Source organism: Nocardia sp. alder85J (assembly GCF_020176955.2).
Classification (GTDB): Bacteria; Actinomycetota; Actinomycetes; order Mycobacteriales; family Mycobacteriaceae; genus Nocardia.
Map to the genome: position 1 here is coordinate 170617 of NZ_JAIUCZ020000010.1, position 55571 is coordinate 226187.

A 55571-nucleotide genomic window follows, 5' to 3' on the forward strand; every position below is an offset into this window, starting at 1 on the left:
GGCACGGTGCGGGCGGTGGAGACCCGAGGCGGTGCGATGCTGCCGGGCGCCCTCGACTGCCGTTGCGATCGGGTGTTCCCGCTGCACGGCACGACCGTCGGCTGGTGGCGCCCGCCCGCCGAATTCGTGCAGGCCGACCTCCACAGCCCGAATTCTGCTGTGCGCGTGACGGTATCGCTACCACCGGCCCCGGACCCGATCGCACCGGGCAATCTCGTGACCGGCCCGCGCCTGCTCGCCGCCGACGATCGGACCCTGATCCTCGCCGAATTCGAGGCCCCACCCGGAGCGAACTGGGCCCTGAACCATCTGTTCCTGGCCGATGCCGACACCGGCGCGGTGCGTCCCCTGGGCCGGATCGACGGGATCAACACCGCCGTCGAGCACGCCGTTCTGCACCCGAACGGCCGGGAGCTGGCGGTGCCCGGCTATCGGCGCGACGGAAAGACCTGTGGTACTGCGCAATTGCTGTGGATGGAACTGCCTTCCGGCCTATCGGAGCAGTGGGACCTGCCCCCGGGCCCCGGCTGCTCGGCCCTGCTCGACACCCGCTGGGACGCCGGTGAACTGAACGTCAGCGAATCGCGATGGCAGCCCGGCACTCCCGAACGACTCACCGCGAGTGAGGTCTGGTTCCGGCACGGCACCGAATGGCAGCGGCACGGCGGCAGTGACGTGCTCCGCCGACTCGCCCTGCCACCATCGGCGACCGTGCAACTGCGGTATTCCGGTCCGGATCGCGTCCCCACCGACCGCGCCGGCGAACTGGTCCTGACCGCCGGCGACGAAGCCCGGGTGCTGGCGCACAACGTGCTCGACATCCGCGTGCCCTACCCCTGAGCGACCTCACCATCTATCTCGAACCGCTTGAACCGCGAGGTCGCACCACCGGTCAACCGCACCGCGCTCTTGGACACCCCGAAATGCCGGGCCAGTGCCTCGGCCGCCGCCGCGTTGGCTTTGCCCTCGACAGCCGGAGCGCGCACGTACACCTGGAGCGTGCCGTCCTCCAGCACCTGTACCAACGGCCCCTTACTGCTGTTCGGTTTGACCACCACCCGAATCACCATCGCCGCTCCCTCCTCACCACCTGCACGCACCTGCCGATGCGACGATGCCGATCGCCAGTGTCGTGCACGACAGCACTGGGTTCGGCCGACGGTGCCGGTCGCAGGTGTCGTGTGTACGACAGGGCTCGGTGCGGCTGACACGGTGGCGCCGATCGCCGGTGCCGTGTGGACGACGGCACCTCGTCGCGCCGCTGTCGGCGTTGCCCGGCCGTTCGCGCTACACACCACCGGGGAACCCGAGTTGCCGCCACGCCTCGTATGCCGCGACCGCCGCCGCATTGGACAGGTTCATCGAGCGCCGTCCGGGCAGCATCGGGATGCGCACCTGGTCGGTGACGCGGTCGCCGGCGATCACCTCGTCGGGCAGTCCGGTCGGCTCCGGCCCGAACAGCAACGCGTCTCCCTCGAGATACGCCACGTCGGTGTAGCGCCGGGTGGCGCGGGCGGTGAAGGCGAACACCCGCTCCGGTGCGATCGCCGCCCAGGCGGCCGCCAGATCCGGATGTACGGTCACCGACGCCAGATCGTGGTAGTCCAGCCCGGCCCGCCGCAGCTTGGGTTCGGACAGATCGAACCCGAGCGGCTCGATCAGATGCAGCGTGCACCCGGTGCCGGCGGCCAGCCGGATCGCGTTACCCGTGTTCGGCGGGATACGAGGTTCGAAGAACACCAGATGAAGCACGCGGGTAAGTATCCCCGTCGGCCTCGCGGCGGCACAGCGGACCGCCGCTATCCCGGCCGGGATGCGAGAATCGGAGCCGTGACCGAGACCTCCACCCTGCCGCGTTCCGGCGCCGTCGGCCGGTTCTTCCGCCACCATCTGCCGATGTCGCTGGTGGTGGCGGTGCTGGTGGTGGCGGTGGTGTTCGTCGCCCAGGATCGGTGGCGGCGTGGCGCCTTCGTCATCGGCGGGGCGATCCTGCTGGCGGCGGTGCTGCGGCTGTGCGTGCCGACCGCGCGGGTGGGCCTGCTGGCGGTGCGCAGCAGGCCCTTCGACGTCGGGACCTACGCCGTGCTCGGCGGGGCCATCGTCACGCTGGCGGCGACGATCAGCAGCCTGGGCGTCGACTGAATCAGCGGTCGCGGGCGGCCCGGGCCAGGCCCATTGTCTGGACCAGCAGCTTTCCGACCGCGGTGGTCTCGGTCAGGAAGCCGTCGTGCCCGTCACGGGAATGCACGACCTCCAGGCCCCGGCAACCGGGCAGCAGATCGGCCAGTTCCCGCTGGGTACGCAGCGGATACAGCCGGTCGGAGTCGACGCCGCCCACCACACACGGCACCGGCGTGGCCGCCAGCGCGGCCTCGACGCCGCCGCGGCCGCGGCCCACATCGTGCCGGTTCATCGCCTCGGTGAGCAGGACGTAGGTCGCGGGGTCGAACCGGGAGACCAGTTTGTCGGCCTGGTGGTCCAGGTAACTCTGCACCGCGTAACGGCCCCCGGCCCGTGGATCCTCGCCCTCCTGGGCCTGGTTCTCGAAGCGATGATCGAGCTCGAATTCGGTGCGGTAGGTGAGGTGCGCGATCCGGCGGGCCAGGCCCATGCCGGTCCGCGGCGCCCGGCCGGTGCCGTGATAGTCGCCGCCCTGCCAATCCGGGTCGGCGGTGATGGCGGCGATCTGGGTGGTCTGGGTGCCGATCTGGTCGGCGGTCGCGCGCGCACCGACGGCCAGCACCAGCGCGGCCCCGACCCGCTGCGGATATCCGACCATCCACTCCAGCACTCGCATGCCGCCCATGGATCCGCCGACCACCGCGGCGATCCGGTCGATGCCCAGCAGGTCGGCCAGGGCCACCTCGGCGGTCACCTGGTCACGGATCGAGATCTCGGGAAACCGTGTGCCCCAAGGCTTTCCGTCCGGGGCGAGCGAAGCGGGCCCGGTGCTGCCCTTACAACCGCCGAGCACATTGGTGGCGACGACACACCATTCGTCGGTGTCCAGCGGTGCCCCCGGGCCGACGATCCCGTCCCACCAGCCCGGCAGCGGATGCACCGCGTCCGGTACGCCCGCCACGTGCGAATCGCCGGTGAGTGCGTGCTCGACGAGCACCACATTGTCCAGATTCGGCGCCAGTTCGCCCCAGCGCTGTACCGCCAGGACCGCGTCGGGGACGACCGCTCCGTTCTCCAGCCGCACATCACCGACGGCGATGGTGCCCAGCGTGCCGTCGGGCGGGGGTAGCAGTGCCGCGGCGTGAGAGGTCCGTGCGTCGATGTCCACGGTCACCGTGCCGCCACCGTGCCGGACCCGGGATACGTCGCAGCGAACGAGAAGTCGTGCACCCCTTCGATGGTAGCGAGCGGATGGCGCATGCCCGCCGCATCCGCCGCACAGCCGATACCGGGCACGATGGGGTTGCTCATGGTGGTACTCCTGACGTCGCGCTTGCTCCCGGACCTTCTCGGAAGCCCGGTCATCACCCGGAGCACCCCACCGCAACTAGGAGGGTTGCCGACCAGCGAGCCGGGGCTTGGCGCTGGTACTCATGACCTGTGTTGGATGGTATCGGATCGCAATCCGATGCTGTCAAAGGGTTGCGCCGGGGTTACTCGGCGGCGGCCATCGGGAAGGCGCACACCCGCTTGAACTCGTCGTAGGCGGTCTGGACGGCCTCGATCATGAGTTCCGGCGCGGCCGCCGGGCTGCACTCGGTCAGTGCGGTCTGGCACTCCATGCCCGCGCGCATGACGGCGTGCCAGGTACCGGCGATCAGGCGCACGGTCAGCGACTCGGAATCGAGCCCGAGGCGTTCGGCCAGCGCCGCGTTCAGTTCGGCGGTCTTGGTGTCGATGAAGTCCATGCTGCGCGAGCGCACGGCCGCGCTGCCCCGCATGATCCGCTGCATCTGCTGGAACCAGGCGAACGGCAGCGTCTCGTCGTCACCGCTGCGCTCGGCCACGGCCAGGTGGGCATTGTGCAGGGCGAGCAGTTCGTTGCCGGTGATCGGCTGCTTGCGCAATTCGGTGGCGACCCGCCGGCCCCAGTCCTCGGTGGGCGCCAGGACGATGTCCTCTTTGAGTTCGAAGTACCGGTTCACCGTGCGTGGCGAGACGTCGGCGGCGTCGGCGATCTGTTCGACGGTGGTCGCGTCGAAGCCCTGACTGTCGCAGAGCTGTAGTGCGACCTCGATGATTCGCCGCCGGGTCTGTTCCTTCTTGCGCTCACGCAGACCGGCCCGGGGCTGACAGGGATGGGAGCCGAGCATCCTCGCATTCTAACTCCGTGTTACGAGATCATGACCAGAGATGTCAAATGTCGCACTCAGACATTTTTCTCTTGACGCCATTTGGCTGCTGATGACACGATAGCTCCACCTTGCTTCCTACTCAGGAGTTCTTCTCCCATGACCGATCTCGGGATCGCAGAAAACGAATCCCCGACCGCCGCCGCCGAGCGCGGTCGCTCGACTCGGTGGTGGGCCCTGGGCGTGCTCGCCCTGGCTCAACTGATGGTGGTGCTGGACGCCACCATCGTCACGATCTCGCTGCCGTTCGCCCAGCGCGATCTGCATATCAGCGACGGTGACAAGCAGTGGATGCTCACCGCGTACACACTCATCTTCGGCGGTCTGCTGCTGCTCGGTGGCCGGCTCGCCGACTATCTGGGCCGCCGCCGGATGTTCCTGATCGGCCTGGTCGGCTTCGCCGCCGCCTCGGCCCTGGCCGGGCTCGCCCAGAACGCCGCCGAACTGTTCGCCGGTCGCGCGCTGCAGGGCGCCTTCGCGGCGGTGCTCGCCCCGGCGGCGCTGTCGCTGGTGTCGGTGACCTTCACCGAACCGCGCGAACGCGCGCGGGCCTTCGGTGCCTTCGCGGGCGTGTCGGCCGGTGGTGCGGCCATCGGCCTGATCGTCGGCGGCGCGCTCACCGAATACGCCGACTGGCGTTGGTGCCTGCTGGTCAACACGCCGGTGGCGCTGCTGGCCCTGGCCGGGGCATTCGCCTTCGTTATCCGGGACATCCCCCTGCCGCGCACCGGCGGGTACGACGTGCCGGGCGCGGTGACCGTGACCCTCGGCCTGATCTCCATCGTGTACGGATTCAGCCGGGCCGCCGAGGACGGCTGGCTGGCCGGCTCCACGCTCGCGCTGCTGATCGTCGGTGTCGCGCTGCTGGCGGCGTTCGTCGCGATCGAACGCCGCTCGGCCAATCCGTTGCTGCCGCTGCATATCCCCGGCGAGATCAACCGCGGCGGGTCCTACCTGGTGGCGCTGCTGGTGCCGATCGCGATGTTCGCGATGTTCATCAACCTGAGCTACTACCTGCAGGTCACCCTCGGGTACAGCTCGCTGAAGGCCGGTGTGGCGTTCCTGCCGTTCCCGATCGGCGTCATCATCTCCGCCGGGGTCGCCAGCACGCTGCTGCCCCGCATCGGCCCGCGTCCGCTGATGATCGGCGGCGGCATCCTGGGCATCGCGGGGCTGGTCTACCTGGCCCAGTTGGACTACGGTGCCGGCTTCGCCGCCAGCGTGCTGCCCGCCATCTCGCTGATCGCGCTCGGCATGGGTGCGCTGTTCGTCTCGATGCAGACCACCGCGCTGCACCAGGTCGAGGCCGAGGACTCCGGCGTGGCCAGCGCGCTGCTCAACGCCGCCCAGCAGGTCGGCGGCGCGATCGGCACCGCCCTGCTGACCAGCATCTCGGTGCAGGTCGCCGAGCGCTACGCGAAACACAACGCGACCATCGACCACGTCACCGCCCGCGCGGCCATCCACAGCTACGACGTGGCCTTCTACATCGGGGCCGGATTCTTCCTGGCGGCCATCGTGATCGTCGGACTGATGATCCGCGACAAGCCGCAGAACCTGATCGAGGGTGCGGAGCACGCGGCGATCGGTGTCTGATTCCTCACATTCCGGTGGTGCCGGGCGTCCGTTCCGCGGCGTCCGGCACCTTCGCGTCATGGCCGGTGGGCCTACCCCGGGGTAACCGGCCACCTACCCGTGTTATGCATACTTGGTATGGCGTCATGCGTGACCTGCGCCACCGCGCTGGGGCAATGGGTGATCGCTACAAGGGCCGCCCCCTGGATGTGAGACACAGCGCACCAGTACGCTTGTCTTGTTTAGGCACCACAAGTCTCGTGGACAGCGCGGGACATATACGTTGTCGTTGACCAGCTGGGGTCCGCTCACAAGCGTGTTCGCCTGGCCTGTGCAATGGGAGCACCTTCCTAGGAGGACACGAAGATCCATGTCCAAGATCAAGGTTGAAGGCACCGTCGTCGAACTCGACGGCGACGAGATGACCCGGATCATCTGGCAGTTCATCAAGGACAAGCTGATCCACCCGTACCTCGATGTGAACCTCGAGTACTACGACCTCGGCATCGAGTACCGGGACAAGACCGACGACCAGGTCACCGTGGACGCGGCCAACGCGATCAAGGAGCACGGCGTCGGCGTCAAGTGCGCCACCATCACCCCGGACGAGGCCCGGGTCGAGGAATTCGGCCTGAAGAAGATGTACCGTTCGCCGAACGGCACCATCCGCAACATTCTCGGCGGCACCATCTTCCGTGCGCCGATCATCATCTCCAACGTTCCGCGACTGGTTCCGGGCTGGACCAAGCCGATCATCATCGGCCGTCACGCCTTCGGCGACCAGTACCGCGCCACCGACTTCAAGGTGCACCAGGCGGGCACGGTCACCCTCACCTTCACCCCGGAGGACGGCAGCGAGCCGATCGTCCACGAGGTCGTGAAGATCCCCGAGGACGGCGGCGTCGTCATGGGTATGTACAACTTCAAGAAGTCCATCGAGGACTTCGCGCGGGCGTCGTTCAACTACGGCCTGCAGCAGAACTACCCGGTGTACCTCTCGACGAAGAACACCATCCTGAAGGCCTACGACGGCATGTTCAAGGACACCTTCCAGGAAGTGTTCGACGCGGAGTTCAAGCCGCAGTTCGACGCGGCCGGCCTCACCTACGAGCACCGGCTCATCGACGACATGGTCGCCTCCTCGCTGAAGTGGGAGGGTGGCTACGTCTGGGCGTGCAAGAACTACGACGGCGATGTGCAGTCCGACACGGTCGCGCAGGGCTTCGGTTCGCTCGGCCTGATGACCTCGGTGCTGCTCACCCCGGACGGCCGGACCTGCGAGGCCGAGGCCGCGCACGGCACCGTGACCCGCCACTTCCGTCAGCACCAGCAGGGCAAGCCCACCTCCACCAACCCGATCGCCTCGATCTTCGCGTGGACCCGGGGCCTGGCCCACCGCGGCAAGCTGGACAACACCCCCGAGGTCATCGGCTTCTCCCAGACCCTGGAGGATGTGGTCATCAAGACCGTCGAGGACGGCCAGATGACCAAGGACCTGGCGCTGCTGGTCGGCGGTGATCAGGGCTACCTCACCACCGAGGAATTCCTCGGTGTGCTCGACGCCAACCTGGCACGCGAGCTGCGCTGAGGCGCACCCACCCGCCACACACCGCCCGATGCGACCTGCCGGTGTGCGGCGAGCCGACGTGAACCCTGTCGGCGCGCGCTGACTTGATGCGAACCATCGGCGCGCGCCGCGCTGAGGGCCTACCCCGGACGAGACCGGTCGGCCCGCGATCCCGGGCACCCGCCCCCACCGATCCGGTGGCAGCGGGTGCCCGAACTGTTTCCGTCACCCCATCGGCAGCCGGGTGGTCAGGATCTGCACGAGCTCGGCCAGCCGATCGTCTATGCCCCCGAGCCGACCGTTGAACTCCTCGAGTTGGCTGTCGACACGTTCGAGTCGGCCTTCGACACGTTCGAGTCGGCCCTCGACATGTTCGAGCCGGCTTTCGACATGTTCGAGTCGGCCCTCGAGATTTTCGAGTCGGTCCTCGACATGTTCGAGCCGGCCCTCGAGATTTTCGAGCCGACTGTCTGTGCTCGCCAATCGTTTGTCGATTGCGTCGAATCGCGCGTCCATGCCGTCCAGCCGACGGCCGTGCTGGCGCAGGGTTGCGGTCAGGATGCCGAATTGCTGACCGTTGACCTTCTGGTAGCGGCGCACATTCATGTCCAGGCCGCGGATGGCGGCGTGGGCTCGATGCACCGAGGCGTTGGTGTCGGCGAGCAGCTGGTACATGTCGTCGACGTCGTTGCGCAGTTGAGCTGCGCGTTCTTTGTGGTGTGTAGGACTCCCCATGGGCACCAAGATAGTCGGCCGCGGACCGGCGATCGTTCGGTTCTTCCGGCGGATGTGCAAGTCTGTGGACAACTTTCCGGCTGTGGAATTTCGTTGCCGCCCTTGCCCACCGCCCGCCGGAGGTCACACTGCGCGCAGGTGGCCCCGGCTGGCGTAGATGTGCTCCGCGATGAGGGTCGCGATGCGGTCCGGCGCCTCCAGCATCGGCACGTGACCCACGTCGTGCACCAGGATGCGGTCGGCGGATTCCGGTAGTTCGCGCAGGAACAGTTCCGCGTAGCTGCGATTCGGGATCACCCGGTCGTATTCGCAGAGCAGCAGGCGCACCGGGGTTTCCAGGTCGCCGAGATCCGTGACACCGGGCGCGCGCAGGCCGCCGAGCAGCATCGGCACCATCGCCGGGCAGTGCAGTGCGGCGGCGATCGCCGCCTCGACCGCGGACCGCGGTACCGCACCGGTGCGGTGACTCAGCGCCAGCGTGGCGAAACGCCGTGCGGGCGAGCCGAATCGGAGACCGGGCCCGAGCAGCTTGCCGAATTCCACGATCGGCAACAGCGACAGGAACTTCAGGCCCACCCGTAGTTGTCGCAGCGACGGCGTGTGCCAGCCGCCGGCCGGCGCGATCGCCGTGAGCGTGCGCGCGCGGCCCCGCCGGGCCAGCTCGAATCCGACCCAGCCGCCCAGCGAATTACCCGCGACATGGCAGGTGCGCCAGCCCAATTCGTCGAGTTGCCGTTCGACCAGATCGGCCAGCATGCCCACGTCCAGGGTGCGGCCGCCGGGGTCGGGCCCGCCCCAGTGCCCGGCGAACGCGGGTGCGAACACCTCGCAGTTTCCGGACATGCGCAGCGCCACCTGTTCCCAGCAGTGTGGCGAGAGCATGAACCCGTGCAGGAGCAACAGGGGATCGCCGGATCCGGTGTGCATGGCGGCGACCGGGGCGGGGGCGGTGGTGCGCGACGTCATTGTCGTGAACCCCTTCCTGATGCGCGCCGTTCACCAGCGCGACGTCGATGTCCACAGGAAAAGTGTCCGACCTGCATTGTACGGTCGTCTGGTGCCTCCCATCATCATCTCGACGATCAACGTGAACGGCGTACGCGCGGCGACCGCCAAGACGGGCAAGGGAATGCTGGAGTGGCTCGCGGCCACCGAGGCGGATGTCATCTGCCTGCAGGAAACCCGGGCGACCGACGAGCAGACCCGCGCGGCGCTGGCGCCCGCGCTGGCCGAGGGCTGGCAACTGGCACATGCCGAACCGGGCGCGAAGGGCCGCGCCGGTGTCGCGATCCTGTCCCGGCGCACCCCGCGCGCGGTGCGAATCGGGTTCGGCAGCACCGAGTTCGACGGCCTGGGCCGCTACGTCGAGGCCGAATTCGACGATGTCACCGTCGCCAGCGTGTACGTGCACACCGGCGAGGCCGACACCCCCATGCAGGAGGAGAAGTACCGCTTCCTGGGCGAATTGGGGGCGCACCTGAAGGCGCAGCGCGGCGACTTCGTGATCAGCGGCGACTGGAATGTCGCGCACACCGAACTCGACATCAAGAATTGGCGGGGCAACGTGAAGAACGCGGGCTTCCTGCCCGGCGAACGCGCCTGGGTGGACGACATCCTGGCCGCCGGCTACGTGGATGTGGTGCGGAAATTGCATCCGGAGGTGCCCGGCCCGTACAGCTGGTGGTCCTATCGCGGCCGCGCCTTCGATACCGACGCGGGCTGGCGCATCGATTACCAGTTGGTCCGCGGATCGCTGGCCGAGCGGGCGAAACAGGCCGTGGTGGAGCGCGCGGCCGATTACGCGCTGCGCTGGTCGGATCATGCCCCGGTGACGGTGCAGTACCGATGAAATTCTCCGGCAAGGGTTTTCGTGGGGTAGCCGCATTCGCAGGGCTGCTGATCGTGGTGCTCGCGGGGCTGCTGATTGCCCACGGCGAGCACCACACCGCCGATACGAGCGCGCGGCCGATACCGGCGATCACCGCCGGCACCATGTCGTTGTCGCCCGTCACCGCGCAGCACATCGCCACTGTGCCCGACCGGGCCGTGCAGACGCTGCGGGAGATCGATGCGGGCCGCTGGCCCGATTCCGCGAACGCGCCCGGCACCAAGGGCGGCGATCACTGGATGAACCGGCAGGGGCAACTCCCGCAACAGGATTCGGCGGGTCACCCGATCACCTATCAGGAATGGGATGTGAACCCGAAGAAACCGGGCCAGGGCCGCGATGCGGAACGCATCATCACCGGCAGCGACGGTTCGGCGTACTACACCGGCGACCATTACAAGACGTTCACGAGGATGCGGTGAGGGGAGATGCCGTGGCGGGCGCATCGATGACGTTGGCGCGATTCCTGGCCGCTCCGTCCGCACGGATCGCGACCGCCGCGGCCGTGCCGTACGACACCACCGCCACCCCGGCGCTGGGCGCGCTGGCGGTGGACGCGGGCCGGTTCAGCGGTGTGCGGTACCGGGTCCCGGACGGATATCTCGCCCGGGAACTGCGGGGCGCCCGGATGCGCACGCTCGCGGGCGTTTTCGACGAGTTCGCGGCCGCCTTCCAATTCCCCTACTACTTCGGCGAGAACAAGGACGCCTTCGACGAATGTCTGCGTGATCTGGACGAATTCGTGGGTGCCGCCGCCGGATATGTGGCACTGATCCGGGATTCGGCGGAACTGCTCGCCGACGAGCCGGGGGAACTGTCCTGGTTCGCCGCCGCCACGTCCGATGCCGCGGCTTATTGGTCCGCCAAGCACGCCGTGTATCGCGCGGTGCTGCAAGGTACTCCACCCTGCGGCGATGTCGTGACCCTGACGGCCTGACTGTGAGATACATCAATCCGCGGCTGATCCAGGTATGACCGGAGCGGGGCGCGGGGAGGATGGGGGCCGTGAGGTTGACGGTGACTCTCGATCACGACGTACTGGTACTGCTCGAGAACGCCGCCCGCGCCCGGGGCCGATCGAAGAAGCACATCGTCAACGAGGCGCTGCGGCAGTTGCTGACCGGGGCGCCCGGTGAGCCGGCGGCCCGCGCGGGTGATCTGCCGCCCGGCGTGGTCGCCCTGACCCCCCGGCCCGCCGACCCGCCCGCGCCGGGGCCCGTCCGGCGCGCCGACCACTCCGATCGGGACGCTCTCAACGCGGCGCTGGCCCACTACTTCGGCCTGCCCGCGCTGCCGCCGCGGCTGTATCTGGTCGAGAGCGAGGGTTGATCCGGCCGCTGCCTTTGCCCCGGAAAAATCCGTTGCCGGGACATGGGAAGATCGGGGCATGTCCAGTCCTGCACCCACCGGCGAGCGCAAGCAGCGGGTCCTGTCCGGGATCCAGCCGACCAGTGATTCCTTCCACCTCGGCAACTACCTCGGCGCGTTGCAGTACTGGGTGACGTTGCAGGACGACTTCGACGCCCTCTACTTCATCCCCGACATGCACGCCATCACGGTCCCGCACGACCCGAAGGCCTTGCGCGCCCGCACCAAGGTGGCCGCCGCGCAGTTGCTGGCCCTGGGCATCGACCCGAAGCGCTCGACGCTGTTCGTGCAGAGCCAGGTGCCGCAGCACGCCGAACTGACCTGGGTGCTCAGCTGCCTCACCGGCTTCGGCGAGGCCAGCCGGATGACGCAGTTCAAGGACAAGTCGGCCAAGCAGGGCGCCGACAACGCCACCGTCGGCCTGTTCACCTACCCGGTCCTGATGGCGGCCGACATCCTGCTCTACCGCCCGCATCTGGTGCCGGTCGGCGAGGATCAGCGCCAGCACCTGGAACTGACCAGGAATCTGGCGCAGCGGTTCAACACCCGCTTCAAGAAGACCTTCGTGGTCCCCGAGGCGCACATCGTCTCCGGCACCGCCAAGATCTACGACCTGCAGGATCCCACCTCGAAGATGAGCAAATCGGCGGCCAGCGACGCCGGGCTGCTCAACCTGCTCGACGATGTGGCGCTGTCCACGAAGAAGATTCGCTCGGCGGTGACCGACACCGAGCGCGAGATCCGCTACGACCCGGAGACCAAGCCGGGGGTCAGCAACCTGCTGGTCATCCTGTCCTCGCTGACCGACACCCCGATCGTGACGCTGGAACAGGACTACGCCGGCAAGGGGTACGGTGACCTCAAGAGCGACGTGGCCGATGCCCTGGTGGAATTCGTGACGCCGTTTCAGGCGAAGGTACGAGGGTATCTGGCAGATCAGGGCGAGCTCGATCGCATCCTCGCCACCGGCGCGGAGCGCGCGCGGGAGATCGCCGGCAACACCCTCGCGCAGGTGTACGACCGAGTGGGTTTCCTGGCTCGGTGACGACCGCTCCGTGGGGCCGAAGGTTTCCGGGAGGTCGAGTTGTTGAGCAGAGTCCGGGCACGGCTCACCGCCCTGGTGCGGGCGCGGCCGTGGCTCGCCCACATCGTCCGGGCCGGCGGCCGGTATCAGCGGCAGCGTGCCAACTACTACGCCGCCGGGCTCACCTATTTCACGGTGCTGGCGCTGTTCCCGATGCTGATGGTCGGGTTCGCGGTGGCCGGGTTCGTGCTCTCGCACAATCCGCACCTGCTCTCCGAGTTGGAGAACCGGATCGTGCAGAGCATGCCGGGTTCGCTCGGCGACCAGGTCAACGAACTGATCGACGAGGCGGTGCGGTCCCGTACCAGCGTGGGTGTGCTGGGTCTGCTGGGCGCCGGCTACGCGGGGCTCGGCTGGATGGCCAATCTCCGGGCCGCGCTCGGTGAGCTGTGGGAACAGCCTGCGCCGGACGGGAATTGGTTCGGCAGCAAGATTTCCGATCTGCTGGCCCTGCTGGGGCTGGCGGCGGCGATGCTGTTGTCGACGGGGTTGTCGGCGCTGTCGAGCAGCAACCTGGGCCTGGATCTGCTGAAGCTGGTACACCTCGAGCGCGCGCCGGGGGTGAATGTGCTGCTCACCATCACCGCGCTGGTCCTGGCGGTGGTCGCGACGTGGGCCGTGTTCGCCTGGGTGATCGCCCGGCTGCCGCGGCAGCCGGTGCGGCTGGTCGACGCGGCGCAGGCGGCCCTGATCGCGGCGGTCGCCTTCGAGATCTGGAAGCAGGTGGCCTCGTTCTATCTGAAGCGGGTGCTGACCAGCCCGGCCGGTGTCGCGTTCGGCCCGATCATCGGCCTGATGGTGTTCGCCAACATCACCAGCCGGATCATTCTGTTCACCACCGCGTGGGCGGCGACCGCGGCGGACACCCGGGAGACCGTCGAGCCGCAGCAGCCGCCACCCCCCGCGGTGATCTCGCCGCGGGCCCGCGCGGGCCTCACCCCATCGACCGGTGTCGTGCTGTTCGGCGCGGGTGCGGTGATCGGTCTGCTGGCGCGGTCTTCGCGGCGATCGGCGAAGTGATCGGCCGAATTGTAAAAGCTTGGCGCACTGTCACATAAAGGACATTAAGTGCATTGCGAACCATAGATCGGGGCTGTAGCGTTCCCGACTCGTGGGGCGACGGCGAGTGTTGCCGTACCCGTGTCGAATCAGCGAGGGGATCGATGACAGTTCCATCCGGCTATCCGCCGTCGGGGTCCGGCGGGCCGCAGTGGCAACAGGTTCCACAGTCGCCGCCACCGGCGCCGGTGGGGTACGCGCCACCATCGCAGCCGGGTTATCCACAGGCTCCGCCGCCCGGTTATCCGCCGCCGGGGTATCCGCCGGCGCCGCCGCCGCGCCCGCCTCGCAAAACGGGCGCCTGGATCGTGCGTGTGGTGGCGATTCTGGTGCTGATCGGGCTCGGATTCGCCTGGAACGTCTGGCGCGACCACGGGCACAGCGGTAACAAGTCGTACGACACGATGAACACCACGAAGGTCGGCGACTGTGTCGCGCTCAGCGGCAGTTCCTTCGACGTGAAGGTCCAGAAGATCTCCTGCGGCGATCCGGCGACCGTGTACAAGGTCGGCTCGGTTTCCGCGGATTCCGGCGCCTGCCCGGGGCCGGACTACGAGTCGGTGACCACCACCGGCGGTCACCGCAACAGCAAGATCTGCCTGGAACTCAATGTGCAGCAAGGTGATTGCGTCGACATGGACAAGCTGTCGGCCTCGTCCAAGAAGATCGACTGTGCCACCGCGGCGCGGGCCGGGTCGGGGATCGGGACGACTACCTACATCAAGATCGGCCGCATCATCGACGGCAGCACCACCCGGACCGATTGCGGTGCGGACTTCGGGGAGAACGACACGATCGTCTACCCGCAGCCGAACCCGCGGGTGCTGTGCCTGGTGAGCCCGGACGAGGGCTGACCGAATAGCGACATCGGACGGCCGCCGCACCCCGGTTCCGGTGCGGCGGCGGCGGTCCGAATCGCCTGCGCCCCCGGCATTTCCGGCGATCGGGACATATGGTCGTCGCTACTGCGCCGAGCCGATGATCGGGCGCTGCACCCGCGGTGGATGCTCTACGATGGCGAAACGAAAAAGCTGTGCGGGTTCACGGGGCGGCGATGGACGAGGCAGAGCAGAAGCGGGTCGCGGGCGTTCGCGACGACTGGCATGCCGAGGCACGTGCCGGTCGAGTTCGTGCCGATGTGCGGGCATCCTGGGAACGGGCCCGTGGCTACGGGCTGCGACCGGATCGGCAGCTGCCCCGCATCACGCTCGACGAGGACGCGGTGGCACGACGGCGGGCCGAGGGCCCGCTCGCGGCCGTCTGGCCGGTGCTGCAACAGGCGCTGGGCAGCGCCGCGACCGAGCCCGGCCATCTGCTGACCGTCGCGGACGCCGCCGGTCAGCTGCTGTGGGTGCGCGGCGAACCCGAGGTCGTCCGCCTTGCCGAGCGGGTGCACCTGGTCGCCGGGGCGAGCTGGAACGAGGCGGGCGCGGGCACCAACGGTGTGGGCACCGCCCTGGCCCTGGGCCGTCCGTTCCAGGTGAACGGGGCCGAGCACTATCTCTCGGCGGCGACCGAGTTCACCTGCGCGGCCGCGCCGATTCGCGATCCGGCCACCGGTGTGGTGCTCGGGGCCGTCGACGTCACCTGCGGCCATCGCGACACCCGTTCGCTGGCACTGCATCTGGTGACCACGGCCGCCCGGCTGGCCGAGGCCCGGCTGGCCGAACTGACCTGGCGGCGCGACGCGGAGGTCCGTAATCGGTACCTGGAACGGGTGCTGCGGCGCTCCGGCGACCGCGCGGCGCTGTTGTCCCACGATGGGCGGGTCCTGCACGCGGAGCCCGCGGGCTGGCTGCCCGCCACCTGGCCGCAGCCCGAGGAAGGGGTGCGGGAGCTGCCGGACGGTCGCCGGGTCGTCCTCGAAAGTCTCTCGGCCACCGGCCCGTTCGTCGTCTACGCGACACGCGGCAGCGAACCGGTCGCCGCGGTGTCGGCGCTGGGCCGGAAGTTCGCGACCATCGACATCGACGGCGTCACCCACCGATTGGGCCTGCGGCACAGCGAGATCGTGGTGCTGCTGCTGGCGCACCCGGACGGCCTCAGTGCCGTCGAACTCGCCCACGAGATCTACGGCCCCACCGGAAATCCGCGCACGGTCCGCGCGGAACTCGCCCGGCTGCGCGGCCTGCTCGGCTTCCGCTTGTCGGCCAACCCGTACCGGCTGACCGACACCGTCGCCGACTTCCTCGGCCCGACCGGCGAACCCGGCACCGGCGAACTCCTGCCCGGCGCCCCGGCCCCCGGCCTGATCGAGGTGCGCGAGCGCCTGCGGCGACGCCGGACCGGGCCCGGCCCGGCACCTGGATAGCCCGCACCTGCGGCCGCAGCGGGGCCGGATCCCGGTGTGCGGCCCGGCCGGCCGGGCCGCCGCATCACCGGGGCAGGAGACCGAGCCCGGCTCCGAGCCGGGTGAGCGACTCGGAGCCGGGAGGGTTTCGACGCCGGGCGCGGCAACCAGGCGCCCGGCGCTTCTTCACTTCATCACCGGCGTGCCCGGTACGCGAGGGTTGCGATCGCCGCGATCCGATTGCCGCCTGCCTGGTCAGCGTCGGCGGCGGCCCCGGCCGGAGACCCACCATGCCGCGACCACCAGCGCCAGCGCCACCACGATGCCGCCGGCCAGGATGTAGGTCGGCAGATCGTCGTGGGCGGGTTTCTCCTCATCACCGGCCTCGTCGGCGTCGTGCGGCGGCGGTACCGCCAGCGACACGCCGGGATTGCCCGGCTGGGAGCGGCTGTTGTCGGGCAGCGAGCCGACGTAGGCGGCCGGCGGGAAGGCGAAGGCCCAGTCCAGCAGGCGCGCGGCCTGTTCGGGTGGCCGGATGGGCAGCACGTCGGCCTTCAGCAGGGTGATGACCAGCCGGTGGCCGTTGCGCTCGGCGGCGTTGACGAAGGTCTGCCGGGCGTCGTCGGTGAAGCCGGTCTTACCGCCCAGATCGCCGTCGAAATCGTAGAGCAGGCGGTTGTCGTTGGCGATGACGAAGCCGGGGTGGTCCTTGTCGCCGGGGATCTTGGGGTCGGCCGGATAGCCGGGGAAATCGGCCTGTTCGGTGTGGATCAGCTCGGCGAAGGTCGGGATGGTCATCGCCTCGCGGAAGATCGTGGCCAGGTCGTACGGCGAGGTGCTCATGCCGGGCCCGTCCAGCCCGGCCGGGGTGGCGGGCCGGGTGTCCATCGCGTGCAGCCGCTCGGCCTCGGCCCGCATCTTGGCGACGGTGGCCTCCTCACCGCCGAGCTGGGTCGCGATGGCGTGCGCCGCGTCGTTGCCGGAGCACATGATCAGCGCCTGCATCAGTTGCTTGTTGGTGTAGCGGCCGCCGGGGCCGATGCCGACGCGGGTGCCCTCCACGTTGGCATCCTCCTGGGTGCCGATCACCACCTTGGTCAGGTCCAGGGTGCGCAGCGCGACGATGGCCAGCAGCGTCTTGATCGTGGAGGCGGGCCGGTAGCGGCCGTGCGGATCCTTCGCGGCGAGGACGCGGCCGCTGTTCAGGTCGGCGATCACCCAGCCGGTGGCGGAGATGTCGGCCGGCACCGGCGGCACGCCGGGCGGCAGTACCACGCCGCACTGACCCATCTTGGGTCCACCGATCGGCGGCGACGGTACGGGCAGCGGCGTCGGGGTGGGATCGCCGGGAGCGGGCACCTCGGAGGTGTCCATCGGCGGGGGCGGCGACACCTTGTTCGGGCAGTCGTCGGTGTTCGGCGTGGTGAACGGCGTCGTGGGCGCCGGTTGCGCACCGGCGACGGCGGTATCGAGGCCGGTCAGTGCCGTGCCGCAGAGAATGCCGGCGACCAGTGCCGCGGCGCCGAGCGAGCGTAGTCGGCGGGGGCGACGCCGAGGGGTGCGGATGCTCATCGCCTTGCAGCTTAAATCTCGGGTCGCCACGCCGCTGTCCGGGATCGGGTTGACACGCCGCTTATTGACAGGCAATGCAAAATGAGAGACTCTCTCATATAAGAGAAGCAACCAAGTGATTGGAACTAGCATGAAGATGCTGAGCCCACGCTGGCTCGCCCTCGGCGCGCTGGCCCTGGCCATGCTCACCATCGGTCTCGACACCACGGTGCTGACCGTGGCACTGCCCACCATGGCCGTCGATCTGCATGCGAATACCGCTGCGCTGCAATGGTTCACCGCGGCCTACACGCTGGCGCTGGCCGCGCTGATGATTCCGGCGGGCGCGCTCGGCGACCGCTACGGCCGCAAACGTTTCCTGCTGGCCGCGCTGGCCCTGTTCGGCGTCGCGTCGGCGGCCTGCGCGCTGGCCACCACCTCCGCCGAACTGATCGCCGCCCGCGCGGTGCTCGGCGTCGGCGCGGCGGTGATGATGCCGCTGTCGATGTCGGTGCTGCCCAGTATGTTTCCCGATCAGGCGGATCGGCAGCGGGCGCTGACCATCTGGGTCACCTCCACCGCCATCGGCCTGCCGCTGGGCCCGATCGTGGGTGGCTGGCTGCTGCGCAACTTCTGGTGGGGTTCGGTGTTCCTGATCAACGTGCCGTTGGTGATCGTCGGCCTGATCGCGGTCGCGGCGCTGGTCCCGGAGTCGCGCAGCGCGCATGCCTTCCGCATCGACCTGGTGGGCGTGGTGCTGTCGGTGCTCGGCATGACCGGGCTGACCTACGGCTTCATCCGGCTCGGCCAGGGCTGGGGTGACGGGCTGGGCTGGACCGTGGTCGCCGCGGGCGTGGCGGTGCTGGCGGCCTTCGTGGTGTGGCAGCGCCGCGTCGCGAATCCACTGATCGATCCCGCCCTCTTCCGCAATCGCGGATTCGCCTGGGGCACAGCGCATATGATCGTGATCAACTTCGCCATGTTCGGCCTGTTCTTCACCGTGCCGCAGTACTTCCAGGCGGTGCTCGGCGTCGACTCGCTCGGCAGCGGGCTCCGGCTGCTGCCGCTGCTCGGCGGTCTGCTGGTCGGCACCCGGGCCGCCGACACACTGCTGACCCGGGCCGGCTTGCGGACGGTGCTGCCGCTCGGGTTCGCGATCCTGGCGGTGGGCTTGGGCCTGGGCGCGCTGACCGGGGTCGGCACCGGCTACGGCTACACCGCGCTGTGGATCACGCTGATCGGTGCGGGCATGGGCCTGGTGATGCCGGCGGCGATGGGCATGGCCATGGGCGAACTCGAGGCGCAGCGCGCGGGCACCGGTTCGGCGCTGTTGCAGGCGTTGCGGCAGGCCGGCGGCACCATCGGCGTGGCCGTGCTGGGCACCGTGCTGGCCACCCACTACCGCTCCGGGCTCGGTGCCTACGACCGGGCGCCGATCTCCGACGGGGTCAACGCCGGGGTCGCGGTCGCGCACAAGCTGCACGATCCGGCGCTGCTGGACCAGGTCCGGACGGCCTTCGTGGACAGCATGGACGTGATGCTCTGGGTCTGCGCGGGCCTGTGCCTGCTCGGGGTCGTGCTGGCGGCCGTTTTCACTCGATCGCCCAGGTCCGCTGATCCGCAACCGGTGGATGCGGGAGAATCGGTCCATGTCGGCTGACTCGAAAGCGCCGCCGACGCAGGTTCGTCCCGGTTCGTCCGGGATGAACCTGCGGGAGCGCAAGAAGGAACGAACCCGCCGGACCATCCGCACCGAGGCGTTCCGGTTGTTCCGCGAGCAGGGCTACGCGGAGACCACGGTCGAGCAGATCGCCGCCGCGGCCGACATCTCACCGAGCACCTTCTTCCGGTACTTCCCCTCCAAGGAGCAGGTGGTGCTCGTCGACGACCTGGACCCGATCCTGATCCGGGCGCTGGAGGAGCAACCGCCGGAGCTGACCCCGCTGGAGGCGTTCAAGCGCGCCGCGATCGCGACCTTCCATTCGATGAACAGCGACGAATTCGCCTTCGAACAGGAGCGCGTGCGACTGGTCAACACCATCCCGGAACTGCACGGCGTCCTGATCTACGAACTCCAGCGCACCGTGGAGATGACCGCCGAACTGGTGGCCCGCCGCACCGGCCGGGCCACGGAATCGCTGGAGGTCCGGGCCTTCGCCGGCGCGATGATCGGCGCGCTGACGACCGTTTTCGACAACGGGCAACTCGACCTCGAGCGCATGGTGCAGATCCTGGATTTCATGCAGGCCGGCATGCCGCTGTAGCGGCGGTCAGTGTGCCGCGGCCGGGATCGAGTCGTCGGTCATGGCCGCGAAGAATCCGCCGACCACGTCCTCGATCTCGGCGATCGACTCGGCGCAGTACAGCACCGGTTGGTAGTGGGTGATGTCGTACACCGCGGTCCCCATCTCGGCGATGTGCAGCGGCCGCAGTTCGGCGTGCCGGAACTCGCCGATCTCGCCGTACGACGACAACAGCCCGGCGCCGTAGCAGCGCACCTCGCCGTGCTCACGGACCACGCCGAACTCCAGCGAGAACCAGAACACGTTGGCCAGGAAGTGCAGTGCCGCCTCGGTCCGCAGTCGCGCCACGGCCGCGCCCACCTCGGCGTAGATCGCCGCGAACCGCGGGCTCGCCAATTGATTGGCGTGGCCGATGATCTCGTGGATCGCATCCGGTTCCGGCGTGTAGAGCGGGGCGGAGTGATGGCGAATGTATTGGGTGGAGTGGAAGATCCGGTCCGCGAACGAGCCGAAGAACTCGCGCAGCGGCACCAGCCCCGCCGCCGGGACGTAGCGGAATCCGCTCAGCGGCGCCAGCGCCGCCGACACCTCGTCCAGCTGCGGGATGCGGTCCGACGGCAGGCCCAGCCGATGCGCGCCGACCAGCACCTCCGTGGCGGCGTAGCGGGCGTGCTTGCGGGCCAGTTCGGCGGACACGATCCGCCAGACCTCGTGCTCCTCGTCGGTGTAGCCGATCCGGGGCAGCGGTTCTCCCGGCCGGTGGTCGAGCGCCAGGGCGGCGATCGCATTGCGGCGGGCCCGATACTCCGGGTCGTGCACGCCGGGATGTTCGTCGCTCAGGTGCACCGTGACGCCGTCGGCACCCTTGGTTACCGGCGAGTACAGCTGTGCCTCCTCGAACATGACTCGATGCAAGCACTGCGTGCCGGATCCGACAACAAACCCCTGGCGAACTACGCAAACTGTCCAGTCGTATCCCGCCGGGGGTCGCCGGATCCGGCGCGAACGGCGACAATCATCGGGTGGTGCGTTTCGGATGCTGGCTGACCGTCTTCGGTGTCGGCTTCCTGATCCTCGATCTCACCGGCTGTCACCCCGTCGCGCTGTCCTGGGCAGATGATCAGCGACCGGGCATCGGTGTCGTCTGCACCCTCCTCGGCCTGGTCATCGTCGTCGGGGACCTGATCATGGACAAATTCTCCGACGACGGCGAGCCCTGATCCGGGTCGAGGTGCCGGTCCGTCCGGCTCCGGGCGGCCACGGACCGGCAACAGCAAACTCATAGCCGCCATCGCGGCCCACCGGCGGTTCCGGTCCCGCCGCGCGCTGTCCGCGAAAAGGGCCGCCTTCCCGAAAAGGGAAGGCGGCCCGGATGTTTCGCGGTGACTCAGCGGGCGAACAGCAGTGCCCGCTTGACCTCGGTGATCGCCTTCGTCACCTGGATGCCACGGGGGCAGGCGTCGGTGCAGTTGAAGGTGGTGCGGCAGCGCCACACACCCTCGACGTCGTTGAGGATGTCCAGGCGCTCCTGGGCGGCCTCGTCCCGGCTGTCGAAGATGAAGCGGTGCGCGTTCACGATCGCGGCCGGGCCGAAGTAGCTGCCGTCGTTCCAGTACACCGGGCACGAGGTGGTGCAGCACGCGCACAGGATGCACTTGGTGGTGTCGTCGAAGCGGTGCCGGTCGGCCTGGGACTGGATGCGCTCCCGGGTCGGCTCGTTGCCGGTGGTGATCAGGTACGGCTTCACCGCGCGGAACGCCTCGAAGAACGGTTCCATGTTCACCACCAGATCCTTCTCCACGGGCAGCCCGCGGATCGGCTCGACGGACATGGTGAGCGGCTTGCCGCTCTTGGGGAGCAGATCCTTCATGAGCACCTTGCACGCCAGCCGGTTCACGCCGTTGATGCGCATGGCGTCCGACCCGCAGACGCCGTGGGCGCAGGAGCGGCGGAAGGTCAGCGTGCCGTCCAGGTAGCTCTTGATGTAGATCAGCACGTTCAGGAAGCGGTCGGTGGGCAGCACCGGAACCTGGAACGATTCCCAGTGCTCGCCGCGGCCGTCCTCCGGGTTGAACCGGGCGATCTTGACGGTGATCAGCGTCGAACCGTCGGGGACCGGGGCGGCCTGCTGCGGTGTCTCGGCAACGGCAGTCATCAGTACTTACGCTCCATCGGCTCGTAACGGGTCTGCACGACCGGCTTGAAGTCCAGCTGGATCTCGGCGAGGAGGTTCGCCTGCGCCCCGGGCTCGACCTGCTTGTACGCCATGGTGTGGCGCATGAAGTTGACGTCGTCGCGATTCGGGTAGTCCTCGCGGGCGTGGCCACCGCGCGATTCCCGGCGGTTCAGCGCGCCGAACACGGTGACCTCGGCCAGCTCCAGCAGGAAGCCCAGCTCGACGGCCTCCAGCAGATCGCTGTTGTAGCGACGGCCCTTGTCCTGCACGGTGATCCGGCTGTACCGCTCCTTCAGTGCATGGATGACGGTCAGCATCTCCTTGAGGCTGTCCTCGGTGCGGAACACGCCCGCCTTGTCGTCCATCGCGATCTGCAGCTCGCCGCGGATGTCGGCCACCCGCTCGTTGCCGTGTTCGGACAGCAGACCGGCCAGCCAGGTCTGCACCATCCGGGCCGGCTCCTCCGGCATCTCCACGAATTGCGCGCGCTGCGCGTACTCGGCGGCGGCGATGCCCGCGCGGCGGCCGAACACGTTGATGTCCAGCAGCGAGTTGGTGCCCAGCCGGTTGGCGCCGTGCACGGACACGCACGCGCACTCGCCGGCGGCGTACAGGCCGGGGACGACGTCGGTGTTGTTGCGCAGCACCTCGCCGTGGATCCGGGTCGGGATGCCGCCCATCGCGTAGTGGCAGGTCGGCATGACCGGCACCGGCTCCTTCACCGGGTCCACACCCAGGTAGGTGCGGGAGAACTCGGTGATGTCGGGCAGCTTCTCCTCGAGCACGTCCTCACCGAGGTGGGTCACGTCGATGAGCACGTAGTCCTTGTTCGGACCGGCGCCGCGGCCCTCCCGGACCTCCTGCACCATCGAGCGGGCCACGATGTCGCGCGGCGCCAGGTCCTTGATGGTGGGGGCGTAGCGCTCCATGAACCGCTCGCCGGAGGAGTTGCGGAGGATGCCGCCCTCGCCGCGCACGGCCTCGGAGATCAGGATGCCCAGGCCCGCCAGGCCCGTCGGATGGAACTGGTGGAATTCCATGTCCTCCAGCGGCAGCCCCTTGCGGAACACGATCGCCATGCCGTCGCCGGTCAGCGTGTGCGCGTTGGAGGTGGTCTTGTACATCCGGCCGGAACCACCGGTGGCGAAGATGATCGACTTCGCGTGGAACACGTGCAGATCGCCGGTGGCCAGCTCGTAGGCGACCACGCCGGTGGCGACCGGGCCGCGATTGGTGTCGGTCAGCACCAGGTCCAGCACGTAGTACTCGTTGTAGAACTCCACGTCGTGCTTGACGCAGTTCTGGTACAGGGTCTGGAGGATCATGTGACCGGTGCGGTCGGCGGCATAGCACGCGCGGCGGACCGGCGCCTTGCCGTGATCGCGGGTATGACCGCCGAATCGGCGCTGGTCGATGCGGCCCTCGGGGGTCCGGTTGAACGGCAGGCCCATCTTCTCCAGGTCGAGCACCGCGTCGATGGCCTCCTTGGCCATGATCTCGGCGGCGTCCTGGTCGACGATGTAGTCACCACCCTTGACCGTGTCGAAGGTGTGCCACTCCCAGTTGTCCTCTTCGACGTTCGCCAGCGCGGCGCACATGCCGCCCTGGGCCGCGCCGGTGTGGCTGCGGGTCGGGTACAGCTTGGTGAGCACGGCGGTCCGCACCCGGGGCCCGGCCTCGATCGCCGCGCGCATCCCCGCACCACCGGCGCCGACGATCACCACGTCGTACCGGTGTTCCTCGACGGGACGAGACCCACCGGTACCGATGGTTCCTTCGCTTTGCTCGCTCATCGCGGTGGCCTGCTCCTAGCTGATGTTGGGATCGAAGGTGAAGATGACGTAGCTGCCCACGCCCATGATCAGGATCATGGCGACGGCCAGCAGGGCCTTCAGCCAGAACCGGGTCTGATCCTTGCGGGCGTAGTCGTCGATGACGGTGCGCAGGCCGTTGCCGCCGTGCAGCTGGGCCAGCCACAGCATGGCCAGATCCCACAGCTGCCAGAAGGGGCTGGCCCAGCGGCCGGCCACGAAGCCGAAGTTGATCCGCTTCACGCCGCCGTCGAGCATCAGCATGATCGTCATGTGGCCGAACACCAGCACGATCAGCAGCAGGCCGGAGAACCGCATGAACAGCCACGCGTACTTCTCGAAGTTGTTGCCCTTGGTGCGGCGCGGGGCGCGGGGGGCGTCGAGGCTCGCGGGCCGGTCGTAGGACTTGCCGAGAACAGGTGCAGTCATGTGGTCTCAGAGCTCCGTCGTGATCATGTAGAAGAGCTGGCGGCCGACCCCGGCCCCCGCGACCAGGACCCAGACCGTGAGGACGATCCACAGCATCAGGCGCTGGTACTTCACGCCCTTCGACCAGAAGTCGACCAGGATCAGTCGCAGGCCGTTGAGCGCGTGGAACAGCACGCACACCACCAGGCCCATCTCCAGCAGGGCCACGACCGGGTTCTTGTACGTCTCGATCGCCCGGTTGTAGGTGTCCGGGCTCACCCGTACCAGCGCGGTGTCGAGCACGTGCACGAACAGGAAGAAGAAGATCGCCACGCCGGTGATCCGGTGCAGGGCCCAGGACCACATGCCCGGGTCGCCGCGGTACAGGGACTTCCGCTTCGGCCTGGCCGGAGCTTCGATGGTCGTCATGAAGTGCGGTGCCTCCAACGTCGTCGATGGACACGCCGGCGAGCCGGCTAGTCGGATGCGGTCGCAGATTTCGGCGTGCGGGCTCCGTGATCCCGCTACTCTGGACGCAGTAGCGGCTGTAGGAGAACACCAGCTCGTAGCCGGAGCCGAGACCCGGTTGGCCTGTGTGCCGGATGGCCGCCGGGAACCTGGACCGATCTGTCGAGAACTCTAATCCTCGGCGATTGACGGAACTAATTCGGCGTGCCGGTCGTTATGCCGCAATTCGGCGAGTTAGGTTTGCCTTGCCTGAGAAGTCGCAGGGTTCCGAACGGGTGCCGTACCGTCACTCGCGACGTGTTTCCCCGGAGGTCCGTTATGTCCGAAGTTGACTGGAATGCTTTGCGCCACAACGCATCCGAAATCATGCAGAATGCCTATGCGCCCTACTCGAGGTTTCCGGTCGGGGCCGCGGCGCTCACCACCACGGGACGAATTGTGGCCGGTTGCAATGTGGAAAATATCTCATACGGACTGGGCCTGTGTGCCGAATGTGTACTCATCGGTAACCTCCACGCGACCGGAGGCGGGCGTTTGCTGGCCGTTGCCGTGTGCGATTCGCGCGGCGAAATTCTGATGCCGTGCGGACGTTGCCGCCAGCTGCTGTTCGAGCACGGCGGCGGGGCGCTGCTCGTCGACCACAAGGGCGGCCCGCGGCCCCTGCGGGAACTGCTGCCGGACGCCTTCGGGCCCGACGACCTGGCGGCGGGGCAGCAGTAGCGAGAACGCATGGGATGGCGCTTCGGGCCGTGGGCGGGTCCGCCGTCGGCGGACCGGTGTCGTCCGGGCGCCACCGCCGCAGCGGGACCGTGACGGGACGGTGCGGGGCCGACGGCGGATTGCGGCGTGGTGGACAACCCCTCGCCCGCGGAAATCGGTGCGAGAACCTCGGCGGGTGTGCGGGGAACGTCGAAGGGGTGCGTGAGGCTGTCGACAGCTGCGATGCGGCGGCCGGTCTGTAAGGCTGGTGCCCATGGCGAGCGAGCAATCGGCGACGGCGGTGATCACGACCAAACGTGACGGCGGGGAGCTGTCCGACGCGCAGATCGACTGGGTGATCGACGCGTACACCCGTGGCCTGGTGGCGGACGAGCAGATGTCGGCGCTGGCGATGGCGATCGTGTGGCGGGGGATGACCCGCCGCGAGATCGCGCGCTGGACGGCGGCGATGATCGCCTCCGGGCAGCGGATGTCGTTCCCGGAGTTGCGTCGTCCCACCGTCGACAAGCACTCCACCGGCGGGGTCGGCGACAAGATCACGTTGCCGCTGTCGCCGCTGGTCGCCGCCTGCGGGGCCGCGGTGCCGCAGCTGTCCGGCCGCGGGCTCGGGCATACCGGCGGCACCCTGGACAAGCTCGAGTCGATTCCCGGCTGGCAGGCCGACGTCGCGCCGGACCGGATGCGGGAGATCCTGGCAGACCCCGCGATCGGCGCGGTGGTGTGCGCGGCGGGGGCCGATCTCGCCCCGGCCGACAAACGGCTGTACGCCCTGCGCGATGTCACCGGCACCGTCGAGTCCATCCCGCTGATCGCGAGTTCGATCATGAGCAAGAAGATCGCCGAGGGCACCGCCGCACTGGTGCTCGACGTCAAGGTGGGCAGCGGCGCCTTCATGAAGGATCTGGCCGCCGCGCGGGAGCTGGCCACCACCATGGTCGAACTGGGCACCGATTCGGGGGTGCGCACGGTGGCGCTGCTGACCGCGATGGACGTCCCGCTCGGCCGGGCGGTGGGCAATGCGCTCGAGGTCACCGAATCGGTCGAGGTGCTGGCCGGTGGCGGCCCGGCCGACGTGGTCGAGCTCACCCTGGCGCTGGCGCGAGAGATGTTGGCGCAGGCCGGAATCGACGATGTCGACCCGGCCGACGCGCTCGTCGGCGGCCGGGCCATGGACCACTGGCGGGCCATGGTGACCGCGCAGGGTGGCGATCCGGACGCACCCCTGCCCACCGCACGCCACCGCGAGCAGGTGCCGGCGTCGCGAGCCGGAATCGTGGCCGGGGTGGACGCGCTGCTGGTCGGGCGGGCGGCGTGGCTGCTCGGCGCCGGGCGGGCCCGGCAGGGTGACGCCATCGACCATGCCGCGGGCATCGAGGTGCACGTGCGGCCCGGCGACCGGGTCGCGGCCGGTGACCCGGTCTACACCCTGCACGCCGACCGGCCGGAACTCGTCGGCGACGCCTGTGACCTGCTGCACGGGTCGTACACGATCGGGGATGCCGACGTTGCGGCATCCCCGCTGCTCCTGGACCGGATCGCGAGGTGACCGGGCCGGACACGGCGGTCGACGACATGCCGTCGAGAGGATGGACACACGGGAAGTCGACTGCGCGCCGCGTCCGATGCGGCTAGCGTCGGTACATGACTGGACCGACGCCTCTGAATCTCGCCTCGATCCGCCGGGCGCCCAAGGCGGTGCTGCACGATCACCTCGACGGGGGCCTGCGGCCCGCCACGGTGCTCGAGTTGGCCGCCGGCTGCGGCTACGATCAACTACCGGCCACCGATGCCGAGACCCTCGGCAACTGGTTCCGCGACGCCGCCGACAGCGGCTCGCTCGTGCGATATCTGGAAACCTTCGCCCACACCGTCGCCGTGATGCAGACCCCGGAGGGACTGCGCCGGGTGGCCCGCGAGGCCGCCGAGGACCTGGCCGCCGACGGGGTGGTCTACGCCGAGGTGCGGTTCGCCCCCGAACAGCACCTCGAACGCGGGCTCACCCTCGACGAAGTGGTCGAGCACACCCTCGCCGGCTTCCGGGAGGGTGAGGAGATCGCCGCCGCGGCGGGTACGCCGATCCGGGTGATCTGCCTGCTGACCGCCATGCGGCATGCCGCGCGCTCACTGGAGATCGCGGAGTTGGCGGTGCGATTCCGGCAGCGCGGCGTGGGCGGTTTCGACATCGCCGGCGCCGAGGCCGGTTACCCGCCCACCCGGCATCTGGACGCCTTCGAGTACATGCGAGCCAACAACGCGCACTTCACCATTCACGCGGGTGAGGCGTTCGGGCTGCCCTCGATCCACGAGGCGCTGGCGTTCTGCGGCTGCGATCGGCTCGGGCACGGGGTGCGGATCACCGACGACATCTTCGACGCCCAGGTCTCCTCGGCGACCCCGGCGCCGGAGGGCAGCACCGTGCCCGACCACAGCGGGCTGCGCCTCGGCTTGGTCGCCAATTACGTTCGGGACAAACGGATTCCGCTGGAGCTGTGCCCGTCGTCGAATGTGCAGACCGGTGCGGTGCCGTCCCTGGACAAGCACCCGTTCGACCTGCTGGCGCGGCTGCGCTTCCGGGTCACCGTCAACACCGACAATCGCCTGATGAGCGATACCGACATGAGCCGGGAGATGCTCAAACTGGTCGAGACCTTCGGCTACGGCTGGAGCGACCTGGAGCGCTTCACCATCAATGCGATGAAGTCGGCCTTCATCCCGTTCCCGGACCGGTTGCGCCTCATCGACGAGGTGATCAAGCCCGGGTACGCGGTGCTGCTCGGCTGACCCCTCAGCCCTGCACGAGCCGGGCCTCGAATGCCTGCTCCAGAGCCCGCCAGCCGTCGGCCTCGGTCGCGAACGGCGGGCTCGGGGCCATCCGGTTCGGGTCCGGCTCCAGCAGGTACGACACGTACCAGCCCAGCGGCGTGGATTTCGCCAGCGCCTGCTCGACCGCGTCGTCATTCGCGTAATCGGCTGCGTCGGTGAGCAGTTCGACCACGAGATCGAGCTGATCGACATCCACCTGCCGCGGCCCGACGGCCAGATCGTCGGCGAGGCCGGGCAGTACGTAGACGTTCTCCTCGGTGACCTCGACATCCAGCGAGCCGTCGGTGGCGGCGGTACGTACCTCGTCGAAGGTGCTCACCCGGGCCAGATCGTGGTCGTGGTCGTCGGCGAGGTAGCGGGCCAGGGCGCGCTCGGAGGTGAAGACCGTGATGCTGCCGTCGCTGCCCAGGAAGACCGGCTCGTCGTCGAGATAGCAGCGCAGCGTGAACCAGGTGCCGTCGGAGGTGATGATCTTCACCGGATCGATGCCGACGGTGTTCCAGAAGGTCTCCTCCTCGTCCTCCTCGTCCTCGGCATCCAGATCGACCTGCTCGAACTCGTCCGGGTCGTCGGTCTCCGCGACATCCTCGGCGTCGACGATGTTCTCCTCGGCGGCCAGCAGTTCGGCCTCGGCGACGGCGACCGCCGCGGCGTCCACCTCCGGGGTCTGCACCACCGAGTCGATGGCGTCGATGACCTGGTCCCAGTCCTTGGCGATGGCCGCGCCGATCTGGTCCCACAGCTCCTGGCCCTCGCGACCGGCGAAGGCGCTCACCCCGGCGGGCAGGGCACCGAGCACGGGGTGCGACCCGAAGAACTTCATCACCACCTCGAGCTCGCACACCTCGCCGATGGTGCGAACCATGTCGAGCGTCTCCTCGAGCTCGGCGATGGTCTCCGGATCCGGCTCACCGGCCGCGAGTTCCGGGACGCCCACCAGATCGAAGGCGTACTGCTCCTCCGGTTCCAGCTCCGCGGCGGACAATCCGGCCACGACCTTCCAGGCCGGATGGTCGACGAGATCGTTGTCGTCGTTGGTGCGGATGAAGGCGGCCAGCTCCGCGACCGACTCGAATCCGTAGAGCGCCTCCTCGTGTCCGAGGAATGCCTCCCATTCGTCGTCACCGTCCCGCCAACGCGGTGCCCACAGGGTGACGAGGTCGCCGTCGGTCAGGCCGAGCTCGATCGGGACGATGTCTCCAGAAGCCATGACCGGAAGCCTATCGAGCCCTTGTCCGCGGCACTATTCGGCCCGCCCCGCAACGCTTCCCGAAGCGGGTGCGACGAACGCGGAGTTGAGGGTCGCAACCACTTCCGACCGTTGCCGGCCGGCGTCCTGGGCCGCCTGCTGGCAGGCCCAGATGATGAGTTGCCCCACGTCGGCGGGGGTATGGCCGGTGATCGACTCGGCCAGCGCGAGTCCCACCATGGCGCCGTCGCTGTCGACCTCGACGCTCACCAGACCGTCGTCGCTGGTGAACTGGCCACGGACCTGTTTCAGTCCGAACAGCGCGGCCTCCAGCGCCTCCAGCTTCTCCGTCGCGTTGGCGACCAGCGCATCCATCTCCGCGCTCATACCGGCCTCATCCAGCTCGTGGGTCCCGTGTCCTCGTCGTCGATCCGGTCCAGCTCGTCCACGGCCGACTGGCGGGTGGGCAGGCCGAGTTTGTCCAGCAATTCGCCGGGCATGCCGGATTCCGCCAGCACTTCCCGGCGGCGGGCCTTGGCCACGATCGCCGAGCGCTTCGTCAAGCGCAGGATCTCCGAGGCCAGAGCCTTTGCGCCGTAACGGTATTCGCTGCGCTCGAAACTGATCTCGACCGGCATGCCCTGATCGGTCGCGCGCACGCTGATGGTGCCGGACCGGTTGCTGCTGACCGCCACCGTGACCGCGGGGACCGGCGGCTTCTGCTCGGAACTCATTCGGTGTGCCCCATTACGCCGTCGGCCTGTAGAAGCCGTGGAACGCCATTCCCATGTTCTCCGTTCGAATCGGATCGATGCGCACCGGATTGCCGGCCTCGACCATCTGGCCGTTGCCGACCACCATCGCCACGTGGCCGTCCCAGATTGCCAGGTCGCCGGGCAGCAGGTCGCCGGGGGAGACCGGCATGGCGCCGGCGCTCTGGTCGGCGGCGGTCCGGGGCAGGTCGATTCCGGCCTGGCCGTAGGCCCAGTGCGTCAGCCCGCTGCAATCCAGGCCGACGCCGGGGGTGTTGCCACCCCACACGTACGGGGTGCCGACCGCGCCGATCGCCGCCTCCACCGCGGTCGCGGCCTGATGATTCGGGGCGACCACCTGACTGCCGTCGGGTAGCGAGATCGCCACCGCGTCCGGATGACCGGGCATCAGCGGTGGCGGCGCGGCCATCTGGTTCAGCGGGTCCGCCGGGGCGGGCACGGCGCCGCCGGTGCCGAGCAGCCCGGTGAGCGCCGAACCGCCGAGACCGAGCATGGTGGCGGCCTGCCGGGCGCCGTCGGTGACGATGCTCATCAGGTCCGCCGGCACGGGTGCGGCCGCGGGCGGCGGGGTGGGCGGCGGCGGGGTCAGCTCGGTCATCGTGGCGGTGTGCGTGTCCAGATCGGAGCGGACCCGGGTCACCACCGCCATGGCCCGGCCGAGATGGTCGATGGCGGAGTTCACCACCGTGGCCATCCCCGCCGGGGTCGCGGCGGCGGGGCCGAGTGCTGTCACCGACTGCACGAAATCCTGGAGCACGCCGCCGAGTTCCTGCTGCCCGGTCTGGATCGACGTGGCGGCCAGGGCCAGCACGTCGGCCATGCCGTTGCCGCGGTCGGAGATGGTCGCCGCCGCGGTCTGTACGCGCATCGCCTTGTCGGCGGCGGCATCTCCGCCGCCGCCCTGCCAGGACTCGCCGAGCTGGTCGATGCTCTGCCGACCGGACTGCTCGACACCGTCGATGGTCGTGGAGGACTGCCGTAGCGCGTCGGCGGGACCGCCGCCGGGCAGGACCCCGGTGCCGAAACCGGCCAGCAGATCGGTGATCGGCTTGGCCAGGGCGTCCACGTCGATCACCGGGCTCATGTCAGCTCCCCTTCGACCGCGCGCAGCGCGTCCGCGTGCGCACGCTCCGATTCGGAATAGGTGGCGGCCGTGCCGGTGGCGGCGGTGCCCATCGAGCCCAGCACCGTGGACAGCTGGCTGATGGCCGCCACGTGGCCGGCGTGGGCCGCGGCGTAGGCCCGGACGAAATCGTCGCCGATCAACCCGAAGATCGGGCCCAGCACCAGTGGATCGGCGGCCGCGGCACTGGTGGCTGCGGAGCCCATCTCACCGGCGAGGCCGGTAGCGGTGGCGCCGTACGCCGCGACGCCCTGGGTGTCGACCGAGAGTCTCTCCATACAACATCCCCCATCGTGCTGTTCCTATGGCAGGGTACGTCATTCGACCACTTGGACGCGCCCCACAGCGGTCCGGTTCCGGCGCGACCGGAAAACTTCCCCAGCCGCCGCCTGTGCTCCGCAGACTCTATGGTGTGGCCATGCGCACGCTGATCGTGGATCATCCACTGACTGCCACGTTGCTGACCACCCTGCGGGACGAACGCACCCCGGATCCGGTGTTCCGGTCGGCGCTGCGCGATCTGACCGGCCTGCTGATCTACGAGGCGCTGCGCGACGCCCCGGTCGCGACCTTTCCGGTGACCACGCCCGTCGCCGTGGCGCAGGGGACGCGGCTGGCCCACCCGCCGCTGCTGGTTCCGGTGCTGCGGGCCGGGCTGGGCATGGTCGAGGCCGCCAGTGCGCTGGTCCCGCAGTCGCGCGTGGGTTTCGTCGGCATCGCCCGCGACGAGGACAGCCACCAGCCCGTGCCCTACATGGAATCGCTGCCCGCAGATCTGTCCGGGACGCCGGTGCTCGTGCTGGATCCGATGCTGGCCACCGGCGGCTCCATGCTGCACACCCTGGACCGGCTGCTCGCCCGCGGCGCCGCCGACATCACCGCGATCTGTGTGGTGTCCGCACCGGAAGGCATTGCGGCCCTGGAGACTTCGGGTCACCCGGTGCGGCTGGTCACCGCGGTGGTGGATTCCGGGCTGAATGCGGATGCCTACATCGTGCCCGGCCTCGGCGACGCCGGCGACCGCCAATTCGGCCCGCGCTGAACCGTTCCCGGCCACGCCGCTCATCTCGGCCCGGCTCCGCCGCACCCGGCCGTTCCCGCCGGGGCGCGGTCGCTCATTTCGGCTCCGTATCGCCGGGCCGGGCCGGACGCAGGATGCGCCGTGCGGCGCGCGGGGTGCGCAGCCGGCGGCTGCGGGCGCGGGCGCGTTCGTTGCGATCGCGCAGGCGGCCGCCCCAGCGGTCCAGTTGCCGTTCCAGCTTGTCCAGCGGCCCGAGCGGCAGGGGAGTGGGCTGCGAGAACATCTCGATGTGCAGGCAGGTCGGGCAGCGGTAGGTGTCGATCGCGTAGTTCGGCCGCTCGGACGGCTCGAACAGCTTGCCACCGACACCTGCGATCCAGCGGCTCACGCCCAGCTCGAATCCCGTGCCCTGGACCAGTCCGGCCTCCAGGCCGGTGCTTCCGCAATGGGTGCAGTGCAGTTCGCTCACCTTCGGGATGATCGCACCGACCGGCGTGCGATTCGAATCGGAATGATCGAAGATTCGCGCAGAATTCATGCGCGCCAAGCCATCCGGACCGGAATGCGGCACGTCACCCGGGGTTCGCGGGCCGATCTCGGAGATAGCGGGTGAGCGTCTCGCGAACACCGGGTTGCCGTTGCCCGGCCTGGAGTTCGAGCAGTGCGGCCTCGGCGACCAGACCGACCCACAACCGCGCGGCATCGTGGGGATGCGGCCAGCCGAGGGCGGCGAAATCCGGCTCGCCCACCGCGGCGCTGCGGGCATTGCGGAGGGCCGCCTCGTCCGCGACGAGCGGTTCGGCGCGCGCCTCCAGCAGCAGCGCCTTCACCCCGCGGTCGCGCAGGCAGGCGTCCAGATAGGCCGTCGTCCCGGCCAGCAGCCGGTCGTATCCGGGGTCGTGACCGGCCATGGCCGTCGCGATGACGGTCTCGAGCCGATCGTGGAATTCGCGGTGCAGGGCCAGCAGATAGCCCGCGCGGGAGCCGAAGTGGTGGAAGAACGTGCCCTTGGCGACACCGAGCTCCTCGACCAGGGCGTTCACGCTGAGCCCGGCCAGTCCGACGCGCTCGGCCAGGCGCAGGCCGCTGTCGATCAGCGCCGACCTGGTGCGCGCGGCGGCGTCCTGCCTGAGATTCATCGGCCGTGCCTCTCCGGGAACCGATGCGGCCCCGCGTGATCCGGTGCCCTTGTGTGCCCGTCGCGCCGACGATAGCATTCCAGTTGACCGACCGATCGGTCATTGAATGACCGATCGGTCGGCATACGACCAAACGAGGGGACGGCCGATGCGCACAGTGCGGACATCGATGGGTGAGGTGGCCTACGAGGAGACCGGCGACGGGCCGCCGGTGTTCCTGCTCCACGCGAATGCCCACGACCACCACGACTTCGACGCCATCGTCCCCGGGCTCGCGCGGGAGCACCGGGTGATCGCGGTCGACTGGCCGGGGCACGGCGCCTCCGCCCCGAATCCGGACGTCACCGCGACGGGGCTGGCCGACGCGCTCGCCGAACTCGTCGCCGCCCTGACGCCGGAACCGGCGGTGTTCATCGGCAATTCGGTCGGCGGCTTCGCGGCGGCGCGCCTCGCGATCGAGGATCCGTCGCGCGTCGCGGGCCTGGTGCTGGTCGACACCGGCGGGTTCGTGCGGCGAACCCTGTTCACCCGTGCGTACTGCCGGGCCTACGCGTTCGCGGCACGACCGCTCTCCGGATGGTTGCTGCCGCGGATCGTGCGCGCCTACACGAAGCCGCGCAGTGCGAACGATCATGCCGTCGTCGACCGGGCCGCCCGCTTCCTCGGCACCGTGTCCGGCCGTGCGACCTACGTCGCGCTGTGGCGCAGCTTCGGCGACCCGGGCTACGACCTCACCGGTCGCGCCGACCGGATCACGGCGCCGACGCTGGTCGTGTGGGGCCGCCGCGATCCGGTCGCACCCCTGTTCATCGGCCGCGCGACGAGCCGGTGCATCCCGGGCGCCCGGCTGGAGGTGCTGGACACCGGGCACATGCCCTTCTCGTCGGCCCCCGACGAGTTCCTGGACCTCGTCACGCCGTTCGTGCGGTCCGCCCTCGATCGGCGGCCCCGGCGCGCGTGACCCGGCCTCACAGCCCGGTGCAGAACGCCCTGATTCCGGAAAGTCGCCGCATCGCAAGCTCTTTCGACTCGGCCAGCGCGGACCTGTCCGAAACCTGCTGCACCACTTCGGCATAGCACTTCAGTTTCGGCTCGGTGCCGGACGGGCGGATCACCAGCCGCAGCGACGGGCCCTCGAATATCAGTGCGTCCGTGCGCATCCGGCCACGAACGGCCGCCAGATCGGTGTACCGCACCGGAACTCCGGCAATCGTCTCCGGCGGCGCGTCCCGCAATCGGCCGACCACGGCCGCGGCCGCCTCCTGATCCGCGAGCCGCAGCGAGATCTGATCGCCCGCGTGCACACCGAATTCGACGGCGTAGTCGTCGAGCACATCGAGTAGCGTGCGGCCCGCCGCGGCCAGCCGGGCCACCAGATCGGCCGCCGCGACCGCCGCCGAGATGCCGTCCTTGTCGCGCACCGCCGCCGGATCCACGCAGTGCCCGATCGCCTCCTCGTAGGCGTAGACCAGCCCGGCGCCCGCCCGCGCGAGCCACTTGAAACCGGTCAGCGTCTCGGCATACCGCGCCCCCCGGGCCGCGGCGAGCGCGCTCAGCAGTCGCGAGGACACGATGGTGGTCGCGACCAGCGAATCCGGCGCCGCCGCGCGCAGCACGTACTCCGCCAGTAGCACCCCCGTCTCGTCCCCACGCAACATCCGCCAGCCGTCCGGCCCCGGCACCCCGACCGCACACCGATCGGCGTCCGGATCGAGCGCGATCGCGACATCCGCCCCGACCTGCGCGGCGAGCGCCAGCAGCAGATCCGCGGCCCCCGGCTCCTCCGGATTCGGGAACGGCACGGTGGGGAAATCCGGATCCGGCGCGAACTGCTTCTCGACCACGTGCACATCACCGAATCCGGCCGCCCGCAATGCGGCGACCGCGAGTTCCCCGCCCACCCCGTGCATCGGCGTCAGCGCGATCCGCAACCCCGCCCGCGCCACGGCCTTCCGCACGACGGAGCCCACCGCATCCGGCCCGGCGCCACCGTGGCGAATTCCGGCGTCGGCAGTGCCGGGCTCCGTGCCACCCGCATCCGATCCGATGCCGCCACCGGTGGCCGGCCCGGCTCCACGAGCGGTATCCTCCGTACCCGGCGTGTCGCCGGGCCCGCCGATCCGTTGCGGCACTTCGGCGACGCGCGCCAGATACCGGCGGACCAGTTCCTCGCCGATCTCGGTGACCGGCGTCGTCGCGGGCAGTTCCGCGATCGTGGGGGAGGGTGCGGCGGCCGTCGGGTCGGCCCGTGCGACCGGGTCGCGCACCGCGTCGATGCACACCTCGATCTCCTGGTCCGCGGGCGGGATCAGCTGGGTGCCGCCGTCCAGGTACACCTTGTAGCCGTTGTCGACCGCCGGATTGTGCGATGCGGTGATCTGCACGCCCGCAACGGCTTTCAATTCGCGGACGGCGAAGGCCAGCACCGGTGTCGGCAGTGGCCGCGGCAGCGGCAGCACCGTGAAGCCCGCCGCCGCGAAGACTTCCGCCGTCACCGCCGCGAATTCCTCGGAGCCGTGCCGCGAGTCGCGCCCGACGACCACCAGACCGCCGCCCAGGCACCGATCACGCAGCCACTGCGCCAGCCCGGCGCTCGCCCGCGTCACGGTCTCGACGTTCATGCCGTCCGGCCCGTCCTGCAACGGCCCGCGCAGCCCGGCGGTCCCGAATCGCAGCATCGATCATCCCTTTCTTCCCGGCGGCCCAGCGTGCGCCGCGTGTGACCGGTCCTCGGTACCGGCCCGGAGCACGCCGCGATCGCCGCCGGCCGTGCTCCGGCCCCCGGGGAATCCCGGCCGTCCTGATCCTGTGGCAGCCGACGGCATCGGCGCGCCGGATCGCACAGCGGGCGAGCCCGTCCGCCGTGCATCGGCCCGTTGCCACCGGGTGTGCGCTTGTCCGGCAAGGGCATTCGCCGACCCGGAACCGGTCGCGCAGCTGTGCCGCAGTTGCGGTTCGGTCCCGTCGTCGACGACCGGCGGCAGTCGGGCCCCGGTGCGGTGGTGTGTCACCGAAATGAACCGAGGCAGTTGATATGTCTCGCACCGAGTCGCGGGCCGAATCACCCGGGCCGACGACTGGAACCGCTGCCGGCCGCGAATGACGGCCGATCGCGGTTGCCGGTCCGGGTTCGCGACGCCTCGGGAAACAGCCGCGGCGGCCGGCATGTTCGCCACGTCGATCACGCAGGGGTAGTTCTCGTTTCGCGGGTTCGGCAGGTGTGAGCCCGGGAATCGGCCCGGACGGAAGTCCGGCACGGGATATGGTCCGGGGCCGACGATCCGGTCGATCCGCCGATTCGACTGGCGCACAGCCGATTCGGGGAACGGCTCGCACCCGCACCCCGCTGCCGTGGATCGAGGCGGTGGTTCGCAGGGCGGCCGTCCGCATGCCTAGAGCCGCTCGAGCACTCCGCGCAGCAGTTTTCCGAGGCGGGGGGCGGCGGCGTGGCCCTCGGCGAGGACTTCGGCGTGCGACAGGTGCGCGCCGGTGACCCCGGCGGCGAGATTGGTGACCAGGGAGATGCCCAGGACCCGGACGCCGAGGGCGCGGCAGGCGATGACCTCCAGCACGGTCGACATGCCGACGAGGTCCGCGCCGACGGTGGCGAGCATGCGGATCTCGGCCGGGGTCTCGTACTGCGGTCCGGTCAGCCCCGCGTACACGCCCTCGGTCAGGCTGGGGTCGATCTCCCGTGCCAGCGAACGCAATTCGGGGTCCCAGGCGTCGACGAGGTCGACGAATTCGGCCCCGGCGAGCGGGGTGCGACCGGTCAGATTGAGGTGATCGGCGATCAGCACCGGTTCACCGACCTGCAATCCGGGGCGGATGCCACCGGCGGCGTTGGTGAGCACCACCGTCGTCGCGCCCGCCGCGATCGCGGCCCGCACACCGTGCACCACCTGGGCCGGCTCGTGGCCCTCGTACAGGTGCTGGCGGCCCATCAGCAGCAACACCGGAGTGTCGCCCACGGACACCGAATGGAGGGTGCCCTGATGCCCTTGCGCGGTGGGCGATCCGAAGCCGGGTACCTCGACCATCGGCAGCGACGTCGCCGGATTGCCGATCTCGGCGGCAGCATCCTGCCAGCCCGATCCGAGCACCACCGCAACCCGGTGGCGCGCAACTCCCGTACGTTCGGCGATCGCCGCGGCGGCCTGTTCGGCAAGCATGCGGCCAACGATAATCCTCTGCGGCGGATACCGCCGATCCGGCCCGCGCGCGTCCCGGTCGCCCTCGTCCGCGCGCCGGTGCGGGTGGTGTCGTGGCTCCCGGCCCGATCCGCGCGTCGGTGCGGGCCGCTGCGGTGGCCGCCCGCGCGAGGGCGGCACACCGTGCGCCACCGGGCACGGTGGCGGCGTGACCGGGCATGATGCCGGGCCGGATCCGGCCGCGGCGGTGCGCAGGTACCGATCGGTGGCGGGGTGGCCGGTGGCGTCGAATCCGCTCGCCCCGGTGCCGCGGAACGCGGTGCGACGGCGGCGTGGGTGCGCACGGCGCCGCGGCTCATGGTGTTCTGTGTCACATATCCGTCCGAGGGGATGCCGGGCGCGTCGCTCCTCGGGCCGCCGCGTGCCGCCGCGCCGGATTTTCGGCCCGGACGCGGCAGGATGGTGGCGTGCGTGAACTCGTGGTGCTGGGGACGGCCAGCCAGGTGCCGACCCGACAGCGCAACCACAACGGTTATCTGCTGCGCTGGGACGGTGCGGGGTTGCTGTTCGATCCCGGCGAGGGCACCCAGCGGCAGATGCTCTACGCGGGCGTGTCGGTGACCGGGGTGACGGCGATCTGCCTCACGCACTTCCACGGCGATCACATCCTGGGGCTGCCGGGCGTGATCGCCCGGTTGAATCTGGATCGGGTGCAGCACCCGGTCGACGTCTGCTTTCCCGCCTCCGGCCTCGACATCTACCGGCGGCTGCGGGACGTGGTGCCCGAATTTCCGGGATTGCGCGAGCATCGGGTCACCGGCGGCGCAATAGCGTTGCCGGACGCCACATTCGAACTGGAGGCCGTGCGGCTGTCGCATCGGGTGGACTCCTTCGGGTATCGCCTCACCGAGCCCGACGGCCGCCGCATGCTGCCGGACCGGCTGGCGGAGTTCGGCCTCGGCGGGCCGATGGTGGGCCGATTACAGCGTGAGGGCGCGGTGCAGTCCCCGGCCGGCCGGACCGTCACCCTCGACGACGTCTCGGCCGTGCGGCGGGGGCAGCGCTTCGCGTTCGTCATGGACACCCGGATGTGCGAGGGCGTCGAGGAACTCGCCGCCGACACCGACATGCTGGTCATCGAGGCCACCTTCCTGGACGGCGAGGCGGACCTGGCCCGCGACTTCGGGCATCTGACCGCCGCCCAGGCCGCGCAGGTGGCGCAGGAGGCCGGTGTGCGCACACTGGTGCTGACCCATTTCTCCCAGCGCTACGCCGACCTGGAGGGTCATCGCGTGGAGGCGCGCAAGCACTTCGACGGTGAACTGGTGGTCGCGGAAGACCTGATGCGGGTGCCGGTTCCGACCCGTCGGTAACTTATGCTCGCGTCATGCCGTATTTGGACCGTGACGGGGACGTGTTCGTGCTCTACCTCGGCAACGAGGGCCAGACCGACAGCGAGAACCGCTTCCATCCCGAGTGGATCGATCAGTTCCAGGCCCTGCTCGACGAGGTCGAGGCCTCGGAGGGACCGGCGGCGCTGGTCACGGTGTCGTCGGGCAAGTTCTACAGCAACGGGCTCGACACCGACTGGCTGTTCGGCAATGTCGACAAGCACTACTGGTACCTGGACCGGGTGCACGCGATCTACAGCCGGCTGCTGACGTTCCCGCTGCCGACGGTCGCCGCGGTCAACGGCCACGCCTTCGGCGCCGGCGCCATGCTGGCCACCTCGCACGACTTCCGGGTGATGCGCACCGATCGTGGCTACTGGTGCCTGCCCGAGGTGCACTTGGGCATGCGGTTCACCCCGGCCATGAATTCGCTGCTGGTCGAGCGACTGCCCAATCAGGTGGCGCTGGAGGCGATGACCACCGGTCGCCGCTACACCGCCGCCGACGCCCGCGCGGCCGGCATCGTCGACGACACCGCGGACCCCGCCGACCTGCTGTCCGCCGCCGTGGCCCGCGCGGCCGCCCTCGCGGGCAACCGCAAACCCAACCTCCCGGTGATCAAGCGCCACCTGCACGAGCGCGTCCTCGCGGGCCTGGCGGTCCCCACCACCGCCGAGAACATGGAGTTCACCGCCGGATAGCCCACCGGGCGCGGCGGCGGCCGCAGTGCAACACTGGGTGCCATGCCGCAGGAGCACAGTGGTCAGGGCACGGAGGCGGTGCGTCCGGCCGATCCGCGGCTGACCGCGCGGTCCGATGCCGTCGTCGCCGCGGTGGCCGACGAGTTGATCGGCCTGTCCCACGCCATCCATGCCGAGCCGGAGCTGGCCTTCGGTGAAACACGCAGTGTCGCAAAGACTCTCGCCCCGCTGCGGGCGCGCGGGTTCGTGGTCGAGACGCCGGTGGCCGAGCTGCCGACGGCGTTCACCGCCACCTACGGCAGCGGTGAGCTGGTCGTCGGGCTGTGCGCGGAATACGACGCGCTGCCCGAGATCGGACATGCCTGCGGGCACAACATCATCGCGGCGGCCGCGGTCGGCGCGGCGCTCGGTCTGGCGGAGGTGGCCGACGCGTGCGGGATCACGGTCACCGTGTACGGCACCCCGGCGGAGGAGAGCGGCGGCGGCAAGGTGCTCATGCTGGAGCGCGGCGTCTTCGATCCGGCGGCGCTGGTGATGATGGTGCACCCCGGCCCGCTCGATATCGTGGGCGCTCGTTCGCTGGCCCTGGCCGACATATCGGTGACATATCGCGGCCGGGAGGCGCACGCCAGCGCCGCCCCCGAACACGGTCGCAACGCCGGTGACGCGGCCACCATCGCGCAGGTCGCCCTCGGCTTGCTGCGACAACATCTCCGGCCCGGACAGCAACTGCACGGTATAGTTGCATCGGGCGGCGTGGCCCCCAACATAGTGCCCGGACATGCGGAACTGCTGTACTATCTACGGGCAGGCGACTCCGCAGCTCTCGACGATCTGATGCAACGCGCGTCGGCCTGCTTCGAGGCGGGAGCACTGGCTACCGGATGCACCCACGAAATCCGGCCGCTGGCACCTCCATATACCGAGCTCACGCCCGATCCGGCGCTACTGTTTGCCTATCGCGAGCAAATTCTCGGCACCGGCCGGGTACCGCTCGCCGAGGCGATCGCGGCCACGCGGCCCCTGGGCAGTACCGATATGGGAAACGTCACCAACGTGATTCCGGGCATCCACCCGGTCATCGGGATCGATGCCGGTGGCGCGGTGACACACCAGCCCGAATTCGCGGCCGCGTGCGTGACCGCCTCCGCGGACCTCGCGGTACTCGACGGAGCCGCCGCGCTGGCCCGTACCGCGATCCAGGTCGTGGGCGATCAATTACACAGAGACAGGCTGTCGGAACACAGAATTCGCAGAACATCGCGACAGGAGGAACGTCGGTGAGCACAAGTGGCCGGTCCGTCCGGACCGGCACGGACGCAGTGGAAGCGTGGCTGAGCGAGCACTCGGAGGATCTGATCGGCTGGCGGCGGCATCTGCACGCCAATCCCGAGCTGTCCCGGACCGAATTCGCCACCACCGAATTCATCGCGACCTGGCTGGTCAAGGCCGGCCTCGAGCCGCGCAAACTGCCCAGCGGCACCGGCTTACTCTGTGACATCGGTCCCGACACCCCGCGCATCGGCCTGCGTGCCGATATGGACGCCCTGCCCCTGCAGGAGTACACCGGCCTGCCCTTCGCCTCCGCCGTGCCGGGCGTGTCGCACGCCTGTGGGCACGACGCCCACACCGCGATCCTGCTCGGCACCGCGCTGGCGCTGGCCGAGATGCCGGAGTTGCCGGTCGGTGTGCGACTGGTCTTCCAGCACGCCGAGGAGGTCATGCCCGGCGGCGCCATCGACATGGTCGCCGCGGGTGCGATGTCGGGCGTGTCGCGGGCGTTCGCGCTGCACTGCGATCCGCGCCTGGAGGTCGGCCGGGTGGGCCTGCGGGTCGGCGCCATCACCTCGGCCGCCGACACGGTCGAACTGGTGCTCGACTCGCCGGGCGGCCACACCTCGCGCCCGCACCTGACCAGCGATCTGGTGTACGCGATCGGCACCGTCATCACCGGCCTGCCGGGCATGCTCAGCCGCCGCGTCGATCCGCGGACCAGCACCGTGATGGTCTGGGGTGCGGTGTCGGCGGGCAAGGCGCCCAACGCGATTCCGCAGACCGGCATGCTGACCGGCACCGTCCGCACCGGCGACCACACCACCTGGGCGCTGCTGGAGCCGCTGGTCCGGGAGATCGTGGAGGGCCTGCTGGCTCCGACCGGCGTGCGCTACCAGCTCAACTACAAGCGGGGCGTCCCGCCGGTGGTCAACGACGAGCACGCGGTGCGGATGTTCGAGGAGGCCGTGCGCGTGCTCGGCCCCGACGCGCTGGCCGACACCGCCCAGTCCGGCGGCGGCGAGGATTTCTCCTGGTACCTGGAGGAGGCGCCCGGCGCGATGGCCCGGCTGGGGGTCTGGTCCGGTCAGGGCGAACAGCTGGACCTGCACCAGCCGACCTTCGACATCGACGAACGCGCACTGGGCGTGGGTGTGCGGGTGCTGTCGAATCTGGTGTTGCAGGCGCGCTAGTCACACGGAGATACGCGGCCCGGGTGCGTGCATCCGGGCCGTTCTCTGTCGCACCGGCCGCCCGCACGCTGCGCGGGAGTCGGCCACCACCCCGGGTCGGTTACCGCGCGCGGCTGCGAGCCACGCGTAGGGCTGCCCGGTCCGGACCGGCGCATCCGGTCGAGCCGGACCACAGGGGCCCGGCCCGCCGGACTACATCAGGCCGCCGTAGGGCGTCCCCGGCCCCACGTTGCGGCTGTTGCGGGTGCGCAGGGCATGCGCGTATTCGCCTGGGGCACCGGCCTTCTCGGCGGCGTCGGCGATGACGCCGAGATAGCGCGCCGAGGGTAGTCCGCCCTCGTACGCATCCAGCACGTACAGCCAGGCCAGCACCGGTTCGGTACCGGTGCCCGGATTCGGGGTCACGCGTAGCCGGATCTTCTTGTGGATACCGAAATCGGAGCCCTCCCAGCGATCGAGGCTCTGTTCGTCCTCGGCGGACACGTCATACAGCACGACGAAAACCCGAGCACCATGCTCCTCGACCACCGTCGCGAGCGGTCCCTCCCAGCCGATGTCGTCCCCGGCGAAGGTGAGGCGCCAGCTCTCGAGCCATCCGGTCCCGTACACGGGGGAGTGCGGACAGCGCTTGAGCATCTGCTCGGGATCCATGTTGGACCCGTAGGCGGCGTATATCGGCACTGGGAAAGCGTAGCGAACAACCGGCCGGGCTCCCCCGGCAAGGTTGGGATTATTTGTCACCATCGCGTTGCGCGTGTGTTCCCGGGCCCCCGGATCCGGTTCCGGTGGGCGAGACTGTTGTCGCGATCACATCCGGTGATGCGGTCAAACGGGGCGAGACCAGGACCGATAACGTTGGTCGGGGCCGGAGATCCCGGACCACACGGCTTCGACAGCGGAGGTAGAACATGTCCCGCATTGCCATCATCGGGGGCGGACCCGCCGGTTACGAGGCGGCCCTGGTGGCGGCCCAGCACGGCGCGTCGGTCACGGTGATCGACAGCGACGGCGTCGGTGGCGCCTGTGTGCTGTGGGACTGCGTGCCGTCGAAGACCTTCATCGCCTCCACCGGCGTGCGCACCGACCTGCGCCGCGCTCGCGATCTGGGCATCACCGTGCACCACGCCCAGGCGCAGGTGCGGCTGCCCGAGGTCAACGCCCGGGTCAAGGCGCTGGCGCAGGCGCAGTCCTCCGATATCCGCTCCAAACTCCAGGCGGCCGGGGTGACGCTGCTGTCCGGCCGCGGCGAGATCATCGATCAGGCTCCGGGCCTGGCCACCCATCTGGTGCTGGCCCGGCTGCTCGACGGTCAGGAGCGGGTCATCGAGGCCGAGGTGGTGCTGATCGCCACCGGTGCCAGCCCGCGCGTGTTGCCCGGCGCCGAGCCGGACGGCGAGCGCATCCTCAACTGGCGGCAGCTGTACGACCTCACCGAACTGCCGAAGACCCTGGTGGTGGTCGGATCCGGTGTCACCGGTGCGGAATTCGTCTCCGCCTACACCGAGATGGGGGTGCAGGTGAAGCTGGTGTCCAGCCGCGACCGGGTGCTGCCCGGTGAGGACGCCGACGCCGCGCTGGTGCTGGAGGACGCCCTCGCCGAGCGCGGGGTGGAACTGGTCAAGCACGCGCGCGCCGACGCGGTGGAGCGCACCGCCGAGGGCATCGTGGTGAAGCTGTCCGACGGGCGCACGGTCACCGGCTCGCACGCCCTGATGACGGTCGGCTCCACCCCCAACACCGCCGGCCTGGGCCTGGAGCGCCTCGGCATCCGGGTGGACAAGGGCGGCTACCTGCGGGTGGACCGGGTGTCGCGCACCCAGGTGCCGGGCATCTACGCCGCCGGTGACTGCACCGGCCTGCTGCCGCTGGCCTCGGTGGCCGCCATGCAGGGCCGCATCGCGATGTACCACGCGCTGGGCGAGGGAGTGCAGCCGATCCGGTTGAAGACGGTGGCGTCGGCGGTGTTCACCCGCCCGGAGATCGCGACCGTCGGCGTCAGCCAGACCGCCATCGACAACGGCGAGGTGCCGGCCCGCACGGTGATGCTGCCGCTGAACACCAACCCGCGGGCCAAGATGTCGGGGCTGCGGCGCGGCTTCGTGAAGATCTTCTGCCGCCCCGCCACCGGTGTGGTGATCGGCGGTGTGGTGGTGGCACCGATCGCCTCCGAACTGATCCTGCCGATCGCGCTGGCGGTGCAGAACAATCTGACGGTCAACGATCTCGCACAGACCTTCTCGGTGTACCCGTCGCTGACCGGATCGGTCACCGAGGCGGCCCGCCAGCTCATGCGGCACGACGATCTGGACTGAGTTCCACTCGGAATCATAAGGCTTCCCCAGCGCTGAGAACATGCGCTACCTGGCGCGATGCGTGCTGTGGCGCAGGGCTTTCCGTCCGCCTTGCCGGAATCTTGCTCGTGTGGTTCACTTCCCGCAGTGATGCCAATGGGTGAACGTTGGCAGATTTCGTGGCGGGGGGATCAACCTCCTTCTCTCCACCGGAATTCGGCGACGATCGCCCGGGCCGCGACAGGGCGCGGCCGGTGTCCGATGAGGGACAACTGGAGAGCGGCCGGATCGTCGTCACGGCGTGGTAGGCCGGGCTCGGGAAAGGGACGAGCTAGTGAAACACCGTAAGCCGAGCCGGATGCAGCGCGCATTGACGACCACCTCGCTGCCGTTGGTCGCCGTGGCCGCCGCCGCGACCATTCTCGCGGCGCCGGCCGGTGCGGATCCGACGGATCAGTCGGCCGCGCCCACCACCCCCGCACAGCCGCAACCGAGTGACAATTCGCAACTGCCCCCGCAGGACACGCCGTCACCCCAGCCGAACACCCCGTCGCCGCAGCCGAATACGCCGCAGCAACAGCCGGGCACCGTCACCCCGCCGCCGCAGGGCAACACCACCCCGTCGCCCAGCCAGCCGGGCGTCAACACACCGCAGCCGGGGGTCACCACCCCGCAGCCCGGCGTGACCACCCCGCAGCCGGGCGTCACCAACCCGAACAGCCCGAACAATCCGGAGCAGGGCCTGGCCGGTCCGAGCCAGCCCGGCGTGACCACGCCGCGCGTGGCGCCGCTGCCGGTGCCCGGTCAGCAGCCGCCGGCCGGTCCGGTGCAACCGGCCGTGGTGCCGGGACAGAACGGCCCCAATGCCGTTCAGCCCGACCAGATCACCCCGCCGCCGGGCCAGGGCGGCACCGTGCGCCCGGCCCAGCCGGGTCAGGGCGGCAGCGACAGCCTCGCCGGCAACGGCGGCCCGGCCGTCACGGCGCCGCCGCAGACCCAGTGGGCCTCGCCGAGCCTGCAGGGCGCCCCTGCCGCCCCGGTCGTCCCGATCACCGGCCCGCACACCGAGGTCGCGGCCAACGTCGACGGCGGCACCGTGCTGCCCGGCTACGTGGCCAACACCCACCACTTCAGCAACCTGGACGGCTACGTCGGCACGGTCGGCTACAGCACGCCCAACGGTTCCGGTGACGCGGGCATCTCGGTCGAGTTCGTCGAGGCGAACAAGATCAAGGTGACGACCTACACCCACAACAGCGGCGTCGACGATGTCAAGAACGAGACCTACATCGACACCACCCAGCCCAATATGGCCAAGGCGGCGGTGGAGAACTGGATCCGCAGCCAGCCCGGCGGCATCGCCGCCCTGGATGCGGCCGCCCAGGTTGGTAGACTCCCCGCCGGCGAGCTGGCCCCACTGACCGCGGACGTCGGTGGCGTCACCGCCCAGGTGGGCGGTGACGTCCAGTACTGACGCCGGACGAGAATCCGGCATAGGCTGAATCAACGGGTGGGGCGGTCGTTCTCGACCGCCCCACGCTGGTGTCATGGTGGAAGTGACGGGTGATGGTCTCCGCAGACGACGCGAAGAACGACGACTCCGAGGGGTCGGGTCCGCCTGCGCGGAACCACGGCGATGCGGGATTCGGGCCGCCGGTATCCGAATCCGGGCCTGCGGCAGGCGGTTTCGGTCCGCCGATGGATGCGTTCGGGCCGCCGACCGGTGAACTGCCGCGGTGGTCTCCGGTCGACACCCCGAATATCGGCTGGCAACCGGCTGATTCGCCGGCGCCGCCGTCGGCTCCGATGTACCGCCCGGCCCCGGAATCGCCCGCGCCGCCGTATCGTCCGGCGCCGGATCCGTCCGCGGCTCCGCCGACCCGGCAGTTCGGCCCGGGCGCCGATCCGTCCGGGACGGAGGCCACGCAGCGGTTCGGCCCGGGCCCCGATCCGTCGACGCGGCAGGTCCGGCCCGGTCCCGATCCGTCGACCCGCCAGGTCCGGCCGGGCACCGACCCCTCGGCCCGGCAGGTGCGGCCGGGCACCGACCCCTCGGCCCGGCAGGTGCGGCCGGGCACCGATCCGTCGACGCGGCAGGTGCGGCCCGGTCCCGACCCGTCGGTGGGTGTGACCCGGCAGTTCGGTCCCGGCGCGGACGGGACGGAGGCCACCCAGCGCTTCGGTGCGGGCCCGGACGCGCCCGCCGCGTCGACCCGTCAGGTCCGGCCGGATCCGGCCAGTCGCGAGACCCAGCCCGGTCCCGATCCGTCGGCGGCGGCGACCCGCCAGGTGCGGCCAGCCGCCGACCCGGCCGCGGCCGCGCGACCGGCCGGTTCGGCGGCGCCGGAAGCCACGCGGGAGTTCCGGCAGGCGCCGGAGGCGGAATCGGCGCGGCCTGCGGCCGGGCGGGCGGCCGCGGAGGGATCGGCGGCCGCGCGCTCGACATCGGGCGCCGAGGAATCCGGCGGGGCGGCCGCCGAGGATCAGCAGTGGTGGCGGCAGGCGGCGGGGTATCCGGCCGGATCGTCGGCCGCGTCCCGGGCCGGCGGTGGGTCGCTGTGGGACGACGACACGCTCGCGAAGGCGCTGGCCCCGGCCTCGCTGGCCGTCGCCACCCGCAAACCGAAGCGCCGCACGCCGTGGCGCGCCATCGGGATCGCGGCCGCGGCGATCGTGGTGATCGTCGGCCTGGTCGCCGTCATTCTGGGGCTGACCCGCGATCACGGGCACGACGACCACGCGGTCGGCCCGGTGACCACCTCGGCGCCGACCTCGGCCGCGCTGAGCTGCCCGTCCCGGGTGGAGGGCGCCGTCACCATCGGCAACGGCGCCGGTAGCACCGATACCGGGACCGCGGCCATCCTGGGTTTCCAGCACGGGTTCTATTCCGACCGCAGCGGGGCCGTCGCGCACTCGTTCGTGGCGGCGGACGCGGCCAACGTGTCGACCCCGGACATCATCCAGAAAGCCATCGACGACCAGATTCCCCACGGCACCACCTACTGCCTGCGGGTGGAACAACTGCCCGGTGGTGGCGACAAGTACAACGTCGACCTCACCGAACACCGTCCGGACGGCACCACGACGGTATACCGCCAGCTGGTGACCACCGTCCTGCGTGACAGCAAGAACCTGATCTACTCCATCAACGAGCGTTGAGAGATATCACTCATCTCATAGGGTGAGAATTTGGTTTCACCCTATGAGTGGTGCGTGCGACAGTGGAGCATCCCACTCGTCCGGAGGTGTTCCATGTCGTCCGCGTACCCACCACTGGCCGGCCGCCTCGACGGCCTGCGCAGTTCAGCGATCCGTGACCTGCTGAAACTCACCTCCCGCGGCGACATCATCAGCCTGGCCGGCGGCCTGCCGGATCCGCGCCTGATGCCGCTGGACCGGATCGCGGCCGCCACGCAGGCGGCGCTGACCGACCGATCCCGGTTGCAGTACACCGAGTCGGCGGGCTGGGGCCCGTTGCGCGAGGTGCTGGCCGCGCGCGAGTCGGCACGGCTGGGCCGGCCGGTGCCGGTCGAGGAGGTCTTCGTCACGCACGGCTCGCAGCAGGCGCTGTCGCTGCTGGCCGAGGTGCTGCTCGATCCGGGTGCGCTGGTCGTGGTCGAGGATCCGGCGTATGTCGGTGCGCTGCAAGTGTTCCGGGCCGCCGGAGCGCGCATCGTGGCGGTGCCGCTGGACGCCGGGGGCATGCGGGTGGACGTGCTGGCCGAATTGCTCGGCCGCGGTGAGCGTCCGGCGCTGGTCCACACCGTGAGCAATTTCCACAATCCACGCGGTGTCACCATGAGCGCGCAGCGCCGCGCCGAACTGGCGGAACTCGCTGCGCGCCACGGCTTCTGGGTGATCGAGGACGACCCCTACGGTGAGCTGTGGTTCGATCGGCCGGTGCCGGAACCGGTTGCGGTCCACTCGCGCAACGTGATCCGGCTGTCCAGTGCATCCAAGATCCTGGCGCCGTCGCTGCGCGCGGGCTGGATGGTGGCGCCGGAGCCGGTGTGCCGGGGCGTCGAACTGCTCAAGCAGGGCGCCGATCTGTGCGGTTCGGCGCTGACCCAGCAGATCACCGCCGACCTGCTCGCCGATACGGAATGGCTTGCCGCCCATGTGGACACCGTCCGCAGCCGTTACGGTGAGCGGGCCAAGGCGCTGGTGGCCGAACTCCGCGCCCGCTTCGGCGACCGGATCGTCAGCACCGACGCGGCCGGTGGCATGTTCGTCTGGGCCGAGTTCACCGACGGCACCGACACCGCCGCCCTGCTGCCCCGCGCCGTGGAGCACGGCGTCGCCTTCGTCCCCGGCGCCGCCTTCGCGGTGTCCACCGACTACGGCCACAGCATGCGGCTGTGCTTCACCACCGACGAACCCGACACCCTCGCCGAAGCGGTCGACCGGCTGTACCGCGCCGTCGGCTGAGCCCGGTCGGCATCTCGGATACCGGCCTCGGCGGCCGAGCCGGGCGCCCGCCTGCGCATCGGCCGCGGGCAGACCGGCGGCCGCGGCCAACTCGGTGCGCGCCGGTTCGTCGCGGACCGCCGCACGCGGTGCTGGCGGCCGCACCGCACATTTCTGTTTCGCCGCCGACACCCGACTCCGAGGTGCTGCGGCATTGCCCGGTTCGGTGCTCGCGTCCGGTCCCGCCGATTCCGCGGGTCCTCCGAGTTCGCTCGCCGTCCGGCTACGACTCGTCCGCGTCCACCCAGTCGTAGGTGCGTTCGACCGCCTTGTTCCACTCGGCGTACAGGCGTTCGCGTTCGGCGGCGGGCATGGATGGGTGCCAGGTCTTGTCCTCGGCCCAGTTGGCCCGCAGTTCGTCGGTGCTCGCCCAGTAGCCGACGGCCAGCCCGGCGGCATAGGCGGCGCCGAGCGCGGTGGTCTCCGTGATCACCGGCCGCACCACCGGCACGTCGAGGATGTCGGCCTGGAACTGCATCAGCAGATCGTTGCCGACCATGCCGCCGTCCACCTTGAGGGTGGTCAGCTCCAGATCCAGCCGCTGGGTCTCCGCATCCGCCCGCATCGCCTCGATCACCTCGCGGGTCTGGAACGCGGTGGCCTCCAGCACCGCTCGCGCGAGGTGCCCCTTGGTCACGAACCGGGTGAGCCCGGCGATCACGCCGCGCGCGTCCCGGCGCCAGCGCGGCGCGAACAGGCCGGAGAAGGCGGGCACGAAATAGGCGCCGCCGTTGTCGTCGACCGTGCGGGCCAGCGGCTCGATCTCGTCGGCCGAGCCGATCACGCCGAGATTGTCGCGCAACCACTGCACCAGCGATCCCGTGACCGCGATCGATCCCTCCAGCGCGTACACCGGTTCCTGCTCGCCGAGCCGGTAGCACACCGTGGTGAGCAGTCCGTGCCCGCTGGTCACCGGGGTCACGCCGGTGTTCAGCAGCATGAAATTGCCGGTGCCGTAGGTGTTCTTGGCCTCGCCGGGAACCAGGCAGGCCTGACCGAAGGTGGCGGCCTGCTGATCGCCGAGGATGCCGGCGACCGGTACCCCGGCCAGCGGCCCGGCGCTGATCTCCGCGTAGACCTCCGACGAGCTGCGGATCTGCGGCAACATCGGCTCCGGCACCCCGAATTCGGCACAGATCCCCGAATCCCATTGCAGGGTGCGCAGATTCATCAGCATGGTGCGGGAGGCGTTGGTCACGTCGGTGTAGTGCCGTCCGGTGAGGTTCCACAGGATCCAGCTGTCGACGGTGCCGAAGCACAGCTCGCCGTCCTCGGCCCGCTGTCGCACGCCCGCGACGTTGTCGAGGATCCAGCGCAGTTTGGGCCCGGCGAAATAAGTGCTCAAGGGCAGTCCGGTGCGCTGCGCGTAGCGATCGGGACCGGCCGTGCCCGCGAGTTCGTCGCAGAGCGCGGCGGTGCGGGTGTCCTGCCAGACGATCGCGTTGTAGACCGGCTTCCCGGTCGCCCGGTCCCAGACCACGGTGGTCTCGCGCTGATTGGTGATGCCGACCGCGGCGACGTCGGCCGCGGTCAGCCCGGCCTCGGACAGGGCCGCGCCGAGGACGTGTTCGGTATTGCGCCAGAGCGTTTCCGGATCGTGCTCGACCCGGCCGCGCTGCGGGAACAACTGGTCGTGTTCGCGCTGGGCCGCGCCGACGATGCGCCCCGATCGGTCGAAGAGAATGCATCGGGTCGAAGTCGTGCCCTGGTCCAGGGCGGCCACGCAGCGCTGCATCCGTGCAGGCTACTAAATCCGGGTGCGCCACCGCAGGATTGCGCGGGCGGTGTGCTTCCGGCCACAGGGCACGCCGCCGCGGTCCGCGGTACCGTGCACTGACGGTGTCCGCCGGTCGGATCGGTTGCTCGTTGGTAACGGGATGAGGTCCGGGGTACCGCCGTCGTACCGCCCGGGCCACGGTCCCCTAGCCTGTACGCGAGGTCTGTACGCGGAAGCGGGAGCTGTCCCGGCAACGACAGGGTTGCGGTGAAGGAGCCGACCACATGACCAACGAACGGCGACCGAACGAACGCCTCGGCGAACTCGGCCCGGTGCAGCGGGCCGCGGCGTGGGACAGGTTGGGCAAGAACCACTTCGACGTGATCGTGATCGGTGCGGGGGTGGTCGGGGCAGGGATCGCCCTGGACGCGGCGACGCGCGGTCTCGAGGTCGCGCTGGTGGAGGCGCGGGATCTGGCCTCGGGCACGTCCAGCCGGTCCTCGAAGATGTTCCACGGCGGCCTGCGTTACCTGGAGCAGCTGGAATTCGGGCTGGTGCGGGAGGCGCTGCACGAGCGCGAGCTGAGCCTGACCACCCTGGCGCCGCATCTGGTGAAACCGCTGCGATTCCTCTACCCGCTGACCCATCGCGGCTGGGAACGGCCCTACGTGGCCGCCGGCCTGGTGCTGTACGACACCATGGGTGGTGCGAAATCCGTTGCCGGACAGCACCACCTGACCCGCTCCGGTGCGCTGCGGCTGGCCCCGGGGCTGCGCCGCGACGCGCTGATCGGCGGCGTCACCTACTACGACACGGTCGTCGACGACGCCCGGCACACCATGAACGTGGCCCGCACCGCCGCGCAGTACGGCGCGGTGATCCGCACCTCCACCCAGGTCGTCGGCTTCCTGCGCGAGGCCGACCGGGTGATCGGCGTGAAGGTGCGCGACAGCGAGGACGGCCGCACCACCGAGGTGCGCGGTCACGTCGTGATCAACGCCACCGGCGTGTGGACCGACGAGATCCACGCGCTGTCGCAGCAGCGCGGCCGCTTCCATGTGCGCGCCTCCAAAGGCGTGCACATCGTGGTGCCGCGCGACCGCATCGCCAGCGACACCGCCCTGATCCTGCGCACCCCCACGTCGGTGCTGTTCGTGATCCCGTGGGGTAGCAGCCACTGGATCGTCGGCACCACCGACACCGACTGGAACCTCGACCTGGCCCATCCGGCCGCCACCAAGGCCGATATCGACTACCTGCTGGACCGGGTCAACGAGGTGCTGGTGACCCCGCTGACCCACGCCGACATCCACGGCGTCTACGCCGGGCTGCGGCCGCTGCTGGCCGGGGAGAACGACGAGACCTCGAAGCTGTCGCGGGAGCACGCGGTCGCCCGCATCGCCCCCGGCCTGGTGGCCATCGCCGGCGGCAAGTACACCACCTACCGGGTGATGGCCTACGACGCGGTCGACGCTGCAGCACAGGACATTCCGCAACGGGTACCGCCCACCATCACCGAGAAGGTGCCGCTGCTGGGCGCCGACGGCTACTTCGCCCTGCTCAACCAGACCCCGCATCTGGCCGAGGCGTACGGCATCCACCCCTACCGGATCGAGCACCTGCTCAACCGGTACGGCGCGCTGATCACCCACGTGCTCGACCTGGCCGCGGGCAAACCCGAACTGCTGCAACCGATCACGGACGCACCCAGCTACCTGCGCGCCGAGGCGGTGTACGCCGCGGCGGCCGAGGGCGCCCTGCACCTGGACGACATCCTGGCCCGCCGCACCCGGATCTCCATCGAGTACTCGCACCGCGGCGTGGCCTGTGCCGAGGAGGTCGCCCGCCTGGTGGCGCCCGTGCTGGGCTGGGAGGAATCGGAGATCCAGCGCGAGATCGTCACCTACGCCGCCCGGGTCGACGCCGAGATCCGATCCCAGACCCAGCCCGACGACATCTCGGCCGACGCACTGCGGGTAGCCGCCCCCGAACCCCGCCCGGAGATCCTGGAACCGGTGCAACTGGAAGGCTGAGGTCGCTGTAAGCCCGAGATCGCCGCAAGGCCAGGCCCCGCGGCTAGGGTGAGGCCATGACGATCGCCCCCACGCTGCACCTCGATGTGGCCATCGACCGTCCGTTCGCCGAGGTCGCGGCCTACCTGGCCGACCCGTCGAACTTCCCGGCCTGGGCCACCGGCCTGTCCTCCGGCCTCGAGCCCGCCTCGGCCGACAGCGGGGCCGAGCCCGGCGAGTGGCTGGCCGCCGCGCCGGAGGGCCGCGCCTTCGTACGATTCAGTCCCGCCAACGATTTCGGCATCGCCGACCACCGCGTCCGCTTCCCGGACGGCATCGTCGTCGACATCCCGCTGCGCGCCCTCCCGAACGGCACGGGCACCACCGTGGTCCTCACCCTGTTCCGGCAGCCGGACATGGACGACGAACGATTCGCCGCCGACGCCGAGTGGGTGCGCCGCGACCTGTCGGCCCTGCGGACGCTGCTGGCGACTGAGCAGGTGCCCGCTGCTTGAAACTCACCCACCCCTGACGGATATCCGGACGACTGCCGCAACCAGGGCTTCCTCTCGGACCACGGCGAACTGTGCGTCTCGATCTTCCGGCACGACGGCCATACCCACGTCGCCTTCGAAAGCTACGCCCACCACAACCACCAGCGGCTCGGCCGGGATGCGGTCCGGCCGCGCCGCGTGGTGCATGCCGACGACTAACTGCCGCCGAGAGGCTGGCAGCGCGGGCAGAAGTAGATGCCGCGCTCGGCCCGCTCGACATGGTCGTCGGCCAGCAGGTGCACGACCATGCCCGCGCCGCAGCGGCGGCACGGTTGCCGCCGGCGGCCGTAAGCCAGTGCCCGCCACGGCGGTTCGTGTGCCGCCTTCGTGAGCACCCGATGCGCCTCGTCGACCAGGCCGGGCAGATCCGGCACCTCGCCGACCGGGGTGGCCGGATGTACGCGCCGCAGGTAGCAGATCTCGCTGCGATAGATGTTGCCGATGCCCGCCAGGTTGCGCTGCTCCAGCAATGCGAGTCCGATCGGCCGCTCCGGCTGTGCGCTCAACCGCCGAACCGCTTCCGCCGCATCCCAATTCGGCCCCAGCAGATCCGGCCCGAGATGATCGGTGGCGGTGTGCTCGTCCGCCGGCGGCAGCACCTCCACCAGCCCGAGCGAGAACCCCACCGCCTCCGCACCCGGCACGCCGAGCACCAGCCGGGCGGTGAACGCCGGCTTGGTCCAGCGTTGCCCGCCCGAATACACCCGCCACACCCCTTCCATCTTCAGATGGGTGTGGATGCTGGCCCGCGCGGTCCGGACGAACAGATGTTTCCCGTAGCTGCCGACACTCTCGACCACCTCGCCACGCAGGTCCAGCGTGGCGTAGCGCGGCACCCGGAAGTCGGTGCGGACCAGCTCCCGTCCGGCCAGCGCCGCCCGCAACCGCGCCGCCGCCAGGTAGACGGTGTCACCCTCGGGCATACGCCGACGGTAGCACCGGCCCCCGACACCACCGGGTTGCGCATCGGAGCCCGGCATCGCTGGGGCGCGCGCCGAAGCGTGGTCTCTTGTGGTCGCCGACGCCGGCCGCCGGGGATGCTCCGGTGGTGGTTCGGCCTGGTGCGCCGGTGCGGACGGGCGGATGCCGCCGCGTTCGGACCTGCGAGGTGGGAGCGATTCGGGAGACCGGTCGGCCGGATCGGAGCCGGTGAAGGTGGACGGCGGCACGCCTGCGCTGCGGGTGCGTAGTGATCGGGCCCGCCGGCCGGGGTCGCGGCGACGCTCTCAGCCGGCGGGGTGGGTGGCGGCCGCGGATACCCGGGTCAGGGCCGCTGTCAGGGCGCCGGTGGGATCGCTGGGTGCGGTCGTCGTGCGCCAGGCGATGTAGCCGTCCGGGCGGATCAGGGTGGCGCCGCCGTCCCCGGTGTTGTAGTAGCGCCGGAAGTCTTGCAGGTCAACCGGTTTCGTGTCGGCACCGATGTGCCGGAAGGTCAATTGCACACCGAGTCCGGCGGCCGCGTGGGTGGCGGCGCCGGCCCAGCGCGGGTCCTCGGCCAGCAGCACCCAGCCGTGCTGGAACAGATCCAGCAGGGAGAGTTCGCCGTCGGCGGTGTGCACTCGGACGTGGGGTGCGCGGGTGCCGGGTTGGCCGGCCCACTGTTCGGGGCGCTGGGCGGCGGGGAGGTCCGGGCCCGCGTCCAGGACCGCGGCGGAGCGGTAGAGCTGGCCGAGTTCCATGGCGTCGTCGTCGATGATCGCCGCGCGTGGCGCGTCGGTGGTGAGGTGGGCCTTGTAGTCGGCGCGGGCGAAGATCTGCTCGTGGCGCAGCAGCGCGATGGGGCGGCGTTCCGGCTCGTAGGTGTCGAGCAGGGCCGGGGTCGAGCGCCCGGCCAGCACCTCGGCCAGTTTCCAGGCCAGGTTGTGCGCGTCCTCGATACCGGTGTTGGCGCCGTAGCCGCCGCGGTTGGGCGGCAACTGGTGTGCGGCGTCGCCGGCCAGGAAGATCCGGCCGTCCCGGAAGCGGTCCGCGATGCGTGCGGCCAGTTCCCAGCGGCCGGTGGTGAGCAGCTCGATGTCGAGGTCCGTGCGGCCGATCGCCTTGTCGATCAGGGTGCGCCAGGTGGCCTCGTCGCGATCGTGGTCGCCGGGCACCATCAGCACCCAGCGGCCGTCGGAGTAGGTGGTCAGGAAGCCCTGGAGATCCGGGCCGTCGATCTCGAACTGCACGATGCCGTCGGCGAGGTACTGCTCCAGATCGGCGCGGAACAGCACGCTGCGCTGCACCGACAGCAGCCCCTGCCCGCTGCGGCCGATGCCCAGCGCCTCGCGGATCGGGCTGCGGGCGCCGTCGGCGGCGACGGCGTACCGCGCGCGGATCCGGTATTCGTGCCCGTCGGTGCGGCGGACGGTCGCGGTCACGCCGTCGGCGTCCGGTACCAGGTCCAGCACGGTGGCGCCCTCGCGCAGGTCCGCGCCGAGCCGCACCGCGTGCGCGCGGAGCACCGGCTCCAGCCGATCCTGCGCGACCGCGATCGCCCTGGCCGGGGAGTATTCGAG

56 protein-coding genes and 1 riboswitch (2 of these 57 only partly in view) are annotated in these 55571 nt (G+C 70.0%); of the genes, 30 read left to right on the forward strand and 26 right to left on the reverse strand.

Going from position 1 to position 55571, the window contains the following annotated elements; genetic code table 11:
* Positions 1–840 carry the 3' portion of a hypothetical protein gene (locus LBW94_RS33160; RefSeq protein ID WP_225059547.1) on the forward strand. 255 nt of this gene lie to the left of the window's left edge, so the window shows 840 of its 1095 coding nt (coding positions 256–1095); its start codon lies off the left edge, out of view; its stop codon occupies positions 838–840.
* On the opposite strand, the gene LBW94_RS33165 is transcribed toward LBW94_RS33160, so the two are convergent.
* On the reverse strand, positions 831–1070 hold the full coding sequence (locus LBW94_RS33165) for a DUF167 domain-containing protein (RefSeq protein WP_225059546.1): 240 nt from the start codon (positions 1068–1070) through the stop codon (positions 831–833). The two genes, LBW94_RS33160 and LBW94_RS33165, sit on opposite strands and share 10 nt — an antisense overlap.
* 217 nt (positions 1071–1287) lie before the next feature.
* Entirely contained in the window at positions 1288–1752 is a 465-nt protein-coding gene (locus LBW94_RS33170; protein ID WP_225059545.1) for a tRNA (cytidine(34)-2'-O)-methyltransferase, read from the reverse strand.
* Positions 1753–1896: 144 nt separating this feature from the next.
* Here LBW94_RS33170 and LBW94_RS33175 point away from each other — a divergent pair, with 144 nt between their 5' ends.
* Positions 1897–2142 (forward strand): DUF3017 domain-containing protein, encoded by a 246-nt coding sequence (locus tag LBW94_RS33175; RefSeq protein WP_225059586.1) that lies wholly within the window; start codon positions 1897–1899, stop codon positions 2140–2142.
* Between the two features lies 1 nt (position 2143).
* On the opposite strand, the gene metX is transcribed toward LBW94_RS33175, so the two are convergent.
* The 3 genes from metX to LBW94_RS33190 form a co-directional block, all read right to left on the reverse strand.
* Complete coding sequence (metX, locus tag LBW94_RS33180) at positions 2144–3295, reverse strand: homoserine O-acetyltransferase MetX (protein WP_416276998.1); 1152 nt, start codon at positions 3293–3295, stop codon at positions 2144–2146.
* Complete coding sequence (locus LBW94_RS33185; protein WP_225059544.1) at positions 3292–3432, reverse strand: hypothetical protein; 141 nt, start codon at positions 3430–3432, stop codon at positions 3292–3294. The genes metX and LBW94_RS33185 overlap by 4 nt, the downstream gene beginning before the upstream one ends.
* 13 nt (positions 3433–3445) lie before the next feature.
* Positions 3446–3560, reverse strand: a riboswitch (SAM riboswitch).
* Positions 3561–3614: 54 nt separating this feature from the next.
* A complete protein-coding gene (locus LBW94_RS33190; protein WP_225059543.1) occupies positions 3615–4274 on the reverse strand; it encodes a TetR/AcrR family transcriptional regulator in 660 nt (219 codons plus the stop codon).
* A 138-nt stretch (positions 4275–4412) separates the two neighbouring features.
* Here LBW94_RS33190 and LBW94_RS33195 point away from each other — a divergent pair, with 138 nt between their 5' ends.
* Both LBW94_RS33195 and LBW94_RS33200 read left to right on the forward strand, forming a co-directional pair.
* Positions 4413–5909, forward strand: a complete 1497-nt coding sequence (locus LBW94_RS33195) for an MFS transporter (RefSeq protein WP_225059542.1) — start codon at positions 4413–4415, stop codon at positions 5907–5909.
* Between the two features lie 349 nt (positions 5910–6258).
* Positions 6259–7476 (forward strand): NADP-dependent isocitrate dehydrogenase, encoded by a 1218-nt coding sequence (locus LBW94_RS33200; protein ID WP_225059541.1) that lies wholly within the window; start codon positions 6259–6261, stop codon positions 7474–7476.
* Between the two features lie 204 nt (positions 7477–7680).
* Here the strand turns inward: LBW94_RS33200 and LBW94_RS33205 are convergent, their stop codons facing one another.
* Positions 7681–8250 carry a hypothetical protein gene (locus LBW94_RS33205; protein ID WP_225059540.1) on the reverse strand — a complete coding sequence of 190 codons (570 nt, stop codon included), beginning with the start codon at positions 8248–8250 and terminating at the stop codon, positions 7681–7683.
* A 63-nt stretch (positions 8251–8313) separates the two neighbouring features.
* The gene (locus LBW94_RS33210) at positions 8314–9156 is read right to left on the reverse strand and encodes an alpha/beta fold hydrolase (protein ID WP_225059539.1); all 843 of its coding nucleotides are present in this window, start codon (positions 9154–9156) and stop codon (positions 8314–8316) included.
* Between the two features lie 91 nt (positions 9157–9247).
* Here LBW94_RS33210 and LBW94_RS33215 point away from each other — a divergent pair, with 91 nt between their 5' ends.
* From LBW94_RS33215 to LBW94_RS33250, 8 genes are all read left to right on the forward strand, one after another.
* The gene (locus tag LBW94_RS33215) at positions 9248–10039 is read left to right on the forward strand and encodes an exodeoxyribonuclease III (RefSeq protein WP_225059538.1); all 792 of its coding nucleotides are present in this window, start codon (positions 9248–9250) and stop codon (positions 10037–10039) included.
* Entirely contained in the window at positions 10036–10500 is a 465-nt protein-coding gene (locus LBW94_RS33220) for a ribonuclease domain-containing protein (protein WP_225059537.1), read from the forward strand. The genes LBW94_RS33215 and LBW94_RS33220 overlap by 4 nt, the downstream gene beginning before the upstream one ends.
* Positions 10501–10511: 11 nt before the next feature.
* On the forward strand, positions 10512–11015 hold the full coding sequence (locus LBW94_RS33225; RefSeq protein ID WP_323137990.1) for a barstar family protein: 504 nt from the start codon (positions 10512–10514) through the stop codon (positions 11013–11015).
* 68 nt (positions 11016–11083) lie between these two features.
* A complete protein-coding gene (locus LBW94_RS33230; protein WP_225059536.1) occupies positions 11084–11407 on the forward strand; it encodes a CopG family transcriptional regulator in 324 nt (107 codons plus the stop codon).
* Between the two features lie 58 nt (positions 11408–11465).
* Positions 11466–12491 (forward strand): tryptophan--tRNA ligase, encoded by a 1026-nt coding sequence (gene trpS / locus LBW94_RS33235; protein WP_225059535.1) that lies wholly within the window; start codon positions 11466–11468, stop codon positions 12489–12491.
* A 39-nt stretch (positions 12492–12530) separates the two neighbouring features.
* Positions 12531–13550 (forward strand): inner membrane protein YhjD, encoded by a 1020-nt coding sequence (gene yhjD / locus LBW94_RS33240; protein WP_225059534.1) that lies wholly within the window; start codon positions 12531–12533, stop codon positions 13548–13550.
* Positions 13551–13906: 356 nt separating this feature from the next.
* Positions 13907–14443 (forward strand): hypothetical protein, encoded by a 537-nt coding sequence (locus LBW94_RS33245; RefSeq protein ID WP_225059533.1) that lies wholly within the window; start codon positions 13907–13909, stop codon positions 14441–14443.
* A gap of 200 nt (positions 14444–14643) precedes the next feature.
* The gene (locus LBW94_RS33250) at positions 14644–15900 is read left to right on the forward strand and encodes a GAF domain-containing protein (protein ID WP_225059532.1); all 1257 of its coding nucleotides are present in this window, start codon (positions 14644–14646) and stop codon (positions 15898–15900) included.
* 234 nt (positions 15901–16134) lie between these two features.
* Here LBW94_RS33250 and LBW94_RS33255 read toward each other — a convergent pair whose 3' ends face one another.
* Positions 16135–17451: a D-alanyl-D-alanine carboxypeptidase family protein gene (locus LBW94_RS33255; RefSeq protein ID WP_225059531.1), complete on the reverse strand. Its 1317-nt coding sequence runs from the start codon at positions 17449–17451 to the stop codon at positions 16135–16137.
* 130 nt (positions 17452–17581) lie between these two features.
* Here LBW94_RS33255 and LBW94_RS33260 point away from each other — a divergent pair, with 130 nt between their 5' ends.
* Positions 17582–19090 carry an MFS transporter gene (locus tag LBW94_RS33260; RefSeq protein WP_225059530.1) on the forward strand — a complete coding sequence of 503 codons (1509 nt, stop codon included), beginning with the start codon at positions 17582–17584 and terminating at the stop codon, positions 19088–19090.
* A complete protein-coding gene (locus LBW94_RS33265; RefSeq protein ID WP_225059529.1) occupies positions 19080–19694 on the forward strand; it encodes a TetR family transcriptional regulator in 615 nt (204 codons plus the stop codon). Before LBW94_RS33260 ends, LBW94_RS33265 begins: the two co-directional genes overlap by 11 nt.
* A gap of 6 nt (positions 19695–19700) precedes the next feature.
* Here the strand turns inward: LBW94_RS33265 and LBW94_RS33270 are convergent, their stop codons facing one another.
* Positions 19701–20576 carry a phenylalanine 4-monooxygenase gene (locus tag LBW94_RS33270; RefSeq protein ID WP_225059528.1) on the reverse strand — a complete coding sequence of 292 codons (876 nt, stop codon included), beginning with the start codon at positions 20574–20576 and terminating at the stop codon, positions 19701–19703.
* A 119-nt stretch (positions 20577–20695) separates the two neighbouring features.
* Between LBW94_RS33270 and LBW94_RS33275 the strand changes: the two genes are divergently transcribed.
* Entirely contained in the window at positions 20696–20893 is a 198-nt protein-coding gene (locus LBW94_RS33275) for a hypothetical protein (protein WP_225059527.1), read from the forward strand.
* Between the two features lie 167 nt (positions 20894–21060).
* On the opposite strand, the gene LBW94_RS33280 is transcribed toward LBW94_RS33275, so the two are convergent.
* From LBW94_RS33280 to sdhC, 4 genes are read right to left on the reverse strand one after another with little or no spacing between them, the layout of a single operon-like run.
* The gene (locus tag LBW94_RS33280; protein WP_225059526.1) at positions 21061–21828 is read right to left on the reverse strand and encodes a succinate dehydrogenase iron-sulfur subunit; all 768 of its coding nucleotides are present in this window, start codon (positions 21826–21828) and stop codon (positions 21061–21063) included.
* Positions 21828–23642, reverse strand: coding sequence for a succinate dehydrogenase flavoprotein subunit (gene sdhA, locus LBW94_RS33285; RefSeq protein ID WP_225059525.1), 1815 nt, complete (start codon positions 23640–23642; stop codon positions 21828–21830). The genes LBW94_RS33280 and sdhA overlap by 1 nt, the downstream gene beginning before the upstream one ends.
* Before the next feature lie 15 nt (positions 23643–23657).
* Positions 23658–24089: a succinate dehydrogenase hydrophobic membrane anchor subunit gene (locus LBW94_RS33290; RefSeq protein ID WP_225059524.1), complete on the reverse strand. Its 432-nt coding sequence runs from the start codon at positions 24087–24089 to the stop codon at positions 23658–23660.
* 6 nt (positions 24090–24095) lie between these two features.
* On the reverse strand, positions 24096–24497 hold the full coding sequence (sdhC, locus tag LBW94_RS33295) for a succinate dehydrogenase, cytochrome b556 subunit (RefSeq protein WP_225059523.1): 402 nt from the start codon (positions 24495–24497) through the stop codon (positions 24096–24098).
* A gap of 357 nt (positions 24498–24854) precedes the next feature.
* On the opposite strand from sdhC, the gene LBW94_RS33300 reads away from it, so the two are divergent.
* The 3 genes from LBW94_RS33300 (at position 24855) to LBW94_RS33310 (ending at position 28037) form a co-directional block, all read left to right on the forward strand.
* Positions 24855–25256: a cytidine deaminase gene (locus LBW94_RS33300; RefSeq protein ID WP_225059522.1), complete on the forward strand. Its 402-nt coding sequence runs from the start codon at positions 24855–24857 to the stop codon at positions 25254–25256.
* 253 nt (positions 25257–25509) lie between these two features.
* Complete coding sequence (locus LBW94_RS33305) at positions 25510–26802, forward strand: thymidine phosphorylase (protein ID WP_225059521.1); 1293 nt, start codon at positions 25510–25512, stop codon at positions 26800–26802.
* Between the two features lie 95 nt (positions 26803–26897).
* Complete coding sequence (locus LBW94_RS33310; RefSeq protein ID WP_225059520.1) at positions 26898–28037, forward strand: adenosine deaminase; 1140 nt, start codon at positions 26898–26900, stop codon at positions 28035–28037.
* A gap of 4 nt (positions 28038–28041) precedes the next feature.
* On the opposite strand, the gene LBW94_RS33315 is transcribed toward LBW94_RS33310, so the two are convergent.
* Genes LBW94_RS33315 through LBW94_RS33335 form a run of 5 tightly spaced genes read right to left on the reverse strand, consistent with a single transcriptional unit; the run spans position 28042 to position 31442 of the window.
* Positions 28042–29289 (reverse strand): primosomal protein, encoded by a 1248-nt coding sequence (locus LBW94_RS33315; RefSeq protein ID WP_225059519.1) that lies wholly within the window; start codon positions 29287–29289, stop codon positions 28042–28044.
* Positions 29290–29322: 33 nt separating this feature from the next.
* Complete coding sequence (locus LBW94_RS33320) at positions 29323–29655, reverse strand: YbaB/EbfC family nucleoid-associated protein (RefSeq protein ID WP_225059518.1); 333 nt, start codon at positions 29653–29655, stop codon at positions 29323–29325.
* A complete protein-coding gene (locus tag LBW94_RS33325; RefSeq protein ID WP_225059517.1) occupies positions 29652–30002 on the reverse strand; it encodes a hypothetical protein in 351 nt (116 codons plus the stop codon). The genes LBW94_RS33320 and LBW94_RS33325 overlap by 4 nt, the downstream gene beginning before the upstream one ends.
* A 13-nt stretch (positions 30003–30015) precedes the next feature.
* Positions 30016–31125, reverse strand: a complete 1110-nt coding sequence (locus LBW94_RS33330) for an NlpC/P60 family protein (protein WP_225059516.1) — start codon at positions 31123–31125, stop codon at positions 30016–30018.
* Positions 31122–31442, reverse strand: coding sequence for a type VII secretion target (locus LBW94_RS33335; RefSeq protein WP_225059515.1), 321 nt, complete (start codon positions 31440–31442; stop codon positions 31122–31124). Before LBW94_RS33335 ends, LBW94_RS33330 begins: the two co-directional genes overlap by 4 nt.
* Positions 31443–31582: 140 nt before the next feature.
* Between LBW94_RS33335 and upp the strand changes: the two genes are divergently transcribed.
* The gene (gene upp, locus LBW94_RS33340; RefSeq protein WP_225059514.1) at positions 31583–32206 is read left to right on the forward strand and encodes a uracil phosphoribosyltransferase; all 624 of its coding nucleotides are present in this window, start codon (positions 31583–31585) and stop codon (positions 32204–32206) included.
* Between the two features lie 73 nt (positions 32207–32279).
* Here the strand turns inward: upp and LBW94_RS33345 are convergent, their stop codons facing one another.
* Positions 32280–32654, reverse strand: a complete 375-nt coding sequence (locus LBW94_RS33345) for a hypothetical protein (RefSeq protein WP_225059513.1) — start codon at positions 32652–32654, stop codon at positions 32280–32282.
* A 103-nt stretch (positions 32655–32757) separates the two neighbouring features.
* A complete protein-coding gene (locus LBW94_RS33350) occupies positions 32758–33324 on the reverse strand; it encodes a TetR/AcrR family transcriptional regulator (protein ID WP_225059512.1) in 567 nt (188 codons plus the stop codon).
* 148 nt (positions 33325–33472) lie between these two features.
* Between LBW94_RS33350 and LBW94_RS33355 the strand changes: the two genes are divergently transcribed.
* Positions 33473–34285, forward strand: coding sequence for an alpha/beta fold hydrolase (locus LBW94_RS33355; RefSeq protein WP_225059511.1), 813 nt, complete (start codon positions 33473–33475; stop codon positions 34283–34285).
* 7 nt (positions 34286–34292) lie between these two features.
* Here the strand turns inward: LBW94_RS33355 and LBW94_RS33360 are convergent, their stop codons facing one another.
* Both LBW94_RS33360 and LBW94_RS33365 read right to left on the reverse strand, forming a co-directional pair.
* On the reverse strand, positions 34293–36002 hold the full coding sequence (locus LBW94_RS33360; protein ID WP_225059510.1) for a phospho-sugar mutase: 1710 nt from the start codon (positions 36000–36002) through the stop codon (positions 34293–34295).
* Between the two features lie 714 nt (positions 36003–36716).
* Positions 36717–37496 (reverse strand): purine-nucleoside phosphorylase, encoded by a 780-nt coding sequence (locus LBW94_RS33365; protein ID WP_225059509.1) that lies wholly within the window; start codon positions 37494–37496, stop codon positions 36717–36719.
* Positions 37497–37942: 446 nt separating this feature from the next.
* Here LBW94_RS33365 and LBW94_RS33370 point away from each other — a divergent pair, with 446 nt between their 5' ends.
* The 4 genes from LBW94_RS33370 to LBW94_RS33385 all read left to right on the forward strand — a co-directional run bounded on the left by LBW94_RS33370 (position 37943) and on the right by LBW94_RS33385 (position 42032).
* A complete protein-coding gene (locus tag LBW94_RS33370) occupies positions 37943–38848 on the forward strand; it encodes a ribonuclease Z (protein ID WP_225059508.1) in 906 nt (301 codons plus the stop codon).
* Between the two features lie 14 nt (positions 38849–38862).
* Positions 38863–39567: an enoyl-CoA hydratase/isomerase family protein gene (locus LBW94_RS33375; protein WP_225059507.1), complete on the forward strand. Its 705-nt coding sequence runs from the start codon at positions 38863–38865 to the stop codon at positions 39565–39567.
* 99 nt (positions 39568–39666) lie between these two features.
* Positions 39667–40851, forward strand: coding sequence for a M20 family metallopeptidase (locus LBW94_RS33380; protein WP_225059583.1), 1185 nt, complete (start codon positions 39667–39669; stop codon positions 40849–40851).
* A 38-nt stretch (positions 40852–40889) separates the two neighbouring features.
* Positions 40890–42032: a M20 family metallopeptidase gene (locus tag LBW94_RS33385; RefSeq protein ID WP_416277004.1), complete on the forward strand. Its 1143-nt coding sequence runs from the start codon at positions 40890–40892 to the stop codon at positions 42030–42032.
* A 192-nt stretch (positions 42033–42224) separates the two neighbouring features.
* Here the strand turns inward: LBW94_RS33385 and LBW94_RS33390 are convergent, their stop codons facing one another.
* A complete protein-coding gene (locus LBW94_RS33390) occupies positions 42225–42713 on the reverse strand; it encodes a gamma-glutamylcyclotransferase (protein WP_225059505.1) in 489 nt (162 codons plus the stop codon).
* A 227-nt stretch (positions 42714–42940) separates the two neighbouring features.
* On the opposite strand from LBW94_RS33390, the gene LBW94_RS33395 reads away from it, so the two are divergent.
* The 4 genes from LBW94_RS33395 (at position 42941) to LBW94_RS33410 (ending at position 48751) form a co-directional block, all read left to right on the forward strand.
* Complete coding sequence (locus LBW94_RS33395; protein ID WP_225059504.1) at positions 42941–44344, forward strand: NAD(P)H-quinone dehydrogenase; 1404 nt, start codon at positions 42941–42943, stop codon at positions 44342–44344.
* Positions 44345–44681: 337 nt separating this feature from the next.
* Positions 44682–45797 carry a hypothetical protein gene (locus LBW94_RS33400; RefSeq protein WP_225059503.1) on the forward strand — a complete coding sequence of 372 codons (1116 nt, stop codon included), beginning with the start codon at positions 44682–44684 and terminating at the stop codon, positions 45795–45797.
* 224 nt (positions 45798–46021) lie between these two features.
* Positions 46022–47482: a hypothetical protein gene (locus tag LBW94_RS33405; protein ID WP_225059502.1), complete on the forward strand. Its 1461-nt coding sequence runs from the start codon at positions 46022–46024 to the stop codon at positions 47480–47482.
* Positions 47483–47575: 93 nt separating this feature from the next.
* Positions 47576–48751 carry a PLP-dependent aminotransferase family protein gene (locus tag LBW94_RS33410; protein ID WP_225059501.1) on the forward strand — a complete coding sequence of 392 codons (1176 nt, stop codon included), beginning with the start codon at positions 47576–47578 and terminating at the stop codon, positions 48749–48751.
* A gap of 262 nt (positions 48752–49013) precedes the next feature.
* Here the strand turns inward: LBW94_RS33410 and glpK are convergent, their stop codons facing one another.
* Complete coding sequence (glpK, locus tag LBW94_RS33415) at positions 49014–50525, reverse strand: glycerol kinase GlpK (RefSeq protein WP_225059500.1); 1512 nt, start codon at positions 50523–50525, stop codon at positions 49014–49016.
* 266 nt (positions 50526–50791) lie between these two features.
* Here glpK and LBW94_RS33420 point away from each other — a divergent pair, with 266 nt between their 5' ends.
* Positions 50792–52540: a glycerol-3-phosphate dehydrogenase/oxidase gene (locus LBW94_RS33420; protein ID WP_225059499.1), complete on the forward strand. Its 1749-nt coding sequence runs from the start codon at positions 50792–50794 to the stop codon at positions 52538–52540.
* Positions 52541–52596: 56 nt separating this feature from the next.
* Positions 52597–53034: an SRPBCC family protein gene (locus tag LBW94_RS33425; RefSeq protein ID WP_225059498.1), complete on the forward strand. Its 438-nt coding sequence runs from the start codon at positions 52597–52599 to the stop codon at positions 53032–53034.
* Positions 53035–53228: 194 nt separating this feature from the next.
* On the opposite strand, the gene LBW94_RS33430 is transcribed toward LBW94_RS33425, so the two are convergent.
* Both LBW94_RS33430 and LBW94_RS33435 read right to left on the reverse strand, forming a co-directional pair.
* A complete protein-coding gene (locus LBW94_RS33430; protein ID WP_225059497.1) occupies positions 53229–53996 on the reverse strand; it encodes a DNA-formamidopyrimidine glycosylase family protein in 768 nt (255 codons plus the stop codon).
* Between the two features lie 303 nt (positions 53997–54299).
* Positions 54300–55571, reverse strand: the 3' portion of a protein-coding gene (locus tag LBW94_RS33435; protein WP_225059496.1) for an FAD-dependent monooxygenase. 318 nt of this gene lie beyond the right edge of the window; the window shows 1272 of its 1590 coding nt (coding positions 319–1590); the start codon falls outside the window, past its right edge — the gene reads right to left on this strand; the stop codon is at positions 54300–54302.

What these genes read in the sequence shown, in the direction of transcription:
- LBW94_RS33165 (WP_225059546.1), bottom strand. Translation starts at nt 1,070, where the DNA reads ATGGTGATTCGGGTGGTGGTCAAACCGAACAGCAGTAAGGGGCCGTTG.
- LBW94_RS33175 (WP_225059586.1), top strand. Translation starts at nt 1,897, where the DNA reads ATGTCGCTGGTGGTGGCGGTGCTGGTGGTGGCGGTGGTGTTCGTCGCC.
- LBW94_RS33185 (WP_225059544.1), bottom strand. Translation starts at nt 3,432, where the DNA reads ATGAGCAACCCCATCGTGCCCGGTATCGGCTGTGCGGCGGATGCGGCG.
- LBW94_RS33190 (WP_225059543.1), bottom strand. Translation starts at nt 4,274, where the DNA reads ATGCTCGGCTCCCATCCCTGTCAGCCCCGGGCCGGTCTGCGTGAGCGC.
- LBW94_RS33195 (WP_225059542.1), top strand. Translation starts at nt 4,413, where the DNA reads ATGACCGATCTCGGGATCGCAGAAAACGAATCCCCGACCGCCGCCGCC.
- LBW94_RS33200 (WP_225059541.1), top strand. Translation starts at nt 6,259, where the DNA reads ATGTCCAAGATCAAGGTTGAAGGCACCGTCGTCGAACTCGACGGCGAC.
- LBW94_RS33210 (WP_225059539.1), bottom strand. Translation starts at nt 9,156, where the DNA reads ATGACGTCGCGCACCACCGCCCCCGCCCCGGTCGCCGCCATGCACACC.
- LBW94_RS33220 (WP_225059537.1), top strand. Translation starts at nt 10,036, where the DNA reads ATGAAATTCTCCGGCAAGGGTTTTCGTGGGGTAGCCGCATTCGCAGGG.
- trpS (WP_225059535.1), top strand. Translation starts at nt 11,466, where the DNA reads ATGTCCAGTCCTGCACCCACCGGCGAGCGCAAGCAGCGGGTCCTGTCC.
- LBW94_RS33250 (WP_225059532.1), top strand. Translation starts at nt 14,644, where the DNA reads ATGGACGAGGCAGAGCAGAAGCGGGTCGCGGGCGTTCGCGACGACTGG.
- LBW94_RS33255 (WP_225059531.1), bottom strand. Translation starts at nt 17,451, where the DNA reads ATGAGCATCCGCACCCCTCGGCGTCGCCCCCGCCGACTACGCTCGCTC.
- LBW94_RS33260 (WP_225059530.1), top strand. Translation starts at nt 17,582, where the DNA reads ATGAAGATGCTGAGCCCACGCTGGCTCGCCCTCGGCGCGCTGGCCCTG.
- LBW94_RS33265 (WP_225059529.1), top strand. Translation starts at nt 19,080, where the DNA reads ATGTCGGCTGACTCGAAAGCGCCGCCGACGCAGGTTCGTCCCGGTTCG.
- LBW94_RS33270 (WP_225059528.1), bottom strand. Translation starts at nt 20,576, where the DNA reads ATGTTCGAGGAGGCACAGCTGTACTCGCCGGTAACCAAGGGTGCCGAC.
- LBW94_RS33280 (WP_225059526.1), bottom strand. Translation starts at nt 21,828, where the DNA reads ATGACTGCCGTTGCCGAGACACCGCAGCAGGCCGCCCCGGTCCCCGAC.
- sdhA (WP_225059525.1), bottom strand. Translation starts at nt 23,642, where the DNA reads ATGAGCGAGCAAAGCGAAGGAACCATCGGTACCGGTGGGTCTCGTCCC.
- LBW94_RS33290 (WP_225059524.1), bottom strand. Translation starts at nt 24,089, where the DNA reads ATGACTGCACCTGTTCTCGGCAAGTCCTACGACCGGCCCGCGAGCCTC.
- sdhC (WP_225059523.1), bottom strand. Translation starts at nt 24,497, where the DNA reads ATGACGACCATCGAAGCTCCGGCCAGGCCGAAGCGGAAGTCCCTGTAC.
- LBW94_RS33300 (WP_225059522.1), top strand. Translation starts at nt 24,855, where the DNA reads ATGTCCGAAGTTGACTGGAATGCTTTGCGCCACAACGCATCCGAAATC.
- LBW94_RS33305 (WP_225059521.1), top strand. Translation starts at nt 25,510, where the DNA reads ATGGCGAGCGAGCAATCGGCGACGGCGGTGATCACGACCAAACGTGAC.
- LBW94_RS33310 (WP_225059520.1), top strand. Translation starts at nt 26,898, where the DNA reads ATGACTGGACCGACGCCTCTGAATCTCGCCTCGATCCGCCGGGCGCCC.
- LBW94_RS33315 (WP_225059519.1), bottom strand. Translation starts at nt 29,289, where the DNA reads ATGGCTTCTGGAGACATCGTCCCGATCGAGCTCGGCCTGACCGACGGC.
- LBW94_RS33320 (WP_225059518.1), bottom strand. Translation starts at nt 29,655, where the DNA reads ATGAGCGCGGAGATGGATGCGCTGGTCGCCAACGCGACGGAGAAGCTG.
- LBW94_RS33325 (WP_225059517.1), bottom strand. Translation starts at nt 30,002, where the DNA reads ATGAGTTCCGAGCAGAAGCCGCCGGTCCCCGCGGTCACGGTGGCGGTC.
- LBW94_RS33330 (WP_225059516.1), bottom strand. Translation starts at nt 31,125, where the DNA reads ATGAGCCCGGTGATCGACGTGGACGCCCTGGCCAAGCCGATCACCGAT.
- LBW94_RS33335 (WP_225059515.1), bottom strand. Translation starts at nt 31,442, where the DNA reads ATGGAGAGACTCTCGGTCGACACCCAGGGCGTCGCGGCGTACGGCGCC.
- upp (WP_225059514.1), top strand. Translation starts at nt 31,583, where the DNA reads ATGCGCACGCTGATCGTGGATCATCCACTGACTGCCACGTTGCTGACC.
- LBW94_RS33350 (WP_225059512.1), bottom strand. Translation starts at nt 33,324, where the DNA reads ATGAATCTCAGGCAGGACGCCGCCGCGCGCACCAGGTCGGCGCTGATC.
- LBW94_RS33355 (WP_225059511.1), top strand. Translation starts at nt 33,473, where the DNA reads ATGCGCACAGTGCGGACATCGATGGGTGAGGTGGCCTACGAGGAGACC.
- LBW94_RS33360 (WP_225059510.1), bottom strand. Translation starts at nt 36,002, where the DNA reads ATGCTGCGATTCGGGACCGCCGGGCTGCGCGGGCCGTTGCAGGACGGG.
- LBW94_RS33365 (WP_225059509.1), bottom strand. Translation starts at nt 37,496, where the DNA reads ATGCTTGCCGAACAGGCCGCCGCGGCGATCGCCGAACGTACGGGAGTT.
- LBW94_RS33375 (WP_225059507.1), top strand. Translation starts at nt 38,863, where the DNA reads ATGCCGTATTTGGACCGTGACGGGGACGTGTTCGTGCTCTACCTCGGC.
- LBW94_RS33395 (WP_225059504.1), top strand. Translation starts at nt 42,941, where the DNA reads ATGTCCCGCATTGCCATCATCGGGGGCGGACCCGCCGGTTACGAGGCG.
- LBW94_RS33400 (WP_225059503.1), top strand. Translation starts at nt 44,682, where the DNA reads ATGCAGCGCGCATTGACGACCACCTCGCTGCCGTTGGTCGCCGTGGCC.
- LBW94_RS33405 (WP_225059502.1), top strand. Translation starts at nt 46,022, where the DNA reads ATGGATGCGTTCGGGCCGCCGACCGGTGAACTGCCGCGGTGGTCTCCG.
- LBW94_RS33410 (WP_225059501.1), top strand. Translation starts at nt 47,576, where the DNA reads ATGTCGTCCGCGTACCCACCACTGGCCGGCCGCCTCGACGGCCTGCGC.
- glpK (WP_225059500.1), bottom strand. Translation starts at nt 50,525, where the DNA reads ATGCAGCGCTGCGTGGCCGCCCTGGACCAGGGCACGACTTCGACCCGA.
- LBW94_RS33420 (WP_225059499.1), top strand. Translation starts at nt 50,792, where the DNA reads ATGACCAACGAACGGCGACCGAACGAACGCCTCGGCGAACTCGGCCCG.
- LBW94_RS33425 (WP_225059498.1), top strand. Translation starts at nt 52,597, where the DNA reads ATGACGATCGCCCCCACGCTGCACCTCGATGTGGCCATCGACCGTCCG.
- LBW94_RS33430 (WP_225059497.1), bottom strand. Translation starts at nt 53,996, where the DNA reads ATGCCCGAGGGTGACACCGTCTACCTGGCGGCGGCGCGGTTGCGGGCG.